General features: G+C 63.2%; 53 protein-coding genes (1 of these 53 running past the window's edge). 21 read left to right on the top strand and 32 right to left on the bottom strand.

What is annotated here, in order from left to right; translation table 11 throughout:
* On the top strand, window positions 1-623 hold the 3' portion of the coding sequence (locus tag ACW4TB_RS08450; protein ID WP_012314533.1) for a LysR family transcriptional regulator. The gene continues 349 nt to the left of window position 1, outside the view; the window shows 623 of its 972 coding nt (coding positions 350-972); its start codon lies beyond the left edge, outside the window; it ends in the stop codon at window positions 621-623.
* On the opposite strand, the gene asnB is transcribed toward ACW4TB_RS08450, so the two are convergent.
* The 9 genes from asnB to ACW4TB_RS08405 form a co-directional block, all read right to left on the bottom strand.
* The gene (asnB, locus tag ACW4TB_RS08445) at window positions 612-2,447 is read right to left on the bottom strand and encodes an asparagine synthase (glutamine-hydrolyzing) (RefSeq protein WP_254465796.1); all 1,836 of its coding nucleotides are present in this window, start codon (window positions 2,445-2,447) and stop codon (window positions 612-614) included. The genes ACW4TB_RS08450 and asnB overlap by 12 nt on opposite strands.
* 10 nt (window positions 2,448-2,457) lie before the next feature.
* The gene (locus ACW4TB_RS08440; RefSeq protein WP_279931683.1) at window positions 2,458-3,843 is read right to left on the bottom strand and encodes an amidase; all 1,386 of its coding nucleotides are present in this window, start codon (window positions 3,841-3,843) and stop codon (window positions 2,458-2,460) included.
* Window positions 3,840-4,826: an AMP-binding protein gene (locus tag ACW4TB_RS08435; RefSeq protein ID WP_279931685.1), complete on the bottom strand. Its 987-nt coding sequence runs from the start codon at window positions 4,824-4,826 to the stop codon at window positions 3,840-3,842. The genes ACW4TB_RS08440 and ACW4TB_RS08435 overlap by 4 nt, the downstream gene beginning before the upstream one ends.
* Window positions 4,823-5,107, bottom strand: coding sequence for an acyl carrier protein (locus ACW4TB_RS08430; protein ID WP_012314537.1), 285 nt, complete (start codon window positions 5,105-5,107; stop codon window positions 4,823-4,825). The genes ACW4TB_RS08435 and ACW4TB_RS08430 overlap by 4 nt, the downstream gene beginning before the upstream one ends.
* Window positions 5,104-5,511 (bottom strand): hypothetical protein, encoded by a 408-nt coding sequence (locus ACW4TB_RS08425; RefSeq protein WP_012314538.1) that lies wholly within the window; start codon window positions 5,509-5,511, stop codon window positions 5,104-5,106. The genes ACW4TB_RS08430 and ACW4TB_RS08425 overlap by 4 nt, the downstream gene beginning before the upstream one ends.
* A 9-nt stretch (window positions 5,512-5,520) precedes the next feature.
* Entirely contained in the window at window positions 5,521-7,236 is a 1,716-nt protein-coding gene (locus ACW4TB_RS08420; RefSeq protein WP_279931688.1) for a prenyltransferase/squalene oxidase repeat-containing protein, read from the bottom strand.
* A complete protein-coding gene (locus ACW4TB_RS08415; RefSeq protein ID WP_279931690.1) occupies window positions 7,233-8,549 on the bottom strand; it encodes a phenylacetate--CoA ligase family protein in 1,317 nt (438 codons plus the stop codon). Before ACW4TB_RS08415 ends, ACW4TB_RS08420 begins: the two co-directional genes overlap by 4 nt.
* A 362-nt stretch (window positions 8,550-8,911) precedes the next feature.
* On the bottom strand, window positions 8,912-10,051 hold the full coding sequence (locus ACW4TB_RS08410; protein WP_254465803.1) for a glycerate kinase: 1,140 nt from the start codon (window positions 10,049-10,051) through the stop codon (window positions 8,912-8,914).
* Window positions 10,052-10,163: 112 nt separating this feature from the next.
* A complete protein-coding gene (locus ACW4TB_RS08405; protein ID WP_012314542.1) occupies window positions 10,164-11,261 on the bottom strand; it encodes a sugar diacid recognition domain-containing protein in 1,098 nt (365 codons plus the stop codon).
* Window positions 11,262-11,424: 163 nt separating this feature from the next.
* On the opposite strand from ACW4TB_RS08405, the gene ACW4TB_RS08400 reads away from it, so the two are divergent.
* The 3 genes from ACW4TB_RS08400 (at window position 11,425) to ACW4TB_RS08390 (ending at window position 16,407) form a co-directional block, all read left to right on the top strand.
* Window positions 11,425-12,753 (top strand): MFS transporter, encoded by a 1,329-nt coding sequence (locus ACW4TB_RS08400; protein ID WP_254465804.1) that lies wholly within the window; start codon window positions 11,425-11,427, stop codon window positions 12,751-12,753.
* A 126-nt stretch (window positions 12,754-12,879) separates the two neighbouring features.
* Window positions 12,880-14,400 (top strand): apoptosis inducing factor family protein, encoded by a 1,521-nt coding sequence (locus ACW4TB_RS08395; protein WP_279931695.1) that lies wholly within the window; start codon window positions 12,880-12,882, stop codon window positions 14,398-14,400.
* 93 nt (window positions 14,401-14,493) lie between these two features.
* Entirely contained in the window at window positions 14,494-16,407 is a 1,914-nt protein-coding gene (locus ACW4TB_RS08390; RefSeq protein ID WP_279931697.1) for a sigma-54-dependent Fis family transcriptional regulator, read from the top strand.
* Between the two features lie 86 nt (window positions 16,408-16,493).
* On the opposite strand, the gene aldA is transcribed toward ACW4TB_RS08390, so the two are convergent.
* Both aldA and ACW4TB_RS08380 read right to left on the bottom strand, forming a co-directional pair.
* A complete protein-coding gene (gene aldA, locus ACW4TB_RS08385) occupies window positions 16,494-17,927 on the bottom strand; it encodes an aldehyde dehydrogenase (protein WP_455828311.1) in 1,434 nt (477 codons plus the stop codon).
* A 7-nt stretch (window positions 17,928-17,934) separates the two neighbouring features.
* On the bottom strand, window positions 17,935-20,115 hold the full coding sequence (locus tag ACW4TB_RS08380; RefSeq protein ID WP_279931700.1) for a PQQ-dependent dehydrogenase, methanol/ethanol family: 2,181 nt from the start codon (window positions 20,113-20,115) through the stop codon (window positions 17,935-17,937).
* A gap of 337 nt (window positions 20,116-20,452) precedes the next feature.
* Here ACW4TB_RS08380 and nemA point away from each other — a divergent pair, with 337 nt between their 5' ends.
* On the top strand, window positions 20,453-21,550 hold the full coding sequence (nemA, locus tag ACW4TB_RS08375) for an alkene reductase (protein ID WP_279931702.1): 1,098 nt from the start codon (window positions 20,453-20,455) through the stop codon (window positions 21,548-21,550).
* Window positions 21,551-21,634: 84 nt separating this feature from the next.
* Here the strand turns inward: nemA and ACW4TB_RS08370 are convergent, their stop codons facing one another.
* The 13 genes from ACW4TB_RS08370 to benA form a co-directional block, all read right to left on the bottom strand.
* A complete protein-coding gene (locus ACW4TB_RS08370; RefSeq protein WP_279931704.1) occupies window positions 21,635-22,546 on the bottom strand; it encodes a LysR family transcriptional regulator in 912 nt (303 codons plus the stop codon).
* A gap of 67 nt (window positions 22,547-22,613) precedes the next feature.
* Window positions 22,614-23,315, bottom strand: a complete 702-nt coding sequence (locus ACW4TB_RS08365; protein ID WP_279931706.1) for a TraX family protein — start codon at window positions 23,313-23,315, stop codon at window positions 22,614-22,616.
* A 3-nt stretch (window positions 23,316-23,318) separates the two neighbouring features.
* Complete coding sequence (locus tag ACW4TB_RS08360) at window positions 23,319-24,404, bottom strand: metal-dependent hydrolase (RefSeq protein WP_279931708.1); 1,086 nt, start codon at window positions 24,402-24,404, stop codon at window positions 23,319-23,321.
* A gap of 95 nt (window positions 24,405-24,499) precedes the next feature.
* Window positions 24,500-25,750 carry an OprD family porin gene (locus ACW4TB_RS08355; RefSeq protein WP_279931711.1) on the bottom strand — a complete coding sequence of 417 codons (1,251 nt, stop codon included), beginning with the start codon at window positions 25,748-25,750 and terminating at the stop codon, window positions 24,500-24,502.
* A gap of 53 nt (window positions 25,751-25,803) precedes the next feature.
* A complete protein-coding gene (locus tag ACW4TB_RS08350) occupies window positions 25,804-27,003 on the bottom strand; it encodes a benzoate/H(+) symporter BenE family transporter (protein WP_279931712.1) in 1,200 nt (399 codons plus the stop codon).
* 131 nt (window positions 27,004-27,134) lie between these two features.
* Window positions 27,135-28,049 (bottom strand): catechol 1,2-dioxygenase, encoded by a 915-nt coding sequence (gene catA, locus ACW4TB_RS08345; protein ID WP_254465811.1) that lies wholly within the window; start codon window positions 28,047-28,049, stop codon window positions 27,135-27,137.
* A 39-nt stretch (window positions 28,050-28,088) separates the two neighbouring features.
* On the bottom strand, window positions 28,089-28,379 hold the full coding sequence (gene catC, locus ACW4TB_RS08340) for a muconolactone Delta-isomerase (protein ID WP_046786158.1): 291 nt from the start codon (window positions 28,377-28,379) through the stop codon (window positions 28,089-28,091).
* A 19-nt stretch (window positions 28,380-28,398) separates the two neighbouring features.
* The gene (locus ACW4TB_RS08335) at window positions 28,399-29,520 is read right to left on the bottom strand and encodes a muconate cycloisomerase family protein (protein ID WP_279931716.1); all 1,122 of its coding nucleotides are present in this window, start codon (window positions 29,518-29,520) and stop codon (window positions 28,399-28,401) included.
* A 29-nt stretch (window positions 29,521-29,549) separates the two neighbouring features.
* On the bottom strand, window positions 29,550-30,872 hold the full coding sequence (locus ACW4TB_RS08330; RefSeq protein ID WP_279931718.1) for an MFS transporter: 1,323 nt from the start codon (window positions 30,870-30,872) through the stop codon (window positions 29,550-29,552).
* A 54-nt stretch (window positions 30,873-30,926) separates the two neighbouring features.
* Complete coding sequence (locus ACW4TB_RS08325; RefSeq protein WP_012314558.1) at window positions 30,927-31,688, bottom strand: 1,6-dihydroxycyclohexa-2,4-diene-1-carboxylate dehydrogenase; 762 nt, start codon at window positions 31,686-31,688, stop codon at window positions 30,927-30,929.
* A 168-nt stretch (window positions 31,689-31,856) separates the two neighbouring features.
* A complete protein-coding gene (gene benC, locus ACW4TB_RS08320) occupies window positions 31,857-32,870 on the bottom strand; it encodes a benzoate 1,2-dioxygenase electron transfer component BenC (RefSeq protein WP_279931721.1) in 1,014 nt (337 codons plus the stop codon).
* A 70-nt stretch (window positions 32,871-32,940) separates the two neighbouring features.
* Window positions 32,941-33,426, bottom strand: a complete 486-nt coding sequence (benB, locus tag ACW4TB_RS08315) for a benzoate 1,2-dioxygenase small subunit (protein WP_012314560.1) — start codon at window positions 33,424-33,426, stop codon at window positions 32,941-32,943.
* Window positions 33,423-34,781, bottom strand: a complete 1,359-nt coding sequence (gene benA / locus ACW4TB_RS08310; RefSeq protein ID WP_279931724.1) for a benzoate 1,2-dioxygenase large subunit — start codon at window positions 34,779-34,781, stop codon at window positions 33,423-33,425. The genes benB and benA overlap by 4 nt, the downstream gene beginning before the upstream one ends.
* Window positions 34,782-35,432: 651 nt before the next feature.
* Between benA and ACW4TB_RS08305 the strand changes: the two genes are divergently transcribed.
* From ACW4TB_RS08305 to ACW4TB_RS08255, 11 genes are all read left to right on the top strand, one after another.
* Window positions 35,433-36,494 carry a 3-deoxy-7-phosphoheptulonate synthase gene (locus tag ACW4TB_RS08305; RefSeq protein WP_254465814.1) on the top strand — a complete coding sequence of 354 codons (1,062 nt, stop codon included), beginning with the start codon at window positions 35,433-35,435 and terminating at the stop codon, window positions 36,492-36,494.
* A gap of 79 nt (window positions 36,495-36,573) precedes the next feature.
* Window positions 36,574-36,855, top strand: a complete 282-nt coding sequence (locus ACW4TB_RS08300) for a peptidylprolyl isomerase (protein WP_003248318.1) — start codon at window positions 36,574-36,576, stop codon at window positions 36,853-36,855.
* Window positions 36,856-36,994: 139 nt separating this feature from the next.
* Complete coding sequence (locus ACW4TB_RS08295; RefSeq protein WP_455842944.1) at window positions 36,995-38,794, top strand: extracellular solute-binding protein; 1,800 nt, start codon at window positions 36,995-36,997, stop codon at window positions 38,792-38,794.
* Window positions 38,791-39,849: a microcin C ABC transporter permease YejB gene (locus tag ACW4TB_RS08290; protein ID WP_012314564.1), complete on the top strand. Its 1,059-nt coding sequence runs from the start codon at window positions 38,791-38,793 to the stop codon at window positions 39,847-39,849. The genes ACW4TB_RS08295 and ACW4TB_RS08290 overlap by 4 nt, the downstream gene beginning before the upstream one ends.
* The gene (locus ACW4TB_RS08285; protein WP_279931728.1) at window positions 39,849-40,865 is read left to right on the top strand and encodes an ABC transporter permease; all 1,017 of its coding nucleotides are present in this window, start codon (window positions 39,849-39,851) and stop codon (window positions 40,863-40,865) included. The genes ACW4TB_RS08290 and ACW4TB_RS08285 overlap by 1 nt, the downstream gene beginning before the upstream one ends.
* 36 nt (window positions 40,866-40,901) lie before the next feature.
* A complete protein-coding gene (locus ACW4TB_RS08280; RefSeq protein ID WP_012314566.1) occupies window positions 40,902-42,284 on the top strand; it encodes a sigma-54 interaction domain-containing protein in 1,383 nt (460 codons plus the stop codon).
* A 222-nt stretch (window positions 42,285-42,506) separates the two neighbouring features.
* On the top strand, window positions 42,507-43,898 hold the full coding sequence (locus ACW4TB_RS08275) for a GntP family permease (RefSeq protein ID WP_254465817.1): 1,392 nt from the start codon (window positions 42,507-42,509) through the stop codon (window positions 43,896-43,898).
* A gap of 10 nt (window positions 43,899-43,908) precedes the next feature.
* Window positions 43,909-44,679, top strand: coding sequence for a 3-hydroxybutyrate dehydrogenase (hbdH, locus tag ACW4TB_RS08270; RefSeq protein WP_012314568.1), 771 nt, complete (start codon window positions 43,909-43,911; stop codon window positions 44,677-44,679).
* 55 nt (window positions 44,680-44,734) lie between these two features.
* On the top strand, window positions 44,735-45,214 hold the full coding sequence (eco, locus tag ACW4TB_RS08265) for a serine protease inhibitor ecotin (protein ID WP_254465818.1): 480 nt from the start codon (window positions 44,735-44,737) through the stop codon (window positions 45,212-45,214).
* 71 nt (window positions 45,215-45,285) lie between these two features.
* A complete protein-coding gene (locus tag ACW4TB_RS08260; protein WP_254465819.1) occupies window positions 45,286-47,247 on the top strand; it encodes an acetoacetate--CoA ligase in 1,962 nt (653 codons plus the stop codon).
* A 36-nt stretch (window positions 47,248-47,283) separates the two neighbouring features.
* Window positions 47,284-47,559, top strand: a complete 276-nt coding sequence (locus ACW4TB_RS08255; protein WP_008095636.1) for a peptidylprolyl isomerase — start codon at window positions 47,284-47,286, stop codon at window positions 47,557-47,559.
* Between the two features lie 9 nt (window positions 47,560-47,568).
* Here ACW4TB_RS08255 and ACW4TB_RS08250 read toward each other — a convergent pair whose 3' ends face one another.
* Window positions 47,569-48,192: a LysE family translocator gene (locus tag ACW4TB_RS08250; protein ID WP_012314572.1), complete on the bottom strand. Its 624-nt coding sequence runs from the start codon at window positions 48,190-48,192 to the stop codon at window positions 47,569-47,571.
* 130 nt (window positions 48,193-48,322) lie between these two features.
* Here ACW4TB_RS08250 and ACW4TB_RS08245 point away from each other — a divergent pair, with 130 nt between their 5' ends.
* On the top strand, window positions 48,323-49,144 hold the full coding sequence (locus ACW4TB_RS08245; protein ID WP_254465820.1) for an AraC family transcriptional regulator: 822 nt from the start codon (window positions 48,323-48,325) through the stop codon (window positions 49,142-49,144).
* A gap of 87 nt (window positions 49,145-49,231) precedes the next feature.
* Window positions 49,232-49,846: a LysE family translocator gene (locus ACW4TB_RS08240; protein WP_279931738.1), complete on the top strand. Its 615-nt coding sequence runs from the start codon at window positions 49,232-49,234 to the stop codon at window positions 49,844-49,846.
* Here the strand turns inward: ACW4TB_RS08240 and ACW4TB_RS08235 are convergent.
* A complete protein-coding gene (locus ACW4TB_RS08235) occupies window positions 49,827-50,519 on the bottom strand; it encodes a metallophosphoesterase (RefSeq protein WP_254465822.1) in 693 nt (230 codons plus the stop codon). The genes ACW4TB_RS08240 and ACW4TB_RS08235 overlap by 20 nt on opposite strands.
* Window positions 50,520-50,760: 241 nt before the next feature.
* Between ACW4TB_RS08235 and ACW4TB_RS08230 the strand changes: the two genes are divergently transcribed.
* Window positions 50,761-51,504, top strand: coding sequence for a carbon-nitrogen hydrolase family protein (locus ACW4TB_RS08230; RefSeq protein WP_012314576.1), 744 nt, complete (start codon window positions 50,761-50,763; stop codon window positions 51,502-51,504).
* Entirely contained in the window at window positions 51,501-51,743 is a 243-nt protein-coding gene (locus tag ACW4TB_RS08225; protein WP_012314577.1) for a hypothetical protein, read from the top strand. Before ACW4TB_RS08230 ends, ACW4TB_RS08225 begins: the two co-directional genes overlap by 4 nt.
* A gap of 41 nt (window positions 51,744-51,784) precedes the next feature.
* Here the strand turns inward: ACW4TB_RS08225 and ACW4TB_RS08220 are convergent, their stop codons facing one another.
* Both ACW4TB_RS08220 and ACW4TB_RS08215 read right to left on the bottom strand, forming a co-directional pair.
* Entirely contained in the window at window positions 51,785-52,285 is a 501-nt protein-coding gene (locus ACW4TB_RS08220) for a methylated-DNA--[protein]-cysteine S-methyltransferase (RefSeq protein WP_279931740.1), read from the bottom strand.
* 85 nt (window positions 52,286-52,370) lie between these two features.
* Window positions 52,371-53,000, bottom strand: a complete 630-nt coding sequence (locus ACW4TB_RS08215; RefSeq protein WP_455842943.1) for a hypothetical protein — start codon at window positions 52,998-53,000, stop codon at window positions 52,371-52,373.
* 356 nt (window positions 53,001-53,356) lie between these two features.
* On the opposite strand from ACW4TB_RS08215, the gene ACW4TB_RS08210 reads away from it, so the two are divergent.
* Window positions 53,357-53,554, top strand: coding sequence for a hypothetical protein (locus tag ACW4TB_RS08210; RefSeq protein WP_012314580.1), 198 nt, complete (start codon window positions 53,357-53,359; stop codon window positions 53,552-53,554).
* 33 nt (window positions 53,555-53,587) lie between these two features.
* On the opposite strand, the gene ACW4TB_RS08205 is transcribed toward ACW4TB_RS08210, so the two are convergent.
* From ACW4TB_RS08205 to ACW4TB_RS08190, 4 genes are all read right to left on the bottom strand, one after another.
* Window positions 53,588-53,917 carry a hypothetical protein gene (locus ACW4TB_RS08205; protein WP_420094501.1) on the bottom strand — a complete coding sequence of 110 codons (330 nt, stop codon included), beginning with the start codon at window positions 53,915-53,917 and terminating at the stop codon, window positions 53,588-53,590.
* Window positions 53,918-54,025: 108 nt separating this feature from the next.
* Complete coding sequence (locus ACW4TB_RS08200; protein WP_042111491.1) at window positions 54,026-54,358, bottom strand: hypothetical protein; 333 nt, start codon at window positions 54,356-54,358, stop codon at window positions 54,026-54,028.
* 236 nt (window positions 54,359-54,594) lie between these two features.
* Window positions 54,595-54,891 carry a hypothetical protein gene (locus ACW4TB_RS08195; RefSeq protein ID WP_012314583.1) on the bottom strand — a complete coding sequence of 99 codons (297 nt, stop codon included), beginning with the start codon at window positions 54,889-54,891 and terminating at the stop codon, window positions 54,595-54,597.
* Between the two features lie 107 nt (window positions 54,892-54,998).
* The gene (locus ACW4TB_RS08190; protein WP_039601658.1) at window positions 54,999-55,244 is read right to left on the bottom strand and encodes a hypothetical protein; all 246 of its coding nucleotides are present in this window, start codon (window positions 55,242-55,244) and stop codon (window positions 54,999-55,001) included.
* Window positions 55,245-55,977: the final 733 nt, after the last annotated feature.

Here is a 55,977-nt window from a genome sequence, read left to right as displayed (position 1 = left end):
TCTACCCGAACGTGCGGCTGACCATTCGCGAAATGCCTTCGGCCTCCCAGGCCAAGGCGTTGATGGCCGGCGAAGCGGACATCGGCTTCATGCGCAAGCTGCCGATGCCACCAGACACCATCGAATCGAGGTTGCTGCTCAATGAGCAGATCGTCATGGCCCTACCCGCCAACCACGCCAAGGCGCATCAGCCTATGGTCGACCTGCGGGATTTTGCCGAAGAGGACTTCGTATTCACCCCGCAGGCGCTTGGCAGCGGCTACCACAGCCAGTTGATTGCGTTGTGCGAATCGGCCGGTTTCTACCCCAAAGTGGTGCAGGAAGCGGCGCAGATCCACACCCTGATCGGGCTGGTAGCTTGCGGTTTCGGCGTTGCCCTGGTGCCTGAATCGATTGCCTACTCGACGCTGCGCGAGCGCGTGCAGTTTCGCCCTATCCGACCGATCAAGGACCAGCCAACGCCGACCATGGGGCTGTATATGAACTGGAACACACAGAACGCCTCTCCAGCCTTGGGCAGTTTCATATCCATGCTCGACCTGGGGGCGCCTCGGCGATTTGTCGACACCATCCAGCAACCGTTGATTCTGGATGGCAGCGACAAGCACGAACTACACCGCTAAGCGATATTCGCGCAGCCAGGCATCCAGTGCCAGAGCGGTCTCCAGGTTGTTACGGCGCAACTGTGAATTGAAATACCCCTCGGGCTGGCGCAGCTCAGCGCCCAGCCGAACACGGTCGATCACCTGGAACACCGGGCTGCCCGCCTGCTCCAGCAGGTGCCGGACGCGCTCACGCAGGAACCGTTCATAAGCAAGGTTCGCCGAGGTCGGATAAGGGCTCTTGCGTCGCTGTAGTACGGCCGCTGGCAGGATATCGGCGCAGGCCTGCTTGAGCAGCCACTTCTCCACACCGTCCTTGCCCTTGATCGACCACGGCACGTTGTACACGTACTCGACCAGCTCATGGTCGGTGAACGGCACGCGTACTTCCAGGCTGGCAGCCATGCTCAGGCGGTCCTTGCGGTCGAGCAGAATCGGCAGCCAGCGCTGCAGGTGCATGTGGCAGATCTCACGCATGCGCCGCTCTTGCGGGTTGTCGCCCGGCAAATGCTCGACGCTGTCTAGCGCCTGGTGATAGCAACCGTCCTGGTAGCTGGCAAAGTCGCACAGCCGGTTAAACTCCGGGTTGATCAGCTCGGGCTGCAGCAACTGCATGCGCGAAAGCCACGGAAAACGCTGCGCCGCCAGCGCCTGCGGGTCGCGGAACCAGGCGTAGCCGCCGAACACTTCGTCTGCTGCCTCGCCGGAAATGGCCACTGTTGAATGGCGGCGGATAGCCTTGAACAGCAAGAACAATGAGGTGTCCACATCGCCGAAAGTGGCCGCCGAATCATTGGCCCGGTAGACCGCGCTGCGCGCAGGGTCAGCCACCAGTTCGCCGTTGTCGATGAGGATGGTCTGGTGATGGCTGCCAATGTGCTCGGCAGCTGCCAGCGCGTAGGGCTCATCGCGCTCCGGGCGGAAGGTATCGCTCTGGAACTGCTCGGCCTGGCCGATGAAGTCCACCGAAAACGAATTGACCCTACCCCCCTGCTCTGCCGTCAGGCGCTGTTGTGCCATGGCCGTGAGGATGGTCGAGTCCAGCCCGCCGGAGAGCAGCGAACAGACCGGCACATCGGCATGCAACTGCTCGCCCAGCGCGTTGCCGAGCAGCGCTCGGGTGCGCGCCACGGTGCCGGGCAGGTCATCCTGGTGCTCGCGCCGCTGCAGCTGCCAGTAGCGGCTGAGTTTGGGACGCCCGTTGGGGCGCCAGGACAAGCGATGCCCCGGAGGCAGTTCGCTGACCCCGCGCAAGGCCGTGCGCGCCGTGCCGCGCGACAGGCTCAGCGCATCCACCAGCCCCACTACATCCAGCGCACTGGCAAACTCCGGGTGCGCCAGGATTGCCTTGATTTCCGAACCAAACAGCAGCCCCTGCTGGTGGTGGGCGTAGTACAGCGGCTTGACCCCCAGCCGGTCACGTACCAGCAGGAAGTGGCCGTCGCGCCCGTCGAACACAGCGAAGGCGAACATACCGCTCAAGTGCTCACAGCACTGTTCGCCCCATTCCAGGTAAGCGTGCAGCACCACTTCGGTGTCGCTGCGGGTATGGAACTGGTGGCCCGCATTGCGCAGGCGCTCACGCAGTGCGTCGTGGTTGTAGACCTCGCCGGTATAGATCAGCGCGACTTCCTCGCCGCTGGCGCAGCGGTAAGTCATCGGCTGCACGCCACCACTGAGGTCGATGATCGCCAGCCGCCGGTGGCCCAGCAAGGCATTACAATGCTGCCAGCTGCCACTGGCATCCGGCCCGCGCAGTGCCAGCGTATCGGTCATGGCGCCGATGACCTGGCCGGCCTGGGTCAGGTTGCGGGTGTAGTCCACCCAGCCTGTGATTCCGCACATGCTGTGCTCCTTACACCTGAAGACGACGGGTTGGAAGTAGACCGGTCAGGGCTTGCAGGCGCTTGGCGATATCCAGCAACTGCCGCTCGCTGTCACGCCGGCCCATGATCTGCACGGCCAGCGGAGCCTTGCCGTCGGCGCTCAGGCAAATCGGCACGGTAATGGCCGGCAGGCCGCTGAAACTGGCCAGCGGGGTAAAGCTGATCTTCTGCTCATAGCCTTCGTCTGCCGGGGACGGGATGGTCGAGTCCCCTGGCTGCGGGTTGCGCCGGTCGAATGGCCGGTTGGGGTCCATGGGGAACACCACGAAATCCACTTGGGCGTTGTCGAACCAGGCGTCGATACCCGAACGGATGTTGTCCATACGCTGGTGGATGCGCCGGTAGTCAGCGTCGCTGACGCCCTCACCCACTTTAAGGGCGCTGAGTGTCGACCAGTGCAGCTCGCAGTCAAAGCGCCGTGCCCAGGCAGCCGAGGCCAGCCACGCATCCCGTGCGCACAGTTGCCAGGCGTCGCCACGGCAGGCCCACAGGTCCGGCATGGCGACTTCGGCGGGCGCCATGTCCAGGTCTGCCAGTGCGCTGCGTGCCTGGCCCAGCATGTCGAGCATGGCCGCACTGGTCAGCGCCGGGTCCAGCGCGTGCTCCAGCATGGCGACCCGATAGCGCTCTTTGAGTGGCTGTTGCTGGCCGAGCAGTGGCTCCAGACCCAGCAGCGGGAACAGCAGGTCGAGGTCATCGGCGCTGCGGGCGACCCAGCCCAGTGCGTCCATGCGCGGTGACAGCGGAAACACCCCGGCCAGGCTCTCGGCCTTCTGGGTCATGCGCAGGCCGACCATGCCGCAGTGCGAGGCCGGCCAGCGCACCGAGCCGAGCACATCGGTGCCCAACGAGATATCGCACAGCCCCGCTGCCACCGACACCGCCGAACCGGTACTGGAACCAGACGGATCGATGCTCGGGAAGCGCGGGTTACGGCAACCGGCGCCAAAGGCAATGTTCAGTTCGGTAGTGGCGACCTTGCAGGTCAGGGCGATGCGCGGGTCGAGGAAGGTCAGCGCCTCGGCGCTGCGCTGGGGGTAGTGGCGGTAGCTGCGCAAGCCCAGGCGGGTCGGCAAGCCTTGCACGTCGACAGTGTCCTTCACCCCCAGGCGGTACCACGGTGCCTCGACCTCACGGGTGCTGGTCAGGCAGCGGTAGTGGCTGTCGGCATGCACGGACCATTGTGCGTACTGCGCTGCCCAGTCTGCGGCCATGGCGGGGTTGCGCTGCAGTATTTCATGGCGTTTGCGCAGGCTCAGACCGAGGTATTCGGGCTGCTCGCGGCCGTGGGTGGCGTCGGCGCCGCAGTTGCTGAGGTAGTGGGCGATGGCATCTTGGGTGTCAACGTGGTTCATGGGGTGTATTCCTTGACAGAAGTGGAAGCCGCCCACGGCAGAGGCTTGCCGGTGGCGGACAAAGGCAGGTCGGTGACACGGCGTACCGCAACCGGCCATGGATGGCCTGGCGGTAGTTGGCGAAATGCCTCCAACACCGCGTGCTCGGTGAGGGTGTCGCAGCTGTACAGCACCTCGAACGCTTCGCCGCGCAGCGCATCGGCCACGGCAACGCAGGCCAGCTTGGGGCAATCCAGGCGTTGAGCTAGATCACTTGCCAAACGGGCCAGGTCGACGCGCAGCCCATTGACCTTGATCAGGCTGCTGGCCCGCCCCAGCCACTGGAAGCGCTGTTCGTCCAACACCAATACCTGGTCATCGCAGCAATGCGTGGCTGCTGCGTGTGCCTGGCACGGCTGGCGGGCGATGCGCGGGCTGGCCACGTTCAGCGCACAGGGCTGGCCCGGGGGGCTGAGCAGGGTCACATCGCTCAGCAGGGTCCAGGGCTGCTCTGCATCACTGTGAGCGTCCAGCTCGCGGTAAGCCATGGCCCCGGTTTCGGTGGAACCGAGCAGTTCGACGAAACGCACCTGTGGCCCGGCATGGCGCTGCACCGTGGCCAGAGCCCCCGGCGGCAGCAACGAGGCGCTGTGCACCACCAGTACCGCACGCCGGGCGCTCAGCCGGGCCAGCAGCGCCGGCAGCACGCGCCAGGTACTGGCAATGGCGAGAATCACGCACGGACCTTCCCCGTCGAGCGTTGGCATGCGTTGCTGCTCCAGCGAGCAGGCGTGCAACTGGGCGTTCAAAACCCGCGACCCGACCTCGCCAAGGATCATGCCGTAGCTGTGGCTGACCGGCGCGAACGAGAAAATCTCCCGAGCATCGGGCGCCCAACGGCCGAGAATCAGGGCCGCCTCGTGCTCCATCTGCACCTGGCTACGCAGCCATTGCCGGGGCGCACCGGTTGAGCCGGAGGTGGTAAACAGATGCTCGGCGTTCACTCGGTGGCCTGCAGGGTCAGTTGATCTTCCAGTTTTTGCCCGACGAATTGCTCCATCTTTTCCAGGGTTTCGAACCAGAAGCGCACATCGTCGCTGAGGTAGTCCACTTCGATGTCGAAGCAGCCTTCGATGGCGGTGATCACTTCCACAGCCATGAGGCTATCGAAGCGTTCGCCGAGAAAGTCACGAAAACTGTCGCGTTTATCGATGGCGTCGACGTGCTCGCCAAGCAGCTGGCCGAGGGTTTGGCGGATACGCTGTTCAATGCTGAGGTGATTCACGAGCCGGTCTTTCCTTGTTGATGGGCAGCGTTGGTCAATTCCGCTCCGGCACTGAAGAACACGTGCTCGGGCAGGATCGGGTCGAAGTGCAGGTAGATGAAGGCATTCGGGTAATGCGTACGCAGGCAGCCGTGCAGCCCTTCAGCCAGCGCCTGGTGAGCCTGCCGGTCGCGGGCTTGTGACAGGGTGATGCGCACATGGAACTGCGCCGGTGCGCCGTCGCGGTCGGCAACGGGCATCGGCATGCCGGCGCTGAACACACTGGCCTCAGGTAACGGGTTGAAGAACACCATGCAATGGGCGGTGTCGGCACCCATTTGCTTGAGCTGGCGGGTAAAGGCAAGTGCCAGTCGCTTGCGCTCCAGCGGTTGCAGCGGTGCACAACAAACAGTGAGGGTGGGCATGGCGGCTCCTTACGACAACTGCAAGCTGGGCAGCTGCTTACGCTGGCCTTGGGCAAAGGCGTCGAGCAGGCGGCCCAGACAGGTGGACAACGCATCAACCCCTTGCAAGAACAAGGGTGACCAGGCATGGCCGGCAGCGCCGCGCACCTTTTCGAGGAAAAAGCGCAGGTGGGCAAGGTCCACAGGCAGGCCCAGGGCGGCAGCCAGTGCCACGGCCTGGTAGGTGCTGAGCAGGTCGGGAATGCGCTGCCCCTGGTTGGCGAAGCCGCCCTGGCGCACTTTGTGCGCGGCCAGTAACCGGGCGGCAGCCTCAGTGACGTCGTTGCCGATATGGGCCAGGCAGCCCAGGGCCTGCAACCCCGCGCGCAGTGACACTTCGCCACGGGGGAACGTTGCGTAGCCATGAGCTTGCTGGCAGCTGGCGACGTAGCGTTCGATGGCCGCCAAGTCCACGCCGCAGTCATCGCCCAATTGCCGCAAGATCGACACGGCTGATGCGGTGGACACCATGTCAGAGCCGCGCCCCTCCCAGAAACCGAAGCCGCCGTCAGGGTTCTGCAGCGAGGCCAGCCATCGGCCGATCGCCTGGCGGGGCCCTGGCTGGCCATCGAAGGCGCCCGCTGCAAGGCCCCAATTGGTGCAACGCACCTCGGCACCACGGCCGGGCATGTACATGATCCCAGGCTCGTTGGGCATTTGGCAGCCTTCGATCCAGCGCAGGGCCGCACCGCGCTGCTGCGGCGCCAGGCATTCGCCCAGCACCGCGGCCGCAGTAGTCAGCACGTCGGCGGCGGTATCTGCCCGGCGATAGGAATAGCCGCCTTGGGGCATCGATAACGTGGCGATGAACGCAGCCACGCCGTCGCCCAGGTGCGCCACCGGCTCTCCCAGTGCCTTTAGCGAACCCAGTGCGCAGAACGCCGCCCAGACATCCTCACCGTCATAACCGGCCCAGCGCACGAAGGCACCGGTCGGGCCGCGCAAGGTATCGATCCATTCAGCGCAGCGCTGACGGCCCAGCGGTTGCGCCTGCAATGCCGCAAGGCTGGCGGTGGCGCGATAGGTCGCCCACAGGCACGGCACGGCCGCCGCTTCGCTGAAGCGGAAACCACCGCAATCCATCTGCTGTGCCTGTAGCCAGCCGATCAGGCGTGGCAGGTTCCATTGCGGCGCCGGCAAGCCTTGGCGCGCCAGCGCTCGCGCAGCCATCACGCCGTAGAAGCAGGCACGGGTGTCGGCCAGGTTGCGTCGGGCGAAATCCGCCGACCAACTCAGGCCACCATTGGCACACTGCAACCCCTCGAGCCAGGCATACAACGGCCCGGTATCCCGCACCTGGCCCTGGCACACTTCGATCAAGGTGCGCAGCGCATAGTGGCTGGCCCACACGTCCGCCGTCTGGCCCGGGCACATGGCATAAGCGTCGCCATCGAACAGCGTAGCGATCCAGGCCGCTGTTTCGTCGCACTGTTGAACGACAACGCCCAGGTCGTGCAGGGTTTCGGTGCAATAAAACGTGGCCCAGGCATCGGAGGGCATCCCCTTGCTCCAGGCAAAGCCGCCATCGCGGTTGCGCCGAGACAGGATGTAGGCCTGTAATACCGGTACATCAACCTGCTCAAGGCGCTCAACCCAGGCCAGGCTGCGTATGGCCGCATAGGTGCACCACAGATCCGGTTGGCCGTTGCTCAGGCCCTGCCCCAGGGGGAAGCGTGGCGGCGTCATTGCTGGCCACCGATAAAGCGCAGATTGGTTTTCTTCCAGCTCTTTTGCGAACCGCCGCTCTTGTTCAGCGCCGACAGGTTGTTGACGAACAGCACGCGGCTCCAGCGCAGCCCCATGTGCTGCTCGGAGCGCTCCAGCAAATGCGCTTGCAGGCGTGCTTCCTGGCTGCTGTCCCAGACAACGTCACGCTCGAGGATCAGCGCGGCGCTGTCAGTCTGGCGGTCCACTTCGATGACATAACCTGTGGCATCGCAACTGCCGTATACCACCTCCTCGACCGCGCGGATCTCAAGGCCTACGCCAGCCACGCGGATGCTGTCGCTGTCACGCCCGTTGATCAGCAGGGTCGGGCTGACGCAGCCTGGCTCCCAAGGCGAGGTGATGGTCACGCTGTCACCGGTGTCCAGCCGCAACAGCGGGCGTGCATACAGGTTGAGCGGTGTAACCACGAGGCGGCCCGTAAGGCCCTCGGCCGGGGTGACCAGCTTGCCGTCGGGCAACAGCAGCTCAAAATAATTGGTAGCCGTGGCCAGGCGCATCTGCAGGTCTTGGCCCACTGCGGCCAGGGTGCCTGTTTCGGTACTGCCGTAGCTGGCATCGAAAACATCACATTTCCACCAGCGCGCCAGGCGGTCACGCAACGGCTGGGTGTTGACCTCGCCAAGCAGCATGATCGAGCGCACCGACTCGGCGAAGGCGTGCAGCAATTCGCGCTGTTTCAGGTAGCGGGTCAACTGCACCAGCACCCCGGGGGCAATGAACAGGACCGTAGGCCGATACGTGTCGAAGGTCTTGCACACCCGCTCCCAGTCGGTAATACCGGTGGTGAAGGGATAGAGGCGCACGTGGGAAACGTCCAGGTACTCGCAGACGTTGGCGATCAGGTCGCCCACCGGCACGATGTCCGATGGCATCAGGTTGGCTACCCGCGAACCCGGGCGCAGCACTGCCCGCCAATGGCTGGCGACACTGACGGCATTCCAGATGATGTCTTCTTTCAAACGCGGGGTCGGGGTCGGCTCGCCAGTCGTGCCGGTGGTGGCGTAATACTTGGCCGCCTCGCCGAGTTCTACAGTGCAGAACTCAAGCGGTTGGCCTTTGAGCAATGCCTTGGCGGTTGCGGGCAACTGCTGGAAGGCCGTGAAACTGTAGGGACCTATGTTTGCGTAATGGGCGCTGTGTTGTGCTCGCGTCCAAACTGCTTGCAACTTGCGTTCATAAAATGCGGCGCTGGGGACATGCCCCGCCTGCAGTTGAAGCTCGCGTTCCGCGGCCTGCAGTACGCCAATATCCTGGTCGCTATGAACTAACATCGACTCGCCCTCTCGAATAAACAGCGCAGAGAATTGGCGAGCGTCCGGCTCAAGTAAAATACTTATTTGAAACCGCCGGTGATAGCTACGAGGTATTATTCAACAACTTCTACGGGTAAATACTGATTAACAAGTGCGTATTTTCCGACCGCAACTCACTCATCGCGCCGTGAATCCGGCCTCATATCAGACAAAGATATTTTTGGTATTTCCCAGATGGTGTCCGGCTTGCGCACTATCGCCACGCAGCTCAGCAGGTTGTCGGGGAGGTGAGGTATTGGGGCATGCCACGGTTTATTTCAGTAACTTTGAGATCGAGCGCCGCACCCGCGGCGCGGCGCCATGGTCTTGCCGCAGATGCTTTAGCGCCCCTGGGCGCAACGCCATACCCGCGCAATATCACTGGCCCGGGCCTGCAACAAGTGCGCCGCATCGGCGCAGGCCTGCTCCAGGGTCGTCGGCCCGCTGGCAAGGGCGAATGCCGCATCGATGCCATGCGCGTACAGTTGCTGATAGCCTTCACCCAAGGTACCCGCCAGCACCACCACCGGCACCCCATGGCGCTTGGCGACCCGCGCCACGCCCATCGGCGTCTTGCCCCTCAGGGTCTGGGCATCGAAGCGGCCCTCACCAGTAATCACAAGGTCGGCACCTTTCACCAACGCATCGAGGCCGGCCAACTCCGCCACCACTTCCACGCCCGGTCGGAACCGCGCCTCCATGAAGGCCTTGGCGGCAAAGCCCATGCCGCCGGCAGCGCCACACCCTGGCAGTTCTCTCACGTCTTGGCCCAGCACCTGCGCACAATGGTCGGCAAAGTGGCCCAGCGCTTTGTCCAGGGCCTGGACCTGCGCGGGGCTGGCACCTTTTTGTGGCCCGAAGATCGCCGAAGCACCATTGGGCCCACACAGGGGATTGTCGACGTCGGCCGCCACTTCGAACCGGACCTGCGCCAGGCGAGGGTCCAGGCCGCTGACATCGATGCGTGCCAGCCCGGCCAGGGCCAAGCCGCCCTCTTCCAGCGGCTGGCCATCGGTGTTCAGCAAACGCAGGCCTAGGGCACGCAGCATGCCGCTGCCGCCATCGTTGGTAGCACTGCCGCCGATTGCCAGAACAATGCGCTGTGCCCCTGCGCTGAGCGCGGCGTTGATCAGCTCGCCAGTGCCCCAGGTGCTGCTGCGGCAGGCATCACGCTGCGCACTCGGCACCAGCTGGATACCACTGGCCTGGGCCATCTCGATGATCGCCGTACGGCTGTCGGCCAGCCAGCCCCAACCGGCCTGCACCGGCTGGCCCAGTGGCCCGCGAACGGTCTGCCGGCGCAGCTCGCCGTGGCTGGCAGCGACAATCGCCTCCATGGTGCCTTCGCCGCCATCGGCCATGGGGCACTCGAGCAGCTCAGCGCTAGGCAGCGCCTCGGCCAGGCCGGCGGCGATGGCACGGGCGACACCGGCAGCATCAAGGCTGTCTTTGAACGAGTCGGGGGCGATGACGATCTTCATGGGGATTCTCCTGTCCAGATGGCCGCATGCTGACAGTTGTCTGGCGTCGGGGCCTCGGTCGGATGCACAAACCGGCCGACGGGTTGTTTGGGCAAATGCCTTTTTGCCCAGGTCAATCCGCGGGCAAAAGCTGCAACCCCAGGTACAGGCTCAACATGCCTTCCAGGCGCAACGGGTCGACCTCGCCCAGCTCGGCAATACGCTCCAGGCGATAGCGCAGGCTGTTGCGGTGAATCCCCAGGGCATCGGCGCAGGCCTGGCTCTGGCCATCATGCGCGCACCAGGCACGCAGGGTGGCGAGCAACTGCCCGCTGGCATCCTTGGCCCGAACGCGGTGCAGCGGCTCAAGCAGCTCATCCAGCGCATCCTCATTACGGTGGCGCCACAACAAGGCCGGCAGACGGTAACGTGCGAGGCTCAACAGCTGCTCGCCCGGCAACACTTCGCGGCCATAGGCGAGCAGGTCACGGACCCGCCGGTAACCGCGGCGCAACTGCTCAAGGCTCTGCGCCGGGCTGCCCAGCGCCAGGCGCTGGATCTGCCAGCCGCTGCGCTGCACGCGCTCGAACAGGCGCTCATCGTCCAGCACCACCCCGGCCGGGCGGCACCACAGCAAGGAATCGCGCGCCGGACTCACGCACCAACTGTCCGGGTAACGGCTCATCAACCAGGCAGCCAAGGCCTCGGCCGCCGGGCCGGCACGCAGTTCAAACAAACAAGGCACCCGTGGCAACTGCGGTTTCAGGCCCAGTTGCTGCGCTTCGTCCAGCAGCCGCGGCGAGTCGCCCGTACCACCGAGCAGCAACGCCAGCAGGTCATCACAACGCTGGCGCCGCCATTGCTGTTCAACCTGCAAGTGGCGCTGGGCCAGAAGCATTTCGGCGGTCATGCGCACCAGCTCGCCGTAGGTGCGCAGTTGCTGCGGGTCACCCGTCAGCCCCAGCACCCCGATCAGCCGCCCATCGAGCATCAGCGGCAGGTTGACCCCCGGCTGCACGCCTTTGAGGCACTTGGCGGCGTCTGCATCCAGCGCGACGATCCGGCCATTGGCCAATACCAGCTGCGCACCTTCGTGACGGGTGTTGATGCGCTCCGGCTCGCCACTGCCCAGGATCAGCCCCTGGCTGTCCATGACATTGACATTGCACGGCAGAATGGCCATTGCCCGATCAACAATATCCTGCGCCAGGTCATGGTCCAGTTCGAACATTCGGTGATCCTTGAGGGTGTTAGGCTTTGTTCGCGAGCACAGCGTCTTGCCCAGTTGGCTGTGCAAAAGCACAAAGACAGCTGCGTCGCACTGCCCGAGACTCATCAGGGCGAGCGCCGGCACAGGCGACGCGGCGACAACCATAACAATAGAGAACCCGATCATGGCATACAGCCCTGCCCCTGACCAAGGCACAGACATCACCCGCAACGCGCTTTACCGGCGTATCACCCTGCGGCTGATTCCGTTCATTTTCATCTGCTACCTGTTCAACTACCTGGACCGCGTCAATGTCGGCTTCGCCAAGCTGCAGATGCTCGACGCGCTCAAATTCAGCGAAACCGTCTACGGCCTGGGTGCCGGGATCTTCTTCATCGGCTATGTGCTCTGCGGCCTGCCGAGCAACCTGGCGCTCAACCGCTTCGGCCCGCGGCGCTGGATTGCGGCGATGATGATCGCCTGGGGCAGTCTCTCGACCTGCCTGCTGTTCGTCACCACCCCTACCGAGTTCTACACCCTGCGCTTGCTGACCGGCGCTGCCGAAGCCGGCTTCTTCCCAGGGGTGGTGCTGTACCTCTCGCGCTGGTTCCCGGCGGACCGCCGTGGCCGCATCATGGCCTTGTTCATGTCGGCGATCCCGGTATCGGGCCTGCTCGGCGGGCCGTTCTCCGGCTGGATCCTCGAACACTTCGCCGCTGGCCAGCATGGTTTGGCCGGTTGGCAGTGGATGTTCCTGATCCAGGGCCTGCCAACCGTGGCACTGGGTATCCTGGCCATCGGCATGCTCAGCGATGGTTACCAGAAAGCCGCCTGGCTGAGCCCGGCAGAACGCCAGCTGATCGAGGCAGACTTGAAGGCAGACGCCGCCAGCAAACCCGTCGCCACTGGCGATGGCGTGTTCGCCGTGCTGACCAACCCATTGATCTGGACCTTCGGCTTCGTCTATTTCTGCATTCAGAGTGGTGTCTACGCGATCAACTTCTGGCTGCCGTCGATCATCAAGAACATGGGCTTCGACAACCCGCTGCTGATCGGCTGGCTCAGCGCCATTCCGTACCTGCTGGCTGGGGTGTTCATGATCCTCTGTGGCCGCTCGGCGGACCTGCGCAACGAACGTCGCTGGCACCTCGTGGTGCCGATGCTGATGGGCGCCGTCGGTTTGCTGATCGCGGTCAACTTTGCCGCCACCCCGGCCATCGCCATCCTGGGGCTGTCGATCGCCACCATGGGTGCCCTCACCGGCCTGCCGATGTTCTGGCCGATGCCCACCGCGCTGCTCAGCGCCAGTGCCGCAGTCGCGGGCCTGGCAATCATCAACTCGGTGGGGCAGATGGCCGGCTTCCTCAGCCCGTACCTGGTCGGGTTCATCAAGGACCAGACCGGTTCGACCGACGCTGCGCTGTATTCACTGGCGGCGCTGATCGTGGTGGGTAGCCTGGTGGCGCTGCGGGTGACGCGCGCCAGTGCGCTGGCGGCGGCCCGGGCGCATTGAGTGGGTGGGGCCGCCCTGCGGCCCCATAGCCGGGAAGTGACTCGGCGTCTCCGGTCGTCAGATCAAAGCATCACCCTCCCGTCCCAGGCGTCAAATGATTCCGAAGGCCCCCTTTTGGAGACTCCCATGACCCACCACGCCGTGGCCCGCCTCGATCAGCTGGACCCAAAACATCCCCTGCGTGTACAGGCCGGCAGCGAAGAAGTGATCCTGATTCGCAGCGCCGGGCAGGTCCGCGCCTATCAGGCCAATTGCCCGCACGCCGGAGCACCGCTGGAAGAAGGGGTGGTATGCAACGGCCTGCTGGTCTGCCCCTGGCACAAGGCCGCTTTCGCCGTGGACGAAGGCGTGGTCTGCGAGCCCCCGGCCCTGACAGATCTGCGCCGCTACCGCGCATGGGTCAAGGATGGCGAAGTCTGGGTCGATGACCAGCCTCTGCCGCACCCCGAGCCACCGCGTCACAGCGATGCGCGCTGCTTCGTCGTCATCGGCGCCGGTGCCGCAGGCTCGGCGGCGGTTGCCACGCTGCTGGCCCATGGGTTCGGCGGGCGCCTGGTGTGGCTGGACCAGGAGCTGCAACCGGCGTATGACCGTACTGCGCTGAGCAAATTCGTGATTGCCGGCGAAATGCCGCCTGATGAAGTGCCTGCGCTGCTTGAAGCTGACCAGTTGCGCACAGGCCAACTGGAACGGCGCTCGGGCAAGGTGCGCCTGCTGGATGCCAAAAAGCGCCAGATCACCCTGGCCGACGGCCACCGTATCGATTATGACGCAGCCTTATTGGCCACTGGCGGCAAGCCGCAACGCCCTGACCTGCCCGGTGCAAGCCTGGCGGGTATCCTGACGCTGCGCTCGCGCGAGGATGCTGCGCGCCTGATCGATGCCGCCGAACCCGGCCAGCCCGTGGTGATCATCGGTGACGGTTTCATCGGCCTGGAGGCCGCATCGGCATTGCGCACGTACGGCGCACAGGTCCACGTGGTCACCCGCCACGAGGTTCCGTTGCGCATGCAGTTGGGTGAGCGCATTGGCCGCTCCATTCGCGCGCTGCATGAGCGCAAGGGCGTGGTGTTCCATGGCCCGACCGAGGTAGACCGGTTTATCGGTACGCAACACGTCGAAGCCGTACTGCTGAGCAATGGCGAGAAAATCGACACGTCACTGGTCTTGCTCGGCACCGGCGTCATGCCAGCCACCGCCTTCGTTCAGGGCATGCAATTGGCCGAGGACCGCTCCATTGCAGTCGACGCCGAGCTGCAGGCCGCGGACCGGCTGTGGGCTGCCGGTGACATCGCGACCTTCCCCCTCAGCGGCCGCCCGGTGCGCATCGAGCACTGGCGCTTGGCCCAGCAACACGGTGTCATAGCTGCCGCCAACATGCTGGGCGAACAGCGCCGGTATGAAGACGTGCCGTTCTTCTGGACTTATCAGCATGGGCGCACCTATGAAGTACTGGGGCATGCGCGCGACTGGGACCGCATCGAGTTTGTCGGGGAACCGGAGCAAGGCGATTTCATTGCATTGCAATGTGCAGGTGAGCGGGTGGAGGCCGTGATCGCCAAAGGCTATTCGGATGCCATGGCGCAGTTGTCGCAGCGTATGAAGCGGTCACTTAGCCTGGCTCAGGCGCTTGAGTTGATCGGCTGAACGCATTCGCCCCGCACCAGGCCGGCTGCCGATCAAGCAAAAATCAGCTATGGTTTTCCCCACCTCAAATAACAAGAATTTTGTGGAGCGCCCATGGCCGCGCACACCGCCTCACCCCAAGCCAGTGAGCTGGCCGCGTTCGTCGATTGCCATTTCGCCGAACGCGGCCTGATGCCCGAACCTGTGATCGCCGAGTCTTGGTACCGCAGCATCAACCAGCATCACCTGGACCCTGAACTGCGCCACGTCGACAATATCCTCAGCGCCGCCGAAATCCGCCAGCACCAGGCCCAGCATGAGGCCTACCTGGCCATCGCCAGCCAGGGTGTCAGCGGCCTGGCGCGGCGCGTAGTGGATGCAGGTTTCGCCGTGCTGCTCAGCGACGCCGACGGCATTACCCTCGATGCCCGCTTGCCGGCCGACCCGCAGCGCTATACGCGCTCCGGCCTGATTGTCGGGGCGCGCTGGGACGAGTCGATAGCAGGCACCAATGGCATCGGCACCGCTCTGGCTTGCGGGCAGGCCCTGACCATACACCGGCAGGAGCACTTCCTGGCAGCCAACGCCCGCCTGAGCTGCTCGGTGTCGCCAATCTTCGATGCCCATAATCAACTGCTCGGTTGCCTGAATGCCACCTGCCTGTACAACGACGGTCCCAAGCAAGCACAACACCTGACCTTGCAACTGGTGACCCTATACGCCCGGCTGATCGAGAACAGCCATTTCCGCGAGCGCTACCGCGACCGCCTGACCCTGGCGCTGAAACCGCGTGACGAATTCTCGGACCTGGCGGCCGAGCAGTTGCTGGCGCTGGATGAAGGTGGCCGGGTGATCGGAGCCAATCGGGCGGCCTTCCTTGCGCACACCGGCAAATTGCTGGGGGCGCCTGTCGAGCAACTGCTGCACGCCGATATCGACCAATTGCTCGACCTCACCCGTGGCGGCGCCCGCGGTACCCAGTTGCATGGCCATGCTCAACCGCTTTTGCTGGACGTCGGCCTGCGCGTCCCCGCCGGCTACCGCGCGCTGCGGGCTGCACCGCCGATACCTGCACGGGCTCGCCATCCCGGCCTCGAACAATTGGCAGGCCAGGACGTGCAACTGCAACAGGACGTGCGTCGGCTGCGCAAGGTTCTGGACAAGGACATCGCCATCCTCCTCAACGGCGAAACCGGCACCGGCAAGGAAGCTTTCGCCCGCGCCCTGCACCAGGCCAGCCAGCGCCATGCCAAGCCGTTTGTGGCGCTCAATTGCGCAGCGATACCCGAGTCATTGATCGAAAGCGAACTGTTCGGCTACCGCGCCGGCAGTTTCACGGGTGCCAGCCGCAAAGGCATGAAGGGCAAGCTGGAGCAAGCCAATGGTGGCACGCTGTTTCTCGATGAGATCGGTGATATGCCTGCACACCTGCAAACACGTTTGCTGCGGGTGCTGGCCGAACGTGAACTGGTGCCACTGGGGGCAGAAACGCCAGTGGCGCTTGATATCCAGGTGATATCGGCGACGCACCAGAACCTGCAGGCCATGATTGGCGAAAAGCGTTTTCGCGAAGACCTTTATTATCGCCTGTGCGGGATGCGCATGAGGTTGCCGGCCCTGCGTGAGCGCAGCGACCGCCGCGAACTGATCGATGCGCTGCTCTCTGGCTTGTCGGCTGGGTCGCGCTTGCGCTTGAGCGCCGAGGCGCATCGTTGCCTGCTGGAGCATGCGTGGCCGGGGAATGTGCGCCAACTGCTCAACGCCTTGCGCCAGGCGGTGGCGCTGGCCGAGGGCAGCGTGATCGAACTGGCCGACTTGCCCCAGGAGTTGCTGGACAGTGCAGCGCCTGTACAGCCTGCAGCGCTCGAGCAGCAGGTGGAAGATCTCCAGGCGCGGCATTTGCTGGAGGTCTTGAAGCGTGAGCGCTGGAACATGAGCGCAGCGGCGCAGGCGTTCGGCATTTCGCGCTCGACGCTTTACCGCAAGATGAAGCGCTACGGGATCGTGCAGCCGAACCTGTTGGGGTGACCGGTGCGCCCCTATCACCGGCGAAGCCGGTGCCCTGCACCCCAGCGTCTGTATCGCAGACAAGACAGGTTCGCTGGGGTGTAGACTTACCCCTGGATGTACACCACCTGGGTGCGCGTGTACTCATACAGACCATGCTTGCCATCCGCCCCGCCGATACCGGACTTGCGCGCACCGGCGTGGAAGCCCTGCATGGCTTCGAAGTTCTCGCGGTTGATGTAGGTCTCGCCAAAGTCGATCTCGCGGCAAGCCTTGAGCGCTGCATTCAGGTCACGGGTATAGAGTGACGAGGTCAGCCCGTACTCGCTGTCATTGGCCAAGGCAATCGCCTCGTCCAGATCATCGACCACCTGGATAGGCAGTACCGGTCCGAAGATCTCCTTGCGCATGATCTCCATGTCCGCCGTACAGCCGGCGAGCACGGTCGGCTGGTAATGGAACCCGGCGCCAAGGTCGGCGACCTGCCCCCCGGTCACCAACTTGGCACCCTGCCCTACGGCCGTGCGCACCATCTGCGCCACCTTGTCGAGGCCGGCCTGGTTGATCAGCGGCCCCATGTCCAGGTCGGCCTGGCGCGAGGGGTCGCCATAGCGGGTGGTCGCCATGGCCTGACCTACCTTGTCGACGAAGGCGTCGGCCACCTTGCGCTCCACATACACCCGCTCGGCACAGTTGCAAACCTGGCCGGTGTTGATCACGCGCGAGGCAACGATGGCTTTAACCGCCAGGTCGAGGTCGGCATCAGCCAGCACGATCGCCGGGGCCTTGCCACCCAGTTCGAGGTTCAGCTTGGTGATGTTCGGGGCGGCGGCGGCCATGATCCGCGCGCCGGTCGCCACGCTGCCGGTGAAGCTCACCAGGTCGACACCGGCATGGCTCGACAGGCCGTGACCGACACTCGCCCCTTTGCCACCAACCACGTTGAACACGCCAGCGGGCAGGTCTGTCTCGGCCACCAACTGGGCAAACGCGTAGCAATTGATGGGCGTTTCCTCGCTGGGCTTGATCACGATGGTATTGCCAGTGAGCAGCGCCGGCGCCATCTTGCGTGCGATGAGGAAGAAAGGGAAATTCCACGGCAGAATCCCCGCCACCACGCCCAATGGCTTGCGCATCAGGAAGATGTGTTCGTGGGCACGGTCGCTGCTGAGTACCTCGCCCTCCAGGCGGCGCGCCCATTCGGCCATGTAGTCCAAGTAGTCGGCGGTAAAGCTGACCTCGACCTGGGCCAGCGCCGGCACCTTGCCGCCCTCCTGGGTAATGATCCGCGCCAGGCGGTCGGCATTGGCCCGTACCTTGCCGGCGATCTGGCGCAAGTAGCCTGCCCGATCAAGGGCTGTCTTCGCCGCCCAGCCCTTTTGCGCCTTGCGTGCTGCTGCGATGGCGCGCTCCACCTGTTCAGCCGGTGTTTCTGGCACCCGGCCGAGCAGCTGGGCATTAGCCGGGTTGTAGACCTCGATCAGCGCCTCGCTGGGCACAAACGCGTTGTCGATGAAGTTCTGGTAGGTCGTGTCTGTCATGCTCGTGTCACTCCTGTGGTGTGTTATCGGCCAGTGGCGGCTGGGCGACGGGCTTGGCGCTGAACCGCTGCCAGGCATCGCCTTCGGCCTTCAAGTCATGGGCGCGCTTGATCAGGTACTGGTGCACCTGCTCGACCTGCTCGGGTTTGAGGTTGTCGGCGAACGAAGGCATGCCATCGGGTACGCGCCCGCCATAGAGGATGCCGAGGAACATCTGGTGCTTTTCGGCAGTGAGCTTGCGCAGGTCGGGCAGCACACCACCACTGACGGCGTGGATACCGTGGCATTGCGAGCAGTTGCCGTCATACAGGGCTGCCCCGGCAGCGACCGTTTGCGCATCGGCGGTCAACGCGGGCGGCTCCGGTGCATCGGCCGGTGGCGCCGGCTCACGCAACTTGGCGGTACCGCCGATCTTGTAGGTCAGCACCTGGGCGAACGGCTGCACGCCCGCACGCAATGACAGCGCCCCGGCAAAGGTAGAAAACGCCCCGCCCCAGCCGGCCATGAACGTCACGTACTGCTCGCCGTCCACCGAATAGGTGATCGGCGCAGCCATCACGCCGCTGGCGGCGGGCGACTCCCAGAGCTTTTTGCCCGAATCGGCGGCGTAGGCGATCACCCGGCCGTCGGCGCTACCCTCGAACACCAGGTTGCCGCCAGTGCTCAGGGTGCCACCGTTGAAGATGGTGATGTACGGCACCTCCCACGCCGGCGCCTGCTTGACCGGGTCCCAGGCGATCAGCTTGCCCGACCAGCTCTTGGCCATGTCCAGCAGGCCTTCGGCGCCTTCAGGCATCATGCCGGTGCGCAGCCCCAACTGGTAAACGCTCTTGAACGGGTTGCGCTTTGGCGCCTCGGGGATGTGCTCGTAGTAGGCCGACATGATATGCGCCGGGATGTACACCAGGCCCGTGTCGGGGTTGTAGGACATTGGGTGCCAATCGTGGGCACCCCAGAACGCCGGGGTCACCAGCTTGCGCTTGCCGTCCTTCCAGTAGGCCGCCGCCTCATCGTCGAAGATCGGCCGCCCGGTCTTCATGTCGATGCCCTTGGCCCAGTTCACCGGCACGATGTTCTTCGCCGACAGCAGCTCACCGGTAGCACGGTCCAGCACATAGAAGAAGCCGTTTTTCGGTGCCTGCATCAGCACTTTGCGCGGTTTGCCGTCAATGGGCAGCTCGGCGAGGATCATGTGCTGGGTGGCGGTGAAGTCCCAAGCATCGCCTGGCGTGGTCTGGTAGTGCCAGGCGTATTCGCCGGTGTCGGCATTGACCGCGACGATCGAGGAAAGGAACAGGTTGTCGCCCTTGGCCTGGCTGCGCCATTTCGGGTCCCACATCGAGCCATTGCCCACGCCGATATACAACAGGTTGAGTTCCGGGTCGTAGGCGAACGAATCCCAGGCCGTACCGCCGCCACCCCACTCGACATAAGCGTCGCCGTGCCAGGTCTTGCTGGCGATTTCCATCGCTTTGTTCTCGGGCGGCAGCTTGGGGTCGCCCGGCACGGTAAAGAAGCGCCAGGCCTGTTTGCCGGTTTCGGCGTCGTACGCAGTCACGTAGCCGCGCACACCGAATTCGGCGCCGCCATTGCCGATGATCACCTTGCCGTTGACCACCCGCGGCGCCCCGGTGATGGTGTAGCTGCGCTTGTCGTCATCGCGGGTGTCCACCGACCACACACGCTTGCCGGTCTTGGCATCGATCGCCTCCAGGCGGCCATCGAGCACACCCACGTAGACCTTGCCCTGCCACACCGCCACGCCTCGGTTGACCGCGTCACAACAGGCCTCACCGGCGCGGTGGCGGTCAGACTGCGGGTCGTACTTCCACAGCAGCGTGCCATTGCGCGCGTCCAGGGCGTACACCACCGAAAACGGCCCGGTGGTGTACATCACCCCGTCAACCACGATTGGTGTTGCCTCCACGCCACGGTCAAGGTCGAGCTTGTAGCTCCAGGCAAGGCCGAGCTGGTTGACGTTGCCCTGGTTGATCGCCTTGAGCGGGCTGTAGCGCTGCTCGTCATAGGTACGGCCGTGGCTCATCCAGTTGCCGGGTTCCTTGTCGGCTTCGATGATGCGCTGGCCGTCGACTTCGGCGGCGAAGGCAGGTGCGCTGCACGCCAGGCTCAAGGCCAGGCAGCTCAGCAAGTGCGGCAGAGGCCGACGGTGCGGGCCTGTTCGATTCATGCTCGGTTCTCCGTTCTTGTTATGGCGACACCGCATCAGGCGTCGGTAACACACAGAGCAACGGCTGTGCCATTGGCACAATGAGCTTGCCAAACCTCCATGCCAGAGCGGTTCGACACGGCACTGCCGGCACCGGCAAGGCAACACGGACTGGCGCAGCGATGAAACAGCTGCTGCAGACATGACACAGGTGTGCCAGCCGCTTGCTCAGCCAAAAAGTGTGTAGACCTGGGTGAACAAAACCATTGGGGAGCCCGCCGCCGGGGTGCCGGTCCTCCCATTCCCGAATCATCCCGGTATCGTGCGCGCCATTGGTTCTTTCACCTTCGGAGCGGCAATGAAACTCTTCCAACCCTTGCAGATCGGCCCATTGACGTTGCCCAACCGCGTGTTCATGGCGCCCCTTACCCGCCTGCGCAGCCTGGAGCCCGGGGATGTACCCACCCCGATGATGGCCGAGTACTACGCCCAGCGTGCCAGTGCAGGCCTGATCATTACCGAGGCTACGCAAATCTCCTTCCAGGCCAAGGGCTACTCGGGTTCGCCAGGCATTCACACCGCCGAGCAGATTGCCGCGTGGCGCCTGGTAAACGAAGGCATTCATGCTGCAGGCGGCCACAGCGCCGTGCAGGTCTGGCACACCGGTCGTGTGTCGCACACTACCTTGCAGCCTGGTGGCCAGGCGCCAGTGGCGCCCTCCGCCCTACCTGCCAATGCCCGTACCACGTTGCGTGACGAGCAAGGCAACCTGCTGCGCACTGAGACCTCAGCACCGCGTGCCCTGGGCGAGGAAGAGATCGCCGGCATCGTCGCCGATTTCGGCCAGGCAGCGGTCAATGCTCGCGAGGCCAACTTCGACTTCATCGAATTGCATGCCGCTCACGGCTATCTTTTGCACCAGTTCCTCACCCCCAGCGCCAACCAGCGTGAAGACCGCTATGGCGGCAGTGTCGAGAACCGCGCCCGTATTGTGCTCGAAGCGGTGGATGCCGCCATTGCCGGTTGGAGTGCCGAGCGCGTGGGTATCCGCATTTTCCCGTTGGGTGGTTTCAATGGCGTGGACAATGGCGAAGATCAAGAGGCAGCAGGGCTGTACCTGATCAAGGAACTGGCCAAGCGCAACCTGGCCTACCTGCACCTGTCCGAGCCGGACTGGGCTGGTGGCAAGCCGCTGCGCGATACGTTCCGTAAGGCTATTCGGGCGGCTTACCCAGGGGTCATCATTGCCGCAGGTGCTTATACCGCAGAGAAAGGCGAAGACCTGATCGGGCGTGGGTTGATCGATGCCGTGGCATTCGGGCGCAGTTTCATCGCCAACCCGGACCTGGTGGAACGCCTGCGGGTTCAGGCGCCACTGAACGAGCATCGGCCACAGTTCGACTATGCAAACGGGCCTGAGGGGTATACGGATTACCCGTTCCTGAAACAGGCTTGATGGCATGAGGGGCCCCGCGCCTACAGGCTCGAAGCTGTAGGCGCGCCAGGGCTGAACCCGGCTTCAGGGGCCTGACATTCACAATCACTGCTCCCAGGGCACTCCGTGCTCCCAACTCGCCACCAGCAGGTCGATGAACCCCCGTACTCGCGGAGACAGGTGGCGTTTGCTCGGGTACACCACGCGAATAGGGTCGGCCGGTGGCCTGTAGGCGTGCAACACCTCCACCAGCGTGCCCGCGCGAAGGTCCTCCCCGGTGATGTAGGTGGGCAGATGAATCAGCCCGAACCCTGCCCGTGCACCATCGAGCATGGCTTCAGAGCTGTCGATATTGAGCCGCCCGGGCTCCTCGCACAGGTGCAGGCCCTCTGGCGTGTGAAAGCGCCAGGCCATGGATTTTTCACCTGTCAGGAAGGCGATCTTGTCATGCCCGTACAGGTCTGCAGGCACCTGCGGCACCCCGTGCTGGCGCAAATATTCGGGCGAAGCGCAGGTAACGAACTGCTGCCAGGCCACAGTGCGAGTGAGCAACTGTGAGTCTTCCTTGGGTGCGCCGATCCGTACGGCTACGTCCACGCCCTCCTCGACCAGATCGACGAAACGGTCGGTAAAACGAATGTCGGCGCGCAGTTCCGGCCATTGCTTGAGGTAAGCATCGAGGACCGGCAGCACATGCCGCTGGCCCAACGACAACGGTGCGGTCAGGCGCAGCGTGCCGGTGGGCTTGCCACGCCGCTGGGCCATGGTGCTTTCCACCTCGTCCAGGTCATCGAGAATCTGCCGCCAGCGCTCATACGCCACCAAACCCTCATCGGTCAGGCTCAATTTGCGCGTGGTACGGTTGAGCAGGCGTACCGCCATACGCGCCTCCAGGCGCGCGATGCTCTTGCCCACGGCTGAGCGGGTCAGCCCCAGGCTCGCCGCTGCAGCAGTAAAACTGCCCGCCTTCGCCGCACTGACGAAAGCGGTGATGTCGCCGAAGCGGTTGGATTCCATGTCTGGTTCCTGCGGATACTGAAGACCCGCTTAGATGGGTGCGCATTGCCGTATTGCAAGGGCCTCGTTACAGCATCCAGTGCAGTGCCTTGATGACCAGCAGGTGCAACGGGTAGAACAGATACCCCCAGCGCCCCACTGCAGGCACAGGCCAATGGTCGTGGCGCAGCAGCATGCACCCGACAGGTATGGCCAGGGCTGCAGCGGCCATGGTCAGCAAGGTAACCGGTGCCAGCAGGTGTTCGAGCAACCAGCTGTTGGTCAGGTTGCCCGCCACAGCGAAAAGGCACGGCAGCAGCCAGGCCACTCCCCCTCGCCTGCGAGCCATCAGCCAGGCCGCAGGCAGCAGTACGCCGGGCAACCCGTACATCAGCTGCGCACTGCACCAGGTTGCAATCAGCACGGCGGCAAGGCCGATTATTCGCGCTGACGCAGGGGGGTGGTGCACCGCCCAGGCCACCAGCAGCCCCAAGGTCAGTGTGGGGATCACGCTGAATGTCTGGGTGGCAGGGTCCAGCCAACGATAGGGCCCTTCAGACAGCACCATGAAAGCCAGCATCCAGCCCAGGTAGCGCAGGTTGGTGCGGGTGAACAGCCGGCCCGGTGGGCTGCGCCCGACATTCACTGCGATCGCCAGGCAGAACAATGGGAAGGCCAGGCGACCGACGATGAACAGCCCCTCGGCAGCCGGCCAAAGGAAACGTACATGGTCGGCAACCATGGTCACGATGGCCGTCCATTTGACCAGGTCCAACCCCGCTGAACGCACGCCTCAGCGCCCGGGGCCGTCGGCCTGGTGCAGGTATTGGGCGGTCCAGGCGGCCAACGGCAACGGCGGTTGCTGATCCAGGATACGGCGCCAGATCAACGCCAGGTCATGGCGGTTGAACATCGAGCCTGCTCCGCTGCCGCGCCACGCAGTGGGCGTGTCGGCAACCCAGTGCCCCTTCGCATCGCGATGGCCCATGTTGAAGCGGAAGGTGTAATTGCCCGGGATCCCCATGCGCAGGTCCGTGACCACCAGCGCACCGCCCACCTCGTCGTAGCGCAGCCAGTCATCGGTAAACCAGCGCAGCCGCTGCAACAGGGGGTTATCGGCCAATGCAGTTGCAAGCTGCAGGTTACGCGGCAGGCGCTGCATCTCCGGAGGTGCGCGGTCGAATACGCTGCTGACGCCTTCGTAATAATCGCCATCCGGGGTCTTGGCCAGCACGCGCCAGACCAGGCTGTTGAACGCGATCGGTACCGCGCGCACCTCGTTTGCGACAATCCCCTGTTGGTCGAGGGCAGCCTGGAAACGCTGCTCGGCGGCCATGCGCCCGGCCAAGCCGAAACCCAGGTAAGCCGTGCTGAACATCAAGGCCAGGCTCATCAGGCGCAACGCCTTGCGGCTCACGCCCCTGATACCGGCATAGAGCACGGCCGCCAGCAGCGGCACGGTGTAGACCGGGTCGATGATGAACACACTGGCCCAGCTTTGCGGGGTGAACTGCAAGGGCCAGAACAGCTGCGTGCCGTACACCGTGAATGAATCGAGGATCGGGTGGGTGACCAGTACCAGCCAGAACGCCAGGAACAGCCTGGGCAAGGTGTAGCCTTTGTCAGGCCAGCGCGTGCGGCCCAGCCGGTTGACCAGCCAGGCGAGCAACAGGGCCAGGCCGGTCAGCACGAAGATAGAGTGGGAGAAGCCGCGGTGGTAGGTCATTTGCGACACCGGGTCGGCGTAGCGGATGACCACGTCCAGGTCCGGCACGGTGCCCAGTGCGGCGCCGTAGATCAACGAGCGGCGGCCCTGGATACGGCCAAGCACTGTGCCTTGCAGCGCGGCGCCGAGTACGGCTTGGGTAATGGAGTCCAAGGGAAGGTTTCCTGAGTGGGCAATACAGGAAACCTAACCCTGCGAACCCCGGTGACGCAATTGCTGCTGTGTGACAACGCGTGGCCGGTACGGGCTCAGAACAGCTGCCAGGTGTACACCAGGATCAACCGGTTCTCATCGATATCGCTACGGTAATTGGACCGCGCCATGGCATTTCTCACCCGAATCCCCAGCCCTTTGAGCACACCGCTCTGCACCGCATAACCCAGATCGATATCACGTTCGCGATCCTTGCCCTCGTACCCTTGGCCGGTATCGACGTTGTTACCGGTGAGGTAGCGCACCGTCGCCGTCAGCCCCGGGATGCCCATGGCTGCGAAGTTGTAGTCATAGCGCAGCTGATAGGAGCGCTCATCGGTGTAGGCGAATTCATAAGTCGGCACCTCGTTGCCCAGCGGCGAAATGTTGGCGAACACCCGAGGGAACGGGCTGTCGCCGTACATCGCCTGGTAGCCCGCATGGAAGCTGTGCCCCCCTCGCCTGGCGGTGAGCAGCGAAAAGAACGCCTGGTTATCGATGGTGCCCAGCAACGCATCACCTTGCTCACGGGCGGTGAAATAGCCCAGGTTGGCACTGAGCACCCAGTCCCCTATCGGCTTGCTGTGCTTGAAGCCGACAAAGCCCTGGGCGTAAACGTCTTCCAGTTGCCCGTACCAGAGGCTGGCACTGCTCTGGTTGCTGTTGAACGCGTAATCGCCCCCCGCATAGTTGAACGCGTCGCTCTCGACCTGGCGCTGGGGCACATGGCCGAGCATCGCGTTCATCTTGCCGTCGCCGCCTTCGTTACGTAGGTGCGAGCTACTGAGGTGCCCGGCCTGCACCGTCAGGCCGTCCAGTTCGGACATGCTGAGGCTGACGCCCTGGTAAGTGGGCGGCAAAAGCCGGATATCGCTGAAAGTCAGCACCGGCAGGTTGGGCTGCAGTTCACCGACGCGCAATTCAGTTTTGGATACCCGGGCCTTGAACGTAGGTGCCAAGCGGCTGTATTCGTCGGCGGCCCTGCCATCACCGTGCACGGGCAGCAGCCCTGTATTGGCCCGGTCAGGGCTGCTGTCGAGCTTGATGCCCAACACGCCCACCGCGTCGACCCCAACGCCTACGGTGCCTGGTGTGTAGCCGGACTTGAAATCAAGGATGAAGCCCTGAGCCCACTCTTGGGCCTTGGACTGCTGATTGGCGCCGACGATGTCGGAAAAGTCACGGCTGAAGTAGTAGTTGCGGGCGCTGAGGCTGGCTTTGGCATCCTCGAAGAAACCGCCTTCGGCGGCGAGTAACGGTTGGCTGAACAGGGTCAGCCCGATGGCGACGCAAGGGGTTTGGTTCATTCCGAAGCTCTCTTGATCTTGTTGTTATGGGTAAAGCGTTGGCAATACGAGTTTCACGGTGAACGGCGCAGGGCCTCCTGGGCATGCGGGCGACGCAGCCTGAGCAGTGCGTGTGCCAGCAGTCCGAACAGCAGGCCCCAGAACGCTGCCGAAAGGCCCAGGAAAGACACCCCTGATGCGGTGACCAGGAAAGTGAACAAGCCGGCGTCGCGCTCTTGCGGCTCAGCCAGGCTGCGGGCCAAGGCGTCGCTGATCGCGCCATACAACGCAAGCCCGGCCAGCGCGGCTATCAGAGCAGCAGGAAAGGCGGCGAACAGCGACATCAGCGTCGCCCCGGCGATGCCGAGCAACAGGTACAGCGCACTGCCGGCGACCGCCGCGACATACCGCCGGCGCGGGTTGTCATGGGCCTCGTGGCCCGTGCACAGGCTGGCTGTAACGGCAGCGAGGTTCAGGCCATGGCAACCGAACGGCGCCAACAAGGCTCCGCCGATGGCACTGGCGCTGATCAACGGGCTGGCGGGCGTTGCATAGCCGGCATTACGCAGCACTGCCATGCCCGGCATGAATTGCCCGGTCAGCGCCACCAGCACCATCGGCAGTGCCAGGCTGAACAATGCCGCCAGGCTGAACTGCGGGGTGATCCACTGCGGCGAGGCCAGTTCCAATACCAGTGCCTCGCTGCGCAGTGCGCCACTGGTAAAGGTGACTACGGCACCCACACACAACACCGCCGCGACGGCGTAGCGAGGTTGCAGCCTGCGCATCAGCACATAGGCAACGAACATCGCCACCACCAGCCCCGGCTGCACCGGCAATGCCCGGAACACCTCGATGCCGAAGCTGAACAGAATGCCGGCCTGCATGCCGGCGGCGATCGAGCCGGGCAGGCGCGCGATTATGCGGTCGAAGGCCCTGCTGATGCCGATCAGCAGCAGGACCAGATTGGCCACCAGATACGCCCCTACCGCCTGCTCCAGTCCCAGTTGGGGCAAGGCCGTGACCAACAGTGCCGAGCCCGGGATGGACCAGGCGATCACCACCGGTACCCGGTAGTACAGGCTCAACAAGCCGCCGAGTACAGCACTGCCCATGGAGATGGCCCAAACCCAGGAAGACAGCAGACCCTGGGACAGGCCGGCGGCTTCGGCGGCGTGAAAGATGATCACCAGCGGGCCGGCGTAGGAAATCATCGTCGCAAGGCAACCTGCGACGATGGCGGAAAGGGAACAGTCCTTGATCAGGTTTTTCATGGGCCTCTCGCTGCAGTAGTGGGTTGCAAGGGCTTTGCGTTTGATCGCCGGCAAGCCGGCTCCCACCCAGACACCGCTGAGTTCATTGCCTGAGCTGTACCTGCAGGAGCCGGCGTGCCCGCGATCGAGACTCAGCCTTCCTGCAAGGCCCGAGGCCGCCCGCTGCGCTGCTCATCCGCGTCTTGCAGCGCCTTCTGCAACTGGAAGTCGAACTTGAGTTCGGCATAGCGCCCGTCGGGCCCTTCACGGAACACCACCTCACCGACCAGCCCATCGCGCGTGGCATAGGCAAAGTCATCCCACAGGTACTTGTCGCCAGACAGGTTGATCTGTGTAGTCAGGTGCCGGTGACCCGGCGCCGAGATGAAGAAGTGCACATGCGCCGGGCGCTGGCCGTGGCGGCCCAGCAGGTCCAGGCATTCCTGGGTCGGCCCCTGCGGGTCGCAGCCGTAGCCCGAGGGCACGATGGAGCGCGCGCGGTAGCGGCCTTCGGCGTCGGTGACGATGCGCCGGCGCAGGTTGTACTCGGACTGGCTCGAGTCGAAGAACGAGTAGGTACCACGGGTGTTGGCATGCCACAGGTCGACAACGGCGCCGGCAAGCGGCTGACCCTGGGGGTCGAGCACTTGGCCTTCGAGGAACATGACCGTGGCCACGCCCTCCTCGCTGCCGTCATCCATGCGCACCTCGCCCTGGGCGATGGGCGCGCCGGCAACGTACAGCGGGCCTTCGATGGTGCGCGGGGTGCCACCGCTCAGGCCTGCCTCGGCATCCTTGGCATCCTGCAGCAGGTCGAGGAAGTGCTCGATGCCCAGCCCCGCTACCAGAAGCCCGGCCTCGCCACGTCCGCCGAGGCGGTTGAGGTAGTCCACAGCCAGCCAGAACTCGTCCTCGCTGATTTCCAGGTCTTCGATCAGGCGTGCGGTGTCCTGCAGAACACGCTGAACGATGCGTTTGAGGCGTGGGCTGCCGTCATCGTTACCAAAGCCTGCTGCTTCTTCGAAAAACTTCTGGGCGTCGGCAGTATGGGAAATTTTCACGGTCATGATGATTATCTCGTCTTGTTCTTGTACGAAAGGCGTGTTTCAGCGGTCGTCGGCGTGGATCGATGACGGGTGGCGGCACAGGCCGTCGACCTCGATATCCATGTACGGAAACAGCGGCAGCAACATCAGCGTGTCGTGCAGCGCCTCTACGCTGGGCACGTCGAACACGCTGTAGTTGGCGTAGTGCCCGGCAATACGCCACAGGTGGCGCCAGGTGCCCTCGCGCTGCAGGCGCTGGGCCAGTTCCTTCTCGTCGGCCTTCAGTTGCCTGGCCTTGGCCGGGTCCATGTCGACCGGCAGCTTCACGGTCATCTTCACGTGGAACAGCATGGGGGTTTCTCCTTTGATGTCAGCGCCGGGCGAAGCGCGCCAGGCGGTGTTCGTCGAGTGTCAGGCCCAGGCCTGGGGTACATGGCACATGCAGTTGGAAGTCGTGGTACTGCGGCGGCTCGTTGACGATTTCTTCGGTCAGCAGCAGCGGCCCGAACAGCTCGGTTCCCCAGGTCAACTGGCGCACGGTGAGGAAGGCGTGTGCCGAAGCCAGGGTGCCGATAGAGCCTTCGAGCATGGTGCCGCCGTACAGGGCGATGCCGGCCGCTTCAGCAATCTGTGCGGTGCGCAGCACGGCACGCGGGCCGCCGTTCTTGGCGATTTTCAGGGCGAAGATGCTGGCGGCACCGTCCGCAGCCAGGCTGAACGCGTCTTCCACGCTTTCGATGGACTCGTCGGCCATGATCGGCGCCGGGCTGCGCTGGTTCAGGCGCACCTGGCCGCTGCGGTTGATGCGTGAGATCGGCTGTTCGATGAGGTCGATACCGTTGTCACCCAACACCTGGCAGGCGCGAATGGCCTGGGATTCGTCCCAGTACTGGTTCACGTCGACCCGCACGCTGGCGCGCTCGCCCAGCTCGCGCTTGATCGCCACCACATGTTTCAGGTCCTGTGCCAGAGGGTTAGCCCCGATCTTCAGCTTGAACACCCGGTGGCGGCGAACCTCAAGCATGTGCTCGGCCTCGGCGATGTCGCGTGCCGTATCACCGCTGGCCAAGGTCCAGGCCACCTCAAGGCTGTCGCGCACTCGCCCGCCCAGCAACTCGCTGACCGGCAGCCCCAGGCGTTTGCCCTGGGCATCGAGCAAGGCGCTCTCGATGCCGGACTTGGCGAAGGTGTTGCCCTTGGCCAGCTTGTCGAGCTTGAGCATTGCAGCGTTGATGTTGTCGGCAGCCATGCCGGCCAGCGCCGGCGCCAGATGCGCGTCGATATTGGCCTTGATGCCCTCGGGGCTTTCGTAGCCGTAAGCCAGGCCGCCGATGGTGGTAGCTTCGCCGATACCTTCCACACCGTCGCTGCAACGCAGGCGCAGGACCACCAGGGTTTGCTGCTGCATCGTGTGCATGGCTAGCTTGTGCGGGCGGATGGTGGGCAGGTCGACGATGATCGCCTCCAGCCGTTCAATGGTCGGGCTTGTCATGAAAAGCTCCAGTTCAGTCAGTAGTAAGGTCAGGCCGTCGCGGCCAGGGCGTGACGCCGGCTGCTCGCCAGATGCACGGCCATGGCCAGCGCGGCGATTGCACCGGGAATGGCGAAGGCGATGAAATTGAGTTGCAGCGGCAGGTTGATCCCCATCAGCGCACCGCCGAGCAGCGGCCCGACGATGGCGCCGTTGCGGCCGATGCCCGAGGCCCAGCCCAGGCCGGTGGAACGCACCGCAAGGCCGTAAAGCTGGGCAGCACCGGCGTACAGCAGGATCTGCGTGCCGATGGTGGTGGCGCCGGCGATGAAGATCAGCACGTACAGCACCGGCATTGGGCTGTTGACGCCCAGCAGGCTGATCGACACAGCCGCTGCCAGGAAGAACGCGACTTTCACCTTCACCAGGTTGTAGCGGTCGCCCAGCCAGCCCCCCAGGATTGCCCCAGCCATACCGCCGAAGTTCAGTGCCAACAGGAAGGACAGGCTCGAGCCCAGGCTGTAGCCGGCGTTGGCCATCAGTTTCGGCAGCCACGAGCTGAGCGCGTAGACCATCAGCAAGCAGCAGAAGAACGCTAGCCACAGGGCCAAGGTGCGGGTGGCCAGGCCATTGCGGAACAGGTCCAGCACTGAACCGCCGTTACCTTTGCGGTCAGTCGCCTGCAATTGGTCGTCAGCCTGCACATCGCAGTGCGGGTCCAGGCGCTTGAGCAACGTGCGCGCCTCCTCGGTGCGGCCCTGGCGCACCAGAAAGCCGATCGACTCGGGCAGGTAATACAGGATCACCGGCAACAGCAGCAGCGGCACTGCGGCGGCGAAGAACATCGACTCCCAACCGAAGCGTGGCAACATGAAGATGCCCACGCCCGCCGAAAGCATGCCGCCCAGCGAATAGCCGCTGAACATGATTGCCACCAGCGTGCTGCGCAGGCGCTTGGGCGCGTATTCATTCATCAGCGCCACGGCATTGGGCATCAAACCGCCGCAACCAAGGCCGGCGATGAAACGATAGATACCGAACTCGCTGGGGCTGGTGGCGAAGCCGTTGAGGATGGTCGCCCCCGAGAACAGGGCGAAACAGATGGCAATCCCTTTCTTGCGCCCGATCCGGTCGGCCAGGCTGCCGAAAACCAGGGCACCGAACATCATGCCGAACAGCGCATAGCTGCCCAGGGCACCGGCCTGCAATGGGCTCAGGCCCCATTCTTTCATGATGACCGGCAGCACCACGCCGTAGATGAACAGGTCATATCCATCGAAGACCAGTAGCAGGCCGCACCAGGCCATGACCATCCAGTGGAAGGCGGTGAAACGGGCGTTGTCGATGATCGGGTGAACGTCAAGGGTTCGCATGGCATCTGTCTCTGTTGTTTTTTTTGTGGAGGAAAACTGCCTTTGGGGTGCTGCTCAGCCGAGGTCGCCGCCCCCCACCGGCAGGGTCACGCCGGTGATGTAGGACGCCTCGTCACTGGCCAGGAAAAGGATCGCGCCAACCTGTTCGTCAATGCTGCCGTAGCGGTGCATCAGGCTGCTGTCCAGGGTCTGGTCGACAATCTGCTGGTACCAGCGCTTGTCCTGCTCGCTCTGCTCGGCCTCATTGCGTGGCACGCGCCGTGGCGGCGCCTCGGTGCCGCCGGGGGCGGTAGCGTTGACCCGGATGCCGCGGCCGGCGGTTTCGAAGGCAAGGCAGGCGGTCAGTGCATTGACCCCGCCTTTGGCCGCGCCGTAGGGCACGCGGTTGACGCCGCGGGTGGCAATCGAGGAGACGTTGACGATGGCGCCGCTGCCGCGTTCGAGCATGTACGGGAGCGCAGCGTGGCAGCACCACAGGGTGGGGAACAGCGAGCGGCGGACTTCGGCTTCGATCTGCGGCACTTCATAGTGTTCGAACGGCTTGGCCCAGATGGTGCCGCCAACGTTGTTGACCAGAACGTCGATGCGACCGAACGCTTCTACCGCCAAGGCCATGACGCGGGCACAGTCGGTGTATTGCTCAAGATCGGCGATCAGCGTCAGCACGCCCTCCCCGGCCAGTTCATGGACCAGTTCGGAGCGGTCCACGGCAACCACCTGCGCGCCTTCGGCCTTCAGCCGCCAGCACACGCCACGGCCGATGCCTTGAGCGGCGCCGGTGACCAGGGCTACTTTGTTATGGAATCGGTTGTTCATCTGCTACTTCCTTATCCTGTTATCAGGCACAACCTTGCCTGGCCTGCACTGGCCCCATCGCCGGCAAGCCGGCTCCCACAGGTACAGCGGTGCTCTCAGGCCCAACTGCCGGCTTTGGAAGAAAAAGAGGCCACCTTCACCCGCACGATGGGGCGGCCCCAAGGAAACTCAGGCTGCTGCTGCCGCGAACTTCTCGTAGTAGAAGTTGGCCGGGGTGATGCCCTGCTCGCGGATGTACTGGCTGACCGCCTCGACCATCGGTGGCGGGCCGCACAGGTACACATCGACATCGCCGTCATTGAGGTGGCACGGCTCGATGTGCTGGGTCACGTAACCCTTTTGCGGGTAATGGCTTTCGGGGTTGGCCACACAGGCGCTGAAGGTGAAGTTGGGGATGAGCGCAGCCAGGGCGTGCAAACGGTCCAGCTCGACCAGGTCGAAGTCGTTGGTCACTCCATAGATCAGGTGCAGGGGATGCTCGCTGCCCTGTTCTGCGATCTTTTCCAGCATCGCCGTAAACGGTGCCAGGCCCGTGCCGCCGGCCAGCAGCAGCAAGGGGCGCTGGATCGGGCGCAGGTAGAAGCTGCCCAAGGGCCCGGCCAGGCTCATGTTGTCGCCGGCCTTGGCCAGGCTGGTGAGGAAGCTGCTCATCAGCCCGCCCGGCACGTTGCGAATCAGGAAGCTGACTTCGCCGTCCTTCTGCAACGAACTGAAGGAGTAGGCACGGCTCTGGTCGCTGCCGGGCACCGTGAGGTTGACGTACTGCCCCGGCAGGAAAGCCAGCCTGTTCAGCGACTCCCCCTTGATCGACAGGGCGATGGTACTGGCCGACAGCTGGCGCACATCACTGATGGCGGCCTGGAAGCTGGCTTGTTCGGTCTTGCACAGCTGCGAAGACGCCGGGATACGTACCACGCAGTCGCTTTCGGCGCGCATCTGGCAGGTCAGTACATAGCCTTCGGCGATTTCGTCTGCACTGAGGGCGTCTTCGATGAAGTTGTCGCCCAGGTCATAACGGCCGGATTCGGCCTTGCACTTGCAGGTACCGCAGGCGCCATCGCGGCAGTCCAGCGGGATATTGATGCCCTGGCGGTAGGCGGCGTCGGCGACGATTTCATGGCCGCTGGCCTCGATGAAGCGGGTTACCCCGTCTTCGAAATTAAGCGCGATCTGGAAGCTCATGTTGCACCTCGCGGGCGAACCTGGCCACGGCGCACCATGGGGCACACCGGGCCGTTCGCGTAACCTCGGTTCAGATGTGGTAGATGTCGATGACCTGACGCACGTAGTCGTTCTTCAGCACCACCTTCTTGGCCTTGATAAGCGGCTGTTCGCCGCGCAGGTCCAGGGTATAGAAGCTCGTACCGAAGTAGCTGTCGGTGGTCTTGTAGCGAAAGCTCAGCGTGTGCCAGTTGAAGCGCACCTGGCAGTAGCCCTCACCCTGCTCGACGATCTCGATGTTGCTGATGTTGTGCGAGGTGCGGGTGTCGGGCACGGTCGCACTGGAACGCTCGGTCTTGATACGGAACACCCGGTCCTCGAGGCCGCCACGGTTGCCGTACCAGATCAGCGAGATCTCGCTTTGCGGATCGGTGGTGAGGCGGTCGTCGTCATCCCACGCGGGCATCCAGAAGCTTGCATCGCTGGCATACAATTCCAGCCACTGGTCCCACTGTGCATCGTCCAGGTAACGCGCTTCGCGGTACAGGAAGTCGCGCACGGTCTCATGAAGGCTCATTGCACGGCCTCCACGGGGATCAGTTGCTGCTCGTCTTCCAGAGCCTTGAGCATGGTGTCCTGCCAGTACTTGTGCTGCAGCACGAACAGGCCCTCGTCCTCAGTGCGCACGCCAGACAGCAGCGGGCTGAGCTCGATTTCGCGGGCGGCCTCGTCGGCCCCCTCGACCCAGTGCGCCGCGCCGCGTGACATGTCGTTCCAGCCGGTACCACCGCCGTAACCTGTCTGGCAGGAGCGGAATTCCTCAAGGTCGTCGGGGGTGGCCATGCCACTGACGTTGAAGAAGTCTTCGTACTGACGAATGCGCCTGGCACGGGCCTCGGCGCTCTCGCCTCTGGGCGCGATGCAGTAGATGGTGATCTCGGTTTTGTTCACCGATATCGGCCGAGCGATCCGGATCTGCGAGCTGAACTGGTCCATCAGGTAGACATTGGGGTACAGGCACAGGTTGCGCGAGTTCTCGATCATCCAGTCGGCGCGAGCCTGGCCGAAGTCCGCGGCGAGTTGTTCGCGGCGTTCGAAGGCCGGGCGGTCTTCGGGGTTGGCCCAGCGGGTCCAGAGCAGCAGGTGGCCATGGTCGAAGGAGTAAAAACCACCCCCCTGCTTGGCCCATGCACCAGCGCTCATGGTCTTGATCTCTTCACCCGCCTCGCGCTGCTTGCGCTGGTTCTGGGTGGCGGCGTAGTTCCAGTGCACGGAGCTGACATGGTAGCCGTCGGCGCCGTTCTCGGCGGTCAGCTTCCAGTTGCCTTCGTAGATGTACGAACTGGCCCCGCGCAGTACCTCCAGGCCCTCGGGGGACTGGTCAACGATCATGTCGATGATCTTGGCCGATTCGCCCAGGTGTTCGGCCAGCGGTTTGACATCGGCGTTGAGGCTGCCGAACAGGAAGCCGCGGTAGGATTCGAACCGGGCAACCTTGGTCAGGTCATGGGAGCCGTCGCAGTTGAAACTGTCGGGGTAGCCGGCGTTGCCCGGATCCTTGACCTTGAGCAGCTTGCCGCTGTTATTGAAGGTCCAGCCATGGAACGGGCAGGTGTAGCTTGCGCGGTTTCCCCGCTTGTGCCGGCAGAGCATGGCACCGCGGTGACTGCAGGCATTGAGGAAAGCATTGAGCTCACCGTCCTTGTTGCGCGCGATAAAGATCGGCTGGCGCCCCATGGTCAGGGTGAGGAAGTCGTTTTTCTCGGGGATCTGGCTTTCGTGGGCCAGGTAGATCCAGTTGCCCTCGAAGATGTGTTTCATCTCCAGATCGAACAGGCGTGGGTCGGTGAACATCTCGCGCTTGCAGCGGTAGATGCCCTTTTCACGGTCGTCCTCGAGCATGGCATTGAGGTAGTCGAATCCCAGGGACATGGCCAGGGTCTCCATTGTTATTGTTCAGACCGGGTCAGGTTAGGGCGTGCCGGCGGGCGGCAATATCCGCTGGGTGCAAAGCGCTATCCGTTTTCTGCAAAGCAAAAGAAATTGATCAGGTACATGGCAAATTATCCATTGAACGGTGCGTGCTACCTGAAGTAAGCTCGGGCTCATCAACTGGAGAGCAACATGCCGAAACACACCCGCAACCACGCCAACAACACCGGTCGCAACCTGCGCCCAGTGCTGGCCGTTGCCGGCTGCAAGGCTGTTGCCTGCTTTTATTTTGGGTATTGGTTTAGCCACTAGGCGCCGCTGATACCCACACGGCGCCCACCTTCGAGGGGCCGCCGAACATGAGAATACTCAAACCCCCGGTCGGCTCCCCGACCGGGGGTTTTGCTTTTCAGGCCTTTGAACATTACCGATTCACACTGAGGACACTTTCATGAACTACGCCACTTATTACTACGCAAGCACCTACGCCTGGCGATTTAGCCAATCCCGCTCGGGCCAGCCTGCCGCCTCCGACCGGTCCGTCCACGGTGGCAATGCTGCAGCCAATCTGAATTCAACGATCAGTCGAACACCTCGATAGGGGCCGACTGCGCGGGTCAGAACCCGCCGTCTGCCCAGGGAACCTACGCCATGCAAGCCTCGAACCTCGCTCTGCCCCTGACCCAGCCAAACGCTGCCAACACCACTGTCAGCCGTCGCCTGCCCAGCCCGCACCTGCTCAAGCAGCAGATGCCGCTTTCAATCGAACATGCCCAGCAAGTCCAGGCCCAGCGCCAGGCCATTCGCGCCATTCTTGAAGGCCGCGACCCGCGCCTGCTGGTGGTCGTCGGCCCCTGCTCGATCCATGACCCACGCTCGGCCCTTGAATATGCCGACCGCCTGGCGGCCCTGAGCCGCGAAGTCGACGACAAGTTGCTGCTGGTGATGCGCGCCTACGTGGAAAAACCGCGCACCACGGTGGGCTGGAAAGGCCTGGCCTACGACCCGCACCTCGATGGCAGCGACGACATGCATGGCGGCATCGCCCTGTCCCGTGGCTTGATGCTGAACATGATCGAACGCGGGCTGCCGATCGCCACCGAGCTGCTGCAGCCGATGGTCGCCGGTTACTTCGATGACCTACTGGGCTGGGCGGCGATTGGCGCGCGTACCACCGAATCGCAGGTTCACCGTGAGATGGTCAGCGGCCTGGAGTTGCCGGTCGGTTTCAAGAACGGTACCGATGGCGGTGTCGCCATCGCATGCGACGCGATGCGCAGCGCCGCCGCCGCGCACCGCCATTTCGGTATGGATGCGCAAGGCTACCCGGCAATCATTGAGACCTTGGGCAACCCGGATACCCACCTGGTGCTGCGCGGCGGCCACAAGGGCCCGAACCACGACAGCACCAGCATTGCCCAAGCCCGCCAAGGGCTGGCCAAGGCGGGTCTGCAGGCGCGGATCATGGTCGATTGCAGCCATGCCAACAGCGGCAAGGACCCAGCGCGGCAGCCCGCAGTGTTCGAGGACGTGCTGGCTCAGCGTTTGGCCGGCGATACATCGATTGTCGGGGTGATGCTTGAAGGCCACCTGTTCGAGGGTTGCCAGGCCTTGGGCAAGGGCCCGCTGAAGTACGGCGTGTCGATCACCGATGGCTGCCTGGGCTGGGAAGCGACACAAACCCTGCTGCGTGAGGCCGCAGCGCGTATGTAGGAAGCGTACAGCAAGCCTTGCGAGACATTTCCCAAGCAAGTGCGCTAGGCTTGCCCTTTTCACCCAAGGAGTAGTACCCATGGCACGCGCCACTGCCCGCCACATCCTCGTCAGCAGCGAAGACAAGTGCAACGAACTGAAAGCCCAGATCGAAGCCGGTGCCGACTTCGCTGAAATCGCCAAAGCCAACTCCACCTGCCCGTCCAGCCGCCAGGGCGGTGACCTGGGCTCGTTCGGCCCAGGCCAGATGGTCAAGGAATTCGATACCGTTGTATTCAGCGCCCCGGTCAACACCGTGCAGGGCCCGGTCAAGACCCAGTTCGGCTACCACCTGCTGGAAGTGACCAGCCGCCAGGACTAAGTCCACGCTGACCATGACCACCTCTGTGGGAGCAGCTTTGCCCGCGAATGCGCCCGTGCAGGCAACGCCGTTGCCTGGCCGGGCCTCTTCGCGGGCAAGCCCGCTCCCACAGATGTTTCTGGGGATCGTGCTGGCCTGCATGGGTTTTACCGCCCTGGCCGAACCGACCCACGCCCTCACCGTCTACGGTGAAGCCCCGCGCTACGCCCAAACCTTCCGCCACTTCGACTACGTCAACCCCGATGCCCCCAAGGGCGGTACCATGCGCCGCTCGGCCACCGAAATCGGTCAGTTCGACCACATTCTGCCGTACATCGACAAAGGTATCGGCGTCAGCGAGGTCGATGGCTGGCTGTACGCTCCCTTGGCAGTGCGTTCATTCGATGAGCCCTATACGGTCTATGGCCTGATCGCCCGGCGCATGGAGCGCGGACCGCAGGACGCCTGGCTGCGTTTCGATATCGACCCCAGGGCAACCTTTGCCGACGGCAAACCTGTGCGTGCCGAGGATGTGCGCTTCAGTTACGACAAGCTGATGAGCGAGGGCAGCCTCAAATACCGGACCCAGTTCGCCGATGTGGCGGGTGTCACGGTCGAAGGCCCGCACCGCGTGCGCTTCGATTTCAAGCAACCCCACGGCCGTACACTGCCCCTGGACCTTGCCAGTTTGCCGGTCCTGCCCGAACACGACTGGAAAAGCCGCGACTTCGCTAACGGCGCCGGCTTCGACACACCGGTCGGCAGCGGCCCATACCGCATCGGGCGGATCGACAATGGCCGCAGCGTCACCTTCGAGCGTGACCGGCACTGGTGGGCCAAGGACTTGCCCGTCAGCCGCGGCCGTTTCAACTTCGAGCGCATTCGCGTCGAGTACTTTGGCGATACCGAGGTGGCGCGCCAGGTACTCAAAGGCGGTGGCTACGACTACAACCGTGAGTTCTCGGCCACGGCCTTCACCCTCGGTTACAACGGTGCACAACTGGATGACGGCCGCCTGCAGCGCGCCCACCTGGGCCCGGCCAAGCCACAGACCGCCCAGGGGTTCGTGTTCAACCTCGACCGGCCGCAGTTCAAGGACCGCCGCGTGCGCCAGGCGCTGGCCATGCTATGGGACTTCGAGTGGAGCAACCGGCAGATGATGCGCAACCTGTACATCCGCCAGCAAAGTATTTTTTCCAACACCCCGCTGGCTGCGCGCGAATTGCCGGATGCCGGTGAACTGAAACTGCTTGAGCCGCTGCGCGGCAAGGTACCGGACGAAGTCTTCAGCCAGGTGTTCACGGCCCCCTTAACCGACGGCTCGGGGATTATCCGCACGCAGCAGTTGCAGGCCCTGGCCCTGCTGCAGCAGGCGGGTTGGCACCCGGAGGGTGATCACTTGGTCAACGCCGAGGGCCAGCCGCTGGCATTCACCTTCCTCAACGGCCAGGCCGGCCTTGAGCGTCTGCTGCTGCCGTGGAAGCGTAACCTGGCACAGATCGGCGTTACCCTGAACATCCGCAATGTCGACTCGGCCCAGTACGTCAATCGTCTGATGGCCCGCGACTACGACATGATCGTCACCGGCTACCCGACCACCCTCTCACCGGGTGCCGAACTCTACAACTACTTCGGGTCTGCAGCAGCCAACGACCCAGGCTCGAACAACCTGATGGTGCTCAAGGACCCTGCGGTGGACAGCCTGATCGACGGGCTGGTGCGCGCCGACACCCAGGCTGACATGCTGCGCCACGCCCATGCGCTGGACCGTGTGCTGCAGTGGAACTACTACTGGATCCCCAACTACTACCCGCCCGGCAGTTCGACCGTGTGGTGGAACCGCTTCGGCCTGCCCAAGGTCCAGCCTGCTTATGACGAAGGTCTGGACAGCTGGTGGGAAATCAGCCCGAACGCCCTGACCAACGCGCAGATGGCCGAGCGCCAGAAGGCTGCGCCATGACCTCCTATATCCTGCGCCGCCTGCTGCTGATCATCCCCACGCTGCTGGCGATCCTGCTGGTCAACTTCGCCATCGTCCAGGCAGCCCCCGGCGGCCCTGTGGAGCAGGCTGTGGCCAGGCTGCAGGGCATCGGCGGCGGGGCACCGGGCGCCCGGGCCGACGTGGTTCATGGCGAATCCCGCGCCACCCGGGGCCTGGACCCGAAACTGATCGAGGAGATCAAGCGCCAGTACGGCTTCGACAAGTCGGCCCCTGAGCGCCTGTGGCTGATGCTCGGCCAGTATGCACGGCTGGATTTCGGCCAGAGCTTCTTCCGCGGCGCCAAGGTCACCGATCTGATTCTGGACAAGCTGCCGGTGACCCTTTCACTGGGGTTCTGGGCCACGTTGATCACCTACCTGGTGTCGATCCCGCTGGGCATCCGCAAGGCGGTGCGCCACGGCAGCCGCTTCGATGCCTGGAGCAGTGCGCTGATCGTGATCGGTTACGCCCTGCCCTCTTTCCTGTTCGCCTTGCTGTTGATCGTGCTGTTCGCCGGTGGCACCTCGCTGAACTGGTTCCCGGTACGCGGCCTGGTCTCGGAAAACTTCGACCAGCTCAGCCTGCTGGGCAAGGTCGCCGACTACTTCTGGCACCTGGTGCTGCCGGTGGGTGCACTGGTGGTCGGCGGCTTCGCCACGCTGACATTGCTGACCAAGAACGCCTTCCTCGACGAAATCTCCCGTCAGTACGTGGTCACGGCACGGGCCAAGGGCCTGAGCGAGCGCCGGGTGTTGTATGGCCACGTGCTGCGCAATGCCATGCTGGTGGTGCTGGCTGGATTGCCGCAGGCGCTTATCACGGTGTTCTTCGCAGGATCCCTGCTGATCGAGGTGATTTTCTCGCTCGATGGCCTTGGGCGCATGAGCTACGAGGCAGCGGTGTCGCGTGACTACCCGGTAGTGTTCGGCACGCTGTTCATCTTCACCCTGGCCGGCCTGCTGATACGCCTGATCGGCGACTTGTCGTATACCTTGCTCGATCCGCGCATCGACTTCGACGCGAGGACGCACTGATGCTCTCGCCGGTTTCGCGTCGCCGCCTGCAACGCTTTCGCCGTAACCGCCGTGGCTGGGTGTCGTTGTGGCTGTTTGCTGGCCTGCTGCTGCTCAGCCTCGGCGCAGAGCTCGTGGCCAACGACAAACCCTTGCTGCTTGGCTACAAGGGCGAGCTGTACATGCCTGCGCTAAAACGCTACAGCGAGCAGCAGTTCGGCGGCCAACTGCCGTTTCAGCCGGACTACCGTAGCGCGTATGTACGCCAGCTGATCGAGGACCAGGGCGGCTGGATGCTGTTCGCACCGATTCCGTTCAGTGCCGACACACCCAACTACGACCTGCAGGTACCCACCCCAAGCCCACCGAGCAGCAGCAACTGGCTGGGTACCGACGACCAGGGCCGCGACGTGCTCGCACGGGTGTTGTACGGCACACGGGTATCGCTGCTGTTCGCCTTCGCCCTGACGGTGGTCAGCGTGCTGATCGGCGTGATCGCCGGGGCCTTACAGGGCTACCACGGTGGTTGGATGGACCTGCTTGGGCAACGCGTGCTGGAGGTGTGGTCGGGGTTGCCGGTGCTGTACCTGCTGATCATCCTCAGCGGTTTCGTCGAGCCGGACTTCTGGTGGCTGCTGGGGATCATGGCGCTGTTCTCGTGGTTGACCCTGGTGGATGTGGTGCGGGCCGAGTTCCTGCGTGGGCGCAACCTGGAGTACGTGAAGGCCGCCCGCGCTCTGGGCCTGCCTGACAGCCAGGTGATGCTGCGGCACATCCTGCCCAATGCGATGAACGCCACGCTGACCTACGTGCCGTTCATGCTCACCGGGGCCATCACCACACTGACCGCGCTGGACTTTCTGGGCTTTGGCATGCCGGCCGGGAGTGCTTCGCTGGGTGAGCTGGTCACCCAGGGCAAGCAACACCTGGAGGCCCCTTGGCTGGGCTTCACAGCGTTCTTTGCGCTGGCGGTGGTACTGTCATTGCTCGTGTTTATCGGGGATGCCTTGCGCGAGGCTTTCGACCCGAGAGTTTAGGCTGGTACTGCCATCACAGGTTTCAGGGAACTGCCCATGCAAGAAAGCAATACCCTCAAGGACTATCCTCAGGTACGGCAACTGGCGATCCGCTCGCTGTTCGAAATCATCGAGCAGTCCAGCGAGGGCACCGTGATCGTCGACCGCGAGGCGCGAATCGTGTGGATGAACGAACGCTACGCCCGTCGGTTTGGCCTGGCCGATGCCGCCAGTGCCATAGGCCAGCCATGCGAAACGGTGATCCCGGGCAGCCTGATGCGCGAGGTGGTGAGTAACGGCCGGCCGATCCTGCTGGACATGCTCGACACCCCCAACGAGCCACTGGTGGTCATGCGCCTGCCGATCCACGATGCGCAGGGCGCGCTGATCGGTGCCATCGGCTTTGCCCTGTTCGACGAATTGCGCAGCCTGTCGCCACTGCTCAAGCGCTATTCGAGCATGCAGCAGGAGCTGGCCACGACACGCTCGCAACTGCGCGCGCGCCAGGCCAAATACAGTTTTGCCCAGTTCGTCGGCAGCAGCGCGGCGAGCCTTGAGGCCAAACGCCGTGCCAGGCGCGGCGCGGCCAGCGAATCGCCAGTGTTGTTGCTCGGCGAAACCGGTACTGGCAAGGAGCTGCTGGCCCATGCCATTCACGCAGCCTCGGCACGTGCGCACAAAGCCTTTGTCAGCATCAACAGTGCAGCGATTCCCGAAGCGCTGCTGGAGGCCGAGTTTTTCGGCACGGCCCCAGGCGCCTTTACCGGCGCTGACCGCAAAGGGCGCAGCGGCAAGTTGCAGTTGGCCGAAGGCGGCACCTTGTTCCTCGACGAAATCGGCGACATGCCCTTGGCCCTGCAAAGCAAGCTGCTGCGTGTACTGCAGGAGAAGGAATACGAACCGGTGGGCTCGAACCAGATGCTGCGCAGCGACGTGCGCATCATCGCGGCCACTTCAATCGATTTGCAGGCAGCCATGGCCCGCGGGGCGTTTCGCGCCGATCTGTATTACCGCCTGAATGTGCTGCCAATCCAGGCACCGCCGCTGCGCGAGCGCCTCGAAGACCTGCCCGCGCTATGCGAGGCGATCCTGGCCGAACTGGGCAGCCAGTTCGAGCTGGAGCCCGATGCGCTGCAATTGCTGGCACGCCATGCCTGGCCCGGGAACATCCGTGAGCTGCGCAACGTGCTGGAACGGGCAACCCTGCTGGCGGACCAGCCGCGCCTTACAGCCTTGGACTTGCGCGAGGCACTAGGGCCGGTGGCGCCGCTCGCCACCACTACCGTGCGGCAAAGCTACCGCGATGCCTGTGCGCAATTCGAGCGCAAGCTGATTGCCGACACGTTGGCCGCACACGCCGGCAATGTGGTGGAAGCAGCCAAAGCATTGGGTTTGGGGCGTTCGACGTTCTACAAGAAGAAAGTGGCATTGGGGGTATGAGTCTCTTATTGGAGACTGGTGTTTCACAATAGAGACTACTGCGGGTGCTCTGCCTTGCATGGCGGTTGTAGGGGCGTAGCTGCCGCAGCCAATCTCAAATAAGAGACACAGCAAACTCCAATCCAAGAAAATGCGTTAATAATCAATAAGTTAACTGTTGGCACGATTCCCGCTATCTCCCGGTCACCGATAACAAAAAGACCTACCCAGGAGATCTACCCGATGACCGTGCTCATCGCCCTCGCCGCTTTGGCCCTGCTGATGCTGGCCGCCTACCGCGGTTACAGCGTGATCCTCTTCGCACCAATCGCCGCCCTCGGCGCGGTGCTGCTGACCGACCCCGCCGCCGTGGCGCCCGCCTTTACCGGGGTGTTCATGGAAAAGATGGTCGGCTTCATCAAGCTGTACTTTCCGGTGTTCCTGCTTGGCGCGGTGTTCGGCAAGCTCATCGAACTGTCCGGTTTCTCGCGCTCGATCGTCGCCGCGGCCATCCGCCTGCTCGGCACCCGCCAGGCCATGCTGGTGATCGTGCTCGTTTGCGCTTTGCTCACTTATGGTGGGGTATCGCTGTTTGTGGTGGTGTTCGCGGTGTACCCGTTCGCCGCCGAAATGTTCCGCCAAAGTGATATTCCCAAGCGCCTGATCCCGGCAACCATCGCCTTGGGCGCCTTCTCGTTCACCATGGACGCCCTGCCCGGCACCCCGCAGATCCAGAACATCATCCCCAGCACCTTCTTCAACACCACCGCCTGGGCCGCGCCCTGGTTGGGGCTGATTGGCACGGTGTTCGTGTTCTGCAGCGGCATGCTTTACCTGCAACGCCAGCGTAACAAGGCCCAGCGCGCCGGCGAGGGCTATGGCAGCAACCTGCGCAACGAACCGGAAACTGCCGCCGACCTGACCTTGCCCAACCCATGGCTCGCGCTTTCGCCGCTGGTGCTGGTGGGGGTGATGAACCTGCTGTTCACCCACTGGATCCCGCAGTGGTATGGGGCCAGCCATAACCTGCAACTGCCGGGCATGAGTGCGCCGGTGAACAGCGACGTGGCCAAGCTCACGGCGATCTGGGCAGTGCAGGCCGCGCTGCTGGTGGGCATCCTGATGGTGCTGGTGTGCGCCTTCGGCGCCATCCGTGAGCGCTTGGCCGAAGGCACCAAGAGCGCTGTCGGTGGCGCTTTGCTGGCCGCCATGAACACCGCTTCAGAATACGGCTTTGGTGCGGTGATCGCTTCGCTGCCGGGCTTTCTGGTATTGGCCGATGCCCTGCGCGGCATCCCCAACCCGCTGGTCAATGAAGCTATCACCGTGACCTTACTGGCCGGCATCACCGGCTCCGCCTCAGGCGGTATGAGCATTGCCCTGGCGGCCATGGGCGACAGCTTCATCGCTGCGGCAAACGCCGCCAACATCCCGCTCGAGGTGCTGCACCGGGTGGCCGCCATGGCCAGCGGCGGCATGGACACCCTGCCGCACAACGGTGCGGTGATCACCTTGCTGGCCGTCACCGGCTTGACCCACCGCGAGGCCTACAAAGACATTTTCGGTATTACCCTGATCAAGACCCTGGCCGTCTTCGTGGTCATCGCCACGTTCTACGCCACCGGCATCGTCTAAGGAGCTTTGCATGACCCTCAAAGGCAAGACTGCACTCATCACCGGTTCCACCAGCGGCATCGGCCTGGGCATCGCCCAGGTGCTGGCCCGCGCCGGCGCCAACATCCTGCTCAACGGTTTCGGCGACCCGGCACCGGCGCTGGCCGAGGTTACGCAGCATGGGGTGAAGGTTGCGCACCATCCGGCCGACCTTGGCGATGTGGCCCAGATAGAAGCATTGTTCGCTTTTGCCGAGCAGACCTTCGGCGGTGTCGACATCCTGGTCAACAATGCGGGCATCCAGCATGTGGCGCCGGTCGAGCAGTTTCCGGTGGAAAGCTGGGACAAGATAATTGCCCTGAACCTGTCGGCGGTGTTCCATGGCACGCGCCTGGCCCTGCCCGGTATGCGTAAGCGCAACTGGGGGCGCATCGTCAATATCGCCTCGGTGCACGGGTTGGTCGGTTCCACCGGCAAGGCCGCCTATGTGGCGGCCAAGCACGGCGTGGTCGGCCTGACCAAGGTGGTGGGGCTGGAAACGGCGACTGGCAATGTCACCTGCAACGCCATCTGCCCGGGCTGGGTGCTGACCCCGCTGGTGCAAAAGCAGATCGACGAACGCGCCGCCAAGGGTGTCGCCCCGCAGCAGGCGCAAGCGGACTTGCTGGCCGAGAAGCAACCTTCATTGGCCTTCGTCACCCCTGAACACCTGGGCGAGCTGGTACTATTCCTGTGCAGCGAGGCCGCAAGCCAGGTCCGCGGCGCCGCCTGGAATGTCGATGGTGGCTGGCTGGCCCAGTGATGGGCAGCCTGGGCCTGGTGCGGGTCTTGCCATTGTTCAACTGCAAGGAGGCCCTATGCGCCCAACCCCCCTGTCCACGATCCTGGCCCTGACTATGGCGGCCACTGCCCCGGCGATGGCCGCCAGCCTGAAGGACGTTGCGCCTTACCCCGAGGCCGAAAAAGGCTTTACCCGGCAGGTCATCCACCTGCCCGCGCAAGCCGACGAGCAAGCCTACAAACTTGAAATTCTGGCTGGCAAGACGCTGCAGGTGGACTGTAACCGCCAGCGCCTGGCCGGCAGCCTGGAGGAACACACCCTCGAAGGCTGGGGTTACAGCTATTACCGCCTGGACAAGGTCGGCGGGCCGGCCAGTACCCTGATGGCCTGCCCGGATGGCAAAAAGACCGAGGCGTTCGTGCCAGTGGTCGGTGAAGGCTTCCTGCTGCGCTACAACAGCAAGTTGCCTGTCGTGGTGTATGTGCCCGATGGCGTGCAAGTGCGTTACCGCGTGTGGTCGGCATCGCAGGACGTGCAAAAGGCCAAGGTGGAGTAAATTCAGGCGTAGCGGTGCTTGATCGCCGACAAGCTGGCGATCAAGCGCGTCATGGCAATGGGAGGTATGGCATGAATGATGTGCTTTGGTGTCCTGCTGCGGCGCAAATCGAGGCCAGCCGAATGGATGCCTTTCGCCGCTGGATCAACCTGCGCTACAACCTTCAGCTCAACGATTACGCAGCCCTGCACGGTTGGAGCGTCGAGCAGCGCGCCGCTTTTTGGCAATCCATTGCCGACTATTTCCAAGTGCTGTGGCATACCCCGCCCAGCCAGGTACTGAGCGAAGGTGCACAAATGCCCGATGCTCGGTGGTTCGCCAAGGCCACCCTCAATTTCGCCGAACACCTGCTACGCCGCCGTGACGATCACCCCGCTGTGACGGCCATGCGCGAGGACGGCCAGCGCAGCTCACTGAGCCACGCGCAACTGGCCGCTGAGGTAGCCGGGCTGCAGAAGGCCTTCAAAAATGCCGGTATCGAGCCGGGTGACCGCATTGGCGCAGTGATGCCCAACACCTGGGAAACCCTCGTGGCCATGCTCGCCTGCACCAGCCTCGGCGCCGTCTGGTCGACGTCATCGCCGGAGTTTGGCCTGCACGGCATCATCGATCGCTTCGGCCAGATCGAGCCCAAGCTGCTGATCGTCTGTGCCGGTTACCAGTACGCCGGCAAGCAGATCGACCAGGTCGACAAGATCAACCAGGTCTGCACGCAGTTACCCGGGCTACAGCAACTGATCGTGGTGCCCTACACGCGGCCGCACACCCAGGCCGACGAATTCAGTACCCAGGCAAAGGTCAGCCTGTGGGGCGACTTCTACCAGGCTGGGGGTGAACCAACCTTCACCCCGCTACCGTTCGATCACCCGCTGTACATACTCTATTCCAGCGGCACCACGGGCGTGCCCAAATGCATCGTCCACAGCGCCGGCGGTGTGCTGCTGCAACATCTCAAGGAGCACGGCCTGCACAATGACCTCAAGGCCGATGACGTGCTGTTCTACTACACCACCTGCGGCTGGATGATGTGGAACTGGCTGGCCAGCGGCCTGGCAGTGGGAGCCACACTGGTATTGTACGACGGCTCCCCCTTCCACCCGGGCCCCGAGCGGCTGCTCGACCTGATCGACGCCGAAGGCATCCAGGCCTTCGGCACCAGCGCCAAGTACCTGGCCGCGCTTGAACAGGAAGGCCTGGAGCCGGCACGCAGTCATCGGCTGGACAGCCTGCGCCTGATACTCTCCACCGGCTCCCCCCTATCGCCGCACAGTTACGACTACGTTTACGCCAAGATAAAAGCCGACCTGTGCCTGGCGTCCATGTCCGGTGGTACCGATATCGTTTCCTGCTTCGTGCTGGGCAACCCGACGCTGCCGGTACGCCGTGGCGAAATTGCCTGCAAGGGCCTGGGCATGGCGGTGCAAGTATGGAATGAGCATGGCCAGCCGGTGACCGGCGAAAAAGGCGAGCTGGTGTGCACCCGCCACTTCCCGTCGATGCCCCTGGGGTTCTGGAACGACAACGATGGCAGCCGCTACCGCGAGGCCTACTTCAGCCAGTTTCCCGGTGTCTGGGCGCAGGGCGACTACGCCGAGCAGCTCGCCACAGGCGGCATGGTGATTCATGGGCGTTCCGATGCCGTGCTCAACCCCGGTGGCGTGCGCATTGGCACAGCGGAAATCTATCGGCAGGTAGAAAAGGTCGAGCAGGTGCTGGAAAGTGTCGCCATCGGCCAGCAATGGAAAGGCGATGTGCGTGTCGTGCTGTTCGTGCGTCTGCGTGATGGCCTGGTGCTCGATGAGCCCTTGCAACAGCGCATTCGCCAGGTGATTCGCCAGTACACCACGCCGCGCCATGTACCGGCGGTGATCCTGCAGGTCAGCGATATTCCACGTACCATCAGCGGCAAGCTGGTGGAGCTGGCGGTGCGCAATGTGGTACACGGGTTGCCCGTGAAAAATACCGACGCGCTGGCCAACCCCGAGGCACTCGAGTTTTTTCGTGACCGCACGGAGCTGCACGTTCAGGCATAATGGCGCCCTTTTTTCACCCCGAAGCACAGGTATCCCATGAAAGCTCAAGCCCGCCACATCCTGGTCAAGACCGCTGACGAAGCCGAAAAGCTCAAGCAGCGCATCGCCAATGGCGAGGCCTTCGACGTGCTGGCCAAGAAGTTTTCCACCTGCCCTTCAGGCAAGCGCGGCGGCGACCTGGGCGAAGTGCGCCCGGGGCAGCTGGTGGGGGCGATCGACCAGGTGATTTTCAAGAAACCCCTGCGTGTGGTGCACGGGCCGATAAAGAGCAAGTTCGGCTACCACTTGGTGCAGACGTTCTACCGCGACTGAAAAGCGCCGTTAACGGCGTGCGGCCAGCAACCCGAGGCCAGCGCAACCGAGCAGGCAGGCGCTGACCCGGTTGAACAGCCGGCGCGGCCCTGGCTGGCTGAACCAGCGCTGCAGGTAGGCGCCAAGGCCGGCATAGATGGCAATCGCCGCCCACTCCAGAAGCAGGAACAGTACCCCCAGCCAGAGGAACTGCTCACTGACCGGGGTGGGGCTGCCCACCGAGACGAACTGTGGCAGGAAGGCGGTAAAAATCAGGATCGCTTTCGGGTTGCCTGCGGCAACCCAGAACTCCTGGCGCGCCAGGCGCCAACTGCCACGCGGCTGCTCGCTCGCCACCAGCGCCTCGCCCACCGGAGCGCGCCACAGCTGCCAGGCGATGTAGAACAGGTAGGCCGCCCCCACCACCTTGATCATCAGGAACAGGTACTCACTGGTGTGCAGCACCACCGCCAGGCCCATCGCTGCCAGGGCAATCATACCGCTGAAGGCGAGAATGCGCCCGCCACCTGCCACGCATGCGGTACGCAAGCCATAGCGGCTGGCATTGTGCAACGACAACAGGTTGTTCGGCCCCGGTGCCATGTTCAGGGCGAAGCAGGCGGGGATGAATAACAGCAGGCTCGACAGGTCCATTTCGTTCTCCTGGAAATCTGCCGCCAATGTCGATGCTTGAGCGGACCGGGTCAAGGTACAGCCACAGGGAAAAACTGTACGGCAGCGCGTTCGGCGCTGTTAAGCTTCCAGCCTGAACGAGGACTCCAGCATGCACCCGACCCGCTCCTCACTCTGGCGCGATCCGGCCCTGCCTTGGGTGGAAAGCCGCCGGGCCTGCCACAGCCGCGCCTGCTACAAGGCGCATAGTCACCCGACTTTTTCCATCGGAGCAGTGGATGCGGGGCGCAGCCTCTTCACTGGCGCGGGTGATGGGCAGCAGCGGCTGACCCCAGGCACGCTGGTGTTGGTGCCGGCGCAGCGGGTGCATGCCTGTAATCCCGAACCCGGCCAGGCATGGAGTTACCAGATGCTGCATGTCGAGGCCCAGTGGCTTGCGCAGCTGCGCCTGGAGTCGGGGCTCAATGCCGCCGAGCCAGGGGCGCCGGCGCGTATCAGCCGCCTGCCTGGGTTGTATCGAGAGTTCTGCAGGTTGAATGAATTGCTGTTCTCTGGTGCGAGCGCCGGCGAAAAGGAAGCCGCGCTTATCACCTTCCTGGGTGATCATGATTTTACCGAGCATCCGCCGTTGACGGCTGCGCCTGCGCCGGCGCTAGGCAACCCGGTCCTGCGTGGCCTGATAGAGCGTATCGAGGCTGAAGATCCGGCCCGATTGAGTCTTGAAGTGCTGGCCCGGCAAGCGGGGCTTGGCCGTTATCAGCTGATCCGTGCCTTCCGCGCGGCTACCGGGCTGACCCCGCATGCCTACCTGATAAATGCCCGCGTCAACCGTGGCCGGCGGTTGTTGCGCGACGGGCAAGCGCTGGCCGAGGTGGCCTATCGGTTGGGGTTTGCCGATCAGAGCCATTTTCAGCGGGTATTCAAGGCGCATGTGGGCGTGACGCCGGGGCAATATCGGCTGCCTCTGGATTAGAGTCCCTGGGCCACGTGCAATAATCTTCAATACCTGCTCCTGACCTGCCTCCACACTGCGGCTTTATCACTCGAGAAAGCCCGCCCCATGGAGCAGTTTCTGTTCGTCGCCCTCGCCCACTTCCTGGCCCTGCTTTCCCCGGGCCCAGATTTCTTCCTGGTCGCTCGCACCTCAATCAGCGCTGGTTGGCGCGTCGCCAGTGGCGCCTGCCTGGGCATCGCCCTGGCCAATGGCCTGTTCATCAGCCTGGCCTTCGCGGGCCTGGCGGTATTGCAAGAAGGCAGCGCAGTGTTCATCACCTTGCAACTGGCCGGCGCGGTTTACCTGCTATACATCGGCGCGCTGTTCCTGCGCCATGCCGGGCAATCCGGCCTGGCTGCAGTCGATGCGCGCGGGGCCGTGCGCAGCTGGTGGCGAGGGCTAGGCATGGGCTTGGTATCTGGCGGCCTCAACCCCAAGAACGCACTTTTCTACGCCAGCCTCGCCAGCATGGTCGCCAGCAGCAGCGTTGCCTGGAAGTGGACCTATGGCGCCTGGATGTTCAGCATCGTTCTGCTGTGGGACTTGCTGGTGGCAGCGGCCATTGGCAACCAGCGCCTTTTGCGGCGTTTTTCTCATGCCCTGCCTTGGCTGGAGCGGGCTTCGGGGGTGATGCTGATGGCGCTGGCAGGTGCATTGCTTTTCAACCTGGCGCAGGGTTGAGTAGTGCTAGATTGGCCAAGTCCATCAGGCTGAAATGGCCACTGGCCCAACCACCGGTGTCCAGGTGCCAGACGTTACCCAGCCGTTTGGCCTGGAGCACCGGCGTATGGCCCACCAGCAGGGCACGCACGCCTTCGACGGCGCCGGTATCCCCCTCTTTGAGCCGCCGGCGTGACCATTGGCAAATTTCACGCACCCCAGGGTCATCATCCTCTAGCAGACTGGCGCGCAGCTCGGCCCAGTCAGCAAATGGGCTGTCAGCATGCAGCACGCCAATCAACCCGGCCTCTGTCTGAACTTCCATGGCTATCGGCAGCTGCAGGAAGTGTTCGACGAAAACCGCCTGCTCATCTTTTGGCAGATCGAGAAACCAACCGCCGCCCGCTGCCCGATACATGTCCAGATCCAGCCGCCCACCGTACAGGCAGGTGATGGCCAACGACTCATGGTTGCCCTGCACGGCGTAAAACCAGGGCTTGGTCAGCCATGTCAGCGCCTCGATACTGTGCGGGCCGCGGTCGACCAGGTCACCCACACTGAACAGCCGATCCACCGCTGGGTCGAACCCCACCGCCTCCAGGCACTGCTCCAGGCGCCGAAAATGCCCGTGAATATCGCCAACAGCCAGGTCACGCCCGTGGCTGTTGGCGGCTACCCGCCGAAACCGGCTCATTGCATTGTTCCTCTGTTGCCGCACGTTGGGGAGCGGATGATGGGTACCGCTCTCGTGCATGACGTGCTCATGGCCCTATCAACCAACAGCATGGCACAAGGCACAGCACCTGCGCAGTTCGAACCGGTTTCGCCAATGTTTCGCCCCGCCTGCGGCCTCCTGCAATACCCTTCACTGGAACAGGTGATCATGAGGGTAGTATGCTCGGCCATTCGACCTGTACCAGGGAAGGGAATTACCTATGAAGCTCTGTGCCGTACAGCTGGCATCAGTCAAAGGCGAACTACAAGTCAATCTCGACCGCCACCTGCGCTGCATAGAGCAGGCCGCAGACCTGGGCGCCGAACTGGTGGTGTTCCCCGAGCTGTCGCTGACAGGTTACGAGCCAACGCTGGCACGACAGGTCGCCTTGCCGCTCACCTCTGCCCGGCTCGATCCTTTACAGCAAATCTGCGACCGCCTGGAAATCTGCGTAGCCGTGGGCTTGCCACTGCCTACCGCAGATGGCATTCAGATCGCAATGCCGATCCTGCGTCCCGGGCAGCCGCGACTGGCCTACGCCAAACAACGGCTGCACGAAGACGAGCTGGCGTTTTTCTCAGCCGGTGACCAGCCCTTGGTTTTCGCCGCAGGGCAACTGCAGATCGCGCCCGCCATCTGTTACGAGTCGATGTTCACCGCGCATGCAGCACAAGCCCGCGACAGTGGCGCAGAGCTGTACCTGGTGAGCGTGGCGAAGACGGCCAAGGGCATCCGTGAAGGCAATGAGCACTACCCGCAAGTCGCTCGCACTTTGGGTATCCCGGTATTGATGGCCAACTGTGTGGGCCCGGCTGACAATTTCGTGGGTGCCGGTGGCTCGGCGGCCTGGGACAGCCAGGGCAACCTGCTGGCGGCGCTGGACGGCCCACAGGAGGGCATCATCTTGCTGGATACCAAGAACTCCAGCGCCGTCGGCGTACCGCTGAGCATGCCGTCTGCATGAAGTATCTGCTTTTGATAGTGGCCAGTTTTGCCAGCACTTATCATTGGGTGGGACTGTTGATCAACAGCCAGCTGAATGAGCTGGCCGAGGGGTTGCGCCATCGCCCGGATGCGCCACCGCCATGGCAGTACCTGCGCGAGGTAAGGCCACAGGCCCGCCGGGCACATCGGCAGTACACGCTGATGGCGGGTTCGACGCTGGCAGTGGTGGCGTGCCTGGTGGTGTATTGGGCCAGTTGAGTTGTGAGGTTCAGTCGCGACCTTTCGCGGACCATCCCTGGCTAAAGGTCCAAAGCCTGGCTATGTTGCCCCTCCAGCGCCAAGAGATACTGCTTGGCCGTTAGTCCCCCGGCAAACCCGGTCAGGCTCCCGGATGCGCCAATCACCCGGTGACACGGGGCAATGATCGAGATCGGATTACGGCCGTTGGCCGCACCGACAGCGCGCACGGCGCTCGGGTTACCGATCTGCCGGGCGATATCGCTGTAGCTTCGGGTCTGGCCGAACGGAATGGTGAGCAACGCCGCCCACACCTGGCGCTGAAACGCGGTGCCGGCAAAATCCAGTGCCAACTCGAACAGTTGGCGCTTGCCGGCAAAGTACTCATCCAACTGGCGAGCGGCTTCGCGCAGTATTGGCTGCTGATCATCCCGATGCACCTCACCGAGGCGAACGCGGTTTTCCCGCTCCTCTTCCCACAGCACGGCGGCCAGGCGCTCGCCGCGGGCCACCAGGGTCAAGGTGCCGACCGGGGACTGCATCAGGGTGAAGGCGCTGGACATGCTTGTTTCTCGCTGCAGGGCTAGGTCCGGGCACTGTAGCGTCGGCCCCGGCACCGCGCATCCGCTTTCTTGCTCAGGCAATCACTCAGCTCGCGATGCGCCGCGCTTGGGCCAGGTCGATTTTGGGGATCAACGCCGCAGGTATGCGAGAAACCTCGGACAGGTTGTAAACCCGGAATCGCTCGCTGACAACCTGCTCGGCCATCAGCGTCAGCGACGGCAGTATGCGGCTCTCCCAGTGCTGGTCGAGCCCACAGGGGGAATGCTGCCCCTTACCGTTCTCGTAAAAGCGCCCCAATGACTGGTCGAGGTCAACACCCACCAGCAACACCTGCTCGAACCCCAGGTGGTAAGCCAGTTGCAGGGCTACATAAACCACTGTCCGGGCATCGAAGTAGCCGCTTGAGAGGTCTTTGCTGAAGGCGATCGACCGCGCCCGCTTGCTCCACCACGCCCTGCTGCAGACATGGGTTGCCCCGTGCCCCCGCAACCCGTCGAGCATGCCGGGGTTGTCGGCTTTATGCAGCGGATAACACTCGGTCCCGAGCGGGATATCAGCGCCCACGAACTGCTCTGGCCACAGTGCCAAGCGCTGGCTATCGCGCAAGGCCAAGGCAAACAACTCTGGCTGCTGTATGCGAAAGCTTTTATCGGTGCAGATGTAAAAGAACGGCTTCACAGCACACGCAGCGGTGAGGGAAACCGAACCGTTCATGGCAATCACAGGGAGATGTGAAAATTCAAGCAAGGGGAACTGTTTGGCAGAAGCGCCCGAAGCAAGAATCACCACCGGCCCTTTCTGGGTGTTTCGGCACGCCTCGAACCTTGAGAACGCGCCGGGCTCGGCATCGAGCTGTGACGGAGATATATTCATTGCGCCATCATCGTTTTGGAGTACCTAAAACACAATACCCCTCGGACACCGGACGACCATTTCACAAAGCCTCTACACCACCTGACCAATGTCTTGCCGTTCATTCCACGCAGGGATTCTCATTTATTCATGAGTCGCCTTGCCGGTTACCCCTGGCGGTACTAATACTTAATTCTCTGCCTGGGGAGGCACGAACAATGCAACCAAGATTCGTTATCGTTCCCGCAGTGCCTATCGAAAGGGAATCCTTCCGCATCGCTGGTCGCTACTACGCAGCTACCGTCTGCGGCGGCTACGACATCTACGACAATCAAGCAAAGGAGCGTCTCAAGCCCAGTTACTCCAGCAAAGAGGATGCGCAGGTGCAATGCCGTCAGATGAACCTGAAAGCCTAGAAGCCATCGGAGTGCCAGGGGCCAGGCATCGCCTCAATCCAGACACTCCCTGGCGGCCAACCGCAGCTTGTTGCCCGAGAGGAAACTGCCTTTGTAGAAAGTCGCCCGGCTGCCCTCACCGGACTCCACCACTTCGAGGACTTCGTCGGAAGTCACTGCGCTGGGTGCGATCAGGCGGTAGCCATGGGAGATGGATTTTTGCGTCGTGAGTGGCGCCAGCGCTTGCCACTTGGGCAATACACAAGCGGCATAGACTTCCGGCGATTTGCGGGTCAGCTTGCTGGCCGTTGGCTTTCCTGGGTTTGCACAACCGACCAGGCTGACGACCAGTGCGTAGCAGAAAAAGATGCGAAACTTAGGCATTTGCATTTGACTCAAGTGGACAGGATGCATTTTAACCATGGTTTTGCATGACAAAAAGCCCGCGCATCTGGGGCGCGGGCTTTTGTTCTCAGGTTTGCGGCGGGCTGGCTAGGCCTTCGAACACATGAGGGCTGCATCAAGCAGCCTCCCGTGGTCATACCAGGCATCGCGCTGATAGGCCATGAACTGCTGACGCGTGCCGTAGCTGCGCAACTCTACAAGGCCATTGGCTGTGTTGGGGTCAGTACTGTCAACGAACAGACGCACCGAATCACCACTACCCACCTCATAAATAGTTGCACGCCCATGCATCTCTTCCTTGACGCACCCTAGATAATCTGGCGGGCTCTTCTCGGTGATACCAGAGGTATGATCATGCCCATCCCGAACATCGGGGTTCTGCGCACATCCCGTTATAAAAGTTGCAGCCAACGCTGACATCAGTATTGCGCTTGCGAGCGATCTAGAGTTCTTCACGCGACACACTCCGGCGCCCCCTTCAACAACCCTTTGAAAATAGCTAACGAGCAACGCCCTTTTTCTTTTTTTTGACCAGCCCCATATTAACCCTCAGTCATGACTGAGTAATATGCTTCTTCGCTATAGGGAATGTGGCAGCGCCCTACCCTATTTGCAGCTGACGGGAACACGCCGTGCCGCTTTGCCATTGGCACCGCTCAATCTTGCTCGGTCACCTCACAAACGCCATTTGCACGCCCCTTGCCCGTGTACGAAACCCCCACAGACTCATCCGGGTTGACCATGATGGAAACGGTAACTCCATCGCCCTTGGCTTCGTAGTACGCGTCACTGAATTTCTTCAGTTTTGCCTCCTTGGCATTTATGTAGACAGGGCCGCCCTCATCCGCGTGCACTTCGATTCCGCCCGGGCATGTGGCATTCACCAGTGGGATGCCTGCGTTGGCCATCCCTGCAACAGAAATCAGAACAACGCCCAGCACTAGCCGCTTCATTCAAACCTCCTGATCCGGTTACAACCTTACTTATATACAGCGATAGACGAAGGTCCTGGAACCGGACCATTGCCGGCCATAAATGCTTTCGCATCGAGCGGTGAGCATCATGCTCTGCCCGCCTGGCTCTGCACATACTGCTCAGCCATCACCTTGCCTTCGAGGATGGCCTCCGTCGAGGACGAGAAGGCTCGACTCACTCGCAGCGTTCTCGAGACGCTGCCGGGCCGCCCGACTTCCACCAGCATTCCGGTCGGTGAGTCAGTGCACGACTCCCACAGAACGTAAATGGATGCCTGGTAACCAAGGTACGAATGCACATAAAGGTCATGATTGGTGGACTGAAGGTTCATCTGTTTCTCCAACGGGCGCCCTGATTGCACCTCTGCTGCAAATACGACTGGTGCGTTCACGCGTGCGTTCCGTTTCCTCGTCAGGTTACCTGCCCCAGTGAAGCCGGACCAGCACATAGAGTACATCTGTACTCCCGCGCTATCCTTACTATTTCAAGCAGGTTGCGGGCCTACCCGTTGCAGCCAGACCCTCGGTGGCAATTCGGCGTGCACGCCCCACGCCCCAAGCCAGCGCTCTGGTCATCGACTCACCTGGTCTTGAGTCGAAAGCCTCCTCATGAAGCGTGGTACCAGCGGCCGCATAGACGCCGATGAACATCTGCGTAGCGCCTGTTCGCGACAGCCTCACCTGAACATCGATAACCGTGCCGTTACAAAGGGCCTCATCGTGCTCCCGGTGATGCAGGGTAGGGTCCGCCCACTGCCAATAAGTTTCTCCGCGAATTCGCATGCCGCTACCTCCGACTGAAGTCTTTTTGGAATGGCCAAATACCACCATAGCGAAGCGGTGCAACCGCACAACCGGTATACACAAACCTGTGGGCTGAATCGGACCGCCGGTTAAATAACCGTTACAAAATCAAGGATTTGTACAACTTTAGGCTGGGCACGCCAGCTCAATGATCGCATTGTGCTGACCCCGGCCGGTGCTCGCGGATTCAGCCCCCAAAAGGCCCAACAGACGAGAGGCCTCAATACACATCTGCCCCCGGTGGAAGGAGAAACGAAAGAA

Source organism: Lelliottia jeotgali (genome assembly GCF_977070485.1).
The sequence above is the reverse complement of the archived record's forward strand: the minus strand, read 5'-3'. Positions and strand labels throughout refer to the sequence as shown.

Excerpts from the sequence above, each read along its gene's own strand:
- asnB (WP_254465796.1), bottom strand. The coding sequence starts at position 2,447 with ATGTGCGGAATCACAGGCTGGGTGGACTACACCCGCAACCTGACCCAG.
- ACW4TB_RS08440 (WP_279931683.1), bottom strand. The coding sequence starts at position 3,843 with ATGAACCACGTTGACACCCAAGATGCCATCGCCCACTACCTCAGCAAC.
- ACW4TB_RS08425 (WP_012314538.1), bottom strand. The coding sequence starts at position 5,511 with ATGCCCACCCTCACTGTTTGTTGTGCACCGCTGCAACCGCTGGAGCGC.
- ACW4TB_RS08420 (WP_279931688.1), bottom strand. The coding sequence starts at position 7,236 with ATGACGCCGCCACGCTTCCCCCTGGGGCAGGGCCTGAGCAACGGCCAA.
- ACW4TB_RS08415 (WP_279931690.1), bottom strand. The coding sequence starts at position 8,549 with ATGTTAGTTCATAGCGACCAGGATATTGGCGTACTGCAGGCCGCGGAA.
- ACW4TB_RS08410 (WP_254465803.1), bottom strand. The coding sequence starts at position 10,051 with ATGAAGATCGTCATCGCCCCCGACTCGTTCAAAGACAGCCTTGATGCT.
- ACW4TB_RS08405 (WP_012314542.1), bottom strand. The coding sequence starts at position 11,261 with ATGTTCGAACTGGACCATGACCTGGCGCAGGATATTGTTGATCGGGCA.
- ACW4TB_RS08400 (WP_254465804.1), top strand. The coding sequence starts at position 11,425 with ATGGCATACAGCCCTGCCCCTGACCAAGGCACAGACATCACCCGCAAC.
- ACW4TB_RS08395 (WP_279931695.1), top strand. The coding sequence starts at position 12,880 with ATGACCCACCACGCCGTGGCCCGCCTCGATCAGCTGGACCCAAAACAT.
- ACW4TB_RS08390 (WP_279931697.1), top strand. The coding sequence starts at position 14,494 with ATGGCCGCGCACACCGCCTCACCCCAAGCCAGTGAGCTGGCCGCGTTC.
- aldA (WP_455828311.1), bottom strand. The coding sequence starts at position 17,927 with ATGACAGACACGACCTACCAGAACTTCATCGACAACGCGTTTGTGCCC.
- ACW4TB_RS08380 (WP_279931700.1), bottom strand. The coding sequence starts at position 20,115 with ATGAATCGAACAGGCCCGCACCGTCGGCCTCTGCCGCACTTGCTGAGC.
- nemA (WP_279931702.1), top strand. The coding sequence starts at position 20,453 with ATGAAACTCTTCCAACCCTTGCAGATCGGCCCATTGACGTTGCCCAAC.
- ACW4TB_RS08370 (WP_279931704.1), bottom strand. The coding sequence starts at position 22,546 with ATGGAATCCAACCGCTTCGGCGACATCACCGCTTTCGTCAGTGCGGCG.
- ACW4TB_RS08355 (WP_279931711.1), bottom strand. The coding sequence starts at position 25,750 with ATGAACCAAACCCCTTGCGTCGCCATCGGGCTGACCCTGTTCAGCCAA.
- ACW4TB_RS08350 (WP_279931712.1), bottom strand. The coding sequence starts at position 27,003 with ATGAAAAACCTGATCAAGGACTGTTCCCTTTCCGCCATCGTCGCAGGT.
- catA (WP_254465811.1), bottom strand. The coding sequence starts at position 28,049 with ATGACCGTGAAAATTTCCCATACTGCCGACGCCCAGAAGTTTTTCGAA.
- catC (WP_046786158.1), bottom strand. The coding sequence starts at position 28,379 with ATGCTGTTCCACGTGAAGATGACCGTGAAGCTGCCGGTCGACATGGAC.
- ACW4TB_RS08335 (WP_279931716.1), bottom strand. The coding sequence starts at position 29,520 with ATGACAAGCCCGACCATTGAACGGCTGGAGGCGATCATCGTCGACCTG.
- ACW4TB_RS08330 (WP_279931718.1), bottom strand. The coding sequence starts at position 30,872 with ATGCGAACCCTTGACGTTCACCCGATCATCGACAACGCCCGTTTCACC.
- ACW4TB_RS08325 (WP_012314558.1), bottom strand. The coding sequence starts at position 31,688 with ATGAACAACCGATTCCATAACAAAGTAGCCCTGGTCACCGGCGCCGCT.
- benC (WP_279931721.1), bottom strand. The coding sequence starts at position 32,870 with ATGAGCTTCCAGATCGCGCTTAATTTCGAAGACGGGGTAACCCGCTTC.
- benB (WP_012314560.1), bottom strand. The coding sequence starts at position 33,426 with ATGAGCCTTCATGAGACCGTGCGCGACTTCCTGTACCGCGAAGCGCGT.
- benA (WP_279931724.1), bottom strand. The coding sequence starts at position 34,781 with ATGTCCCTGGGATTCGACTACCTCAATGCCATGCTCGAGGACGACCGT.
- ACW4TB_RS08305 (WP_254465814.1), top strand. The coding sequence starts at position 35,433 with ATGCAAGCCTCGAACCTCGCTCTGCCCCTGACCCAGCCAAACGCTGCC.
- ACW4TB_RS08300 (WP_003248318.1), top strand. The coding sequence starts at position 36,574 with ATGGCACGCGCCACTGCCCGCCACATCCTCGTCAGCAGCGAAGACAAG.
- ACW4TB_RS08295 (WP_455842944.1), top strand. The coding sequence starts at position 36,995 with ATGGGTTTTACCGCCCTGGCCGAACCGACCCACGCCCTCACCGTCTAC.
- ACW4TB_RS08290 (WP_012314564.1), top strand. The coding sequence starts at position 38,791 with ATGACCTCCTATATCCTGCGCCGCCTGCTGCTGATCATCCCCACGCTG.
- ACW4TB_RS08285 (WP_279931728.1), top strand. The coding sequence starts at position 39,849 with ATGCTCTCGCCGGTTTCGCGTCGCCGCCTGCAACGCTTTCGCCGTAAC.
- ACW4TB_RS08280 (WP_012314566.1), top strand. The coding sequence starts at position 40,902 with ATGCAAGAAAGCAATACCCTCAAGGACTATCCTCAGGTACGGCAACTG.
- ACW4TB_RS08275 (WP_254465817.1), top strand. The coding sequence starts at position 42,507 with ATGACCGTGCTCATCGCCCTCGCCGCTTTGGCCCTGCTGATGCTGGCC.
- hbdH (WP_012314568.1), top strand. The coding sequence starts at position 43,909 with ATGACCCTCAAAGGCAAGACTGCACTCATCACCGGTTCCACCAGCGGC.
- eco (WP_254465818.1), top strand. The coding sequence starts at position 44,735 with ATGCGCCCAACCCCCCTGTCCACGATCCTGGCCCTGACTATGGCGGCC.
- ACW4TB_RS08260 (WP_254465819.1), top strand. The coding sequence starts at position 45,286 with ATGAATGATGTGCTTTGGTGTCCTGCTGCGGCGCAAATCGAGGCCAGC.
- ACW4TB_RS08255 (WP_008095636.1), top strand. The coding sequence starts at position 47,284 with ATGAAAGCTCAAGCCCGCCACATCCTGGTCAAGACCGCTGACGAAGCC.
- ACW4TB_RS08250 (WP_012314572.1), bottom strand. The coding sequence starts at position 48,192 with ATGGACCTGTCGAGCCTGCTGTTATTCATCCCCGCCTGCTTCGCCCTG.
- ACW4TB_RS08245 (WP_254465820.1), top strand. The coding sequence starts at position 48,323 with ATGCACCCGACCCGCTCCTCACTCTGGCGCGATCCGGCCCTGCCTTGG.
- ACW4TB_RS08240 (WP_279931738.1), top strand. The coding sequence starts at position 49,232 with ATGGAGCAGTTTCTGTTCGTCGCCCTCGCCCACTTCCTGGCCCTGCTT.
- ACW4TB_RS08235 (WP_254465822.1), bottom strand. The coding sequence starts at position 50,519 with ATGAGCCGGTTTCGGCGGGTAGCCGCCAACAGCCACGGGCGTGACCTG.
- ACW4TB_RS08230 (WP_012314576.1), top strand. The coding sequence starts at position 50,761 with ATGAAGCTCTGTGCCGTACAGCTGGCATCAGTCAAAGGCGAACTACAA.
- ACW4TB_RS08225 (WP_012314577.1), top strand. The coding sequence starts at position 51,501 with ATGAAGTATCTGCTTTTGATAGTGGCCAGTTTTGCCAGCACTTATCAT.
- ACW4TB_RS08220 (WP_279931740.1), bottom strand. The coding sequence starts at position 52,285 with ATGTCCAGCGCCTTCACCCTGATGCAGTCCCCGGTCGGCACCTTGACC.
- ACW4TB_RS08215 (WP_455842943.1), bottom strand. The coding sequence starts at position 53,000 with ATGAACGGTTCGGTTTCCCTCACCGCTGCGTGTGCTGTGAAGCCGTTC.
- ACW4TB_RS08210 (WP_012314580.1), top strand. The coding sequence starts at position 53,357 with ATGCAACCAAGATTCGTTATCGTTCCCGCAGTGCCTATCGAAAGGGAA.
- ACW4TB_RS08205 (WP_420094501.1), bottom strand. The coding sequence starts at position 53,917 with ATGCCTAAGTTTCGCATCTTTTTCTGCTACGCACTGGTCGTCAGCCTG.
- ACW4TB_RS08200 (WP_042111491.1), bottom strand. The coding sequence starts at position 54,358 with ATGTCAGCGTTGGCTGCAACTTTTATAACGGGATGTGCGCAGAACCCC.
- ACW4TB_RS08195 (WP_012314583.1), bottom strand. The coding sequence starts at position 54,891 with ATGAAGCGGCTAGTGCTGGGCGTTGTTCTGATTTCTGTTGCAGGGATG.
- ACW4TB_RS08190 (WP_039601658.1), bottom strand. The coding sequence starts at position 55,244 with ATGAACCTTCAGTCCACCAATCATGACCTTTATGTGCATTCGTACCTT.